Below are 55,931 nucleotides of genomic sequence, written 5' to 3'. Positions count from 1 at the left end.
GTGGCGCTGGCTCGGGCACGCGGCTGGCGACCTAATTCCGCAGCGCAAGCGCTCTCCCGTGGGCAGACAGGAACCCTCGGCTGGACGGTGCGCCAGACGCCGAAGACGGCGACAGTCGATCCGTACTTCCTCGATCTTTTCGTGGGAGTCCAGCTCGCGCTCAAAGGAACACCCTTCGACGTTCTCGTCAAGCTCGTCGGTAGCGCCTCGGACGAGATCCGGCAGCATACCGAGTGGGTCACGGAGCGACGGGTGGATGGCATCTTTCTTTCCGATGTCGAACGCGATGATCCCCGCCTCGGGAACCTGGCCGATAGCGGGATCGCGGTCGGCTGCATCGTCGACGATCTGACGGCCGATCAGCGCGTCACTCTGCCGGACGACCGTGTGGCACGGGTCGATCCGCGCAATGCCGAAGGGGTGGCGCTCGTGGTAGACCACTTGGTCCGCCACGGACACCGCACGATTGTCTGGGTTCTCGGGCCGGCGGAACTGGTGGCCAACGTCGAACGCCGTCGCGCACTGACGGAGTGGTCGCACCGGTCTCCAGAGCACACGCTCGTGATCGCGAACGCATCGCTGGACCGGACCGAGGGTGTCCACCGGGCCGTGCGGGAGGTCCTGGGCCACGACGCCACCGCTGTCGTCGTCGACAACGACGCGATCGCCAGCGACACGATCACCACCCTGAGGGCCTCCGGCCTCCGCGTACCGCAGGATGTCGCGGTGGTGTCCTGGCTCGGCTCCCGGGAGTCGCAAACGAGCGAATCGCCCATCACGGCGCTGGAGTATCGGGTGACGGACGTCGGCGCCCGCTGGGCCGCGGTGATGATGCGAACTGCGTATCCGACCTTCGACTCGCTCGGCGCTGTCACCGAGCCGCGCGTCGAGCCCCCGGCCCTGACAGTGGGCTGGTCCAGCGACGTGCATCGCGCCGAGTGAAGCGCTCGAGGGTGGGGTCCTGGTTTCGCGCGAACCATCTGGCAGGCGTGTTCCGCCACGGCACCGGAATCGACGGCAGCGTCACTCTCGACCGCGGCCCAACTGATTGACATGCAAGTCGATGCTTGCCTATTGTCGTGGTGGCGCCACACAGCGCACAGACCTCACCGTGACCCGTCCATCGATCGGAGCCCTGTCATGCACGCAACGCCGTTCCTCACGTTCCCGCCTGGCGGCAGCTGGGGGGCTGCCGACGCGATGAACGCCTACGTCGACCTCTTCGGGGGTCACATCGTGACCGACCGCCGTCGCGGTGCCGATGAGCCGGGTGAGGAGGGGAGCGTGCTGATGGCCGAGTTCGTGGTTGCGGGGCAACGATTTCGCTGCAGCGACAGTGCAGTAGCACATGAGTGGACGTTCACGCCCGCGGTGTCCGTCTGGGTGGACTGTGCATCGCGCGAGGAGCAGCAACACGTCTTCACCACCTTGGCACGAGAGGGGAAGCAACACATGCCGCTCGACGACTACGGGTTCGGGCCTTTCGGCTGGGTCGAGGATCGGTTCGGCGTCAACTGGCAACTCGCCGTCACCGAGAAAGGGTGAGCGATCTGTCCGCAGTCGGCCGGCCCTGCGCCGGTCTATCCGGGCGTGAGGTTCCGGGTTGTCAGGAGGGTGCCAGGTGTGCCGGGAACCCACCCGTCGCGATCGGGCCCCAGCGCGTGATGGTGAGCCGCAACAGCGATTTGCCCTGACGCACCATCGCCTCGCGGTACTCGTCCCAGTCCGGGTGTTCCCCGGCCACGGCCCGGTAGTACTCCACCAGTGGCTCCACCGAATCCGGTGGGTCGATGATCTCACCGACACCCTCCACCTGCACCCAAGGGCCGTTCCACTCGTCGGAGAGCACGCACACGGCCACCTGCTCGCGGGCGCGCACGTTGTTGGCCTTCGCCCGGTCCGGATAGGTCGAGACCACCAGGCGGCCCTCGCTGTCCAGGCCGCAGGCCACGGGGGAGAGCTGCGGTCCGCCGTCGGTACGGAGAGTCATCACGATCCCGCGATGCCGGGGCCGCAGGAACTCCTCCAGCTCGGCTCGCCCCACTCGGGTGTTCGTCGCGATCGCCATCAGTCTGCACTCCCTCGTCCTGTCGTGGTGCCGCAGCGGTCTCGCCACGGCGCGGTGAGATCGTCCACCTCAGCCACCGCACCGGCCACCTCGCCGCCGTCGAGAGGCCACAGGTCCACGCCCACGTCGAGCTGCGAACCGGAGCCGTCGGTGAACACGATGCCACGCAATGGGGCGACATCGCGATAGTCCCGGCCCCAGCCGATCGTCACGTACCGGCTGTCGACCACCTGGTCATTTGTCGGGTCCACCTGCACCCATCCGCCATCAGGCAGCCAGACCGCCGCCCATGCGTGCGAGGCGTCCACCCCGCGCAGCTTCGGCTTCCCCGGTGGTGGACGGGTCTCGATGTAGCCGGAGACGTACCGTGCCGCCAGGCCCATCGACCGCATGCACCCGATGAGTAGGTGGGCGAAGTCCTGGCAGACCCCCTTGCGCCCGGCGAGCACCTCCGGCAGTCGCGAACTGACCGAGGTGGAGCCGGGGGCGTAGGTGAAATCGGTGTTGATGCGGTGCGTCAGCTCCATGATGACCTCGACCAGCGGGCGCCCGGGAGTGAAGGACTCCTGGGCGTACTCGCGCACACTCTCGTCGGTGTCGACCATCGCAGAAGGTAACCGCGCATCGGCGATCGCCACCACGGTGTTCGGGTTGTCCCGGCTCGTACCGGGTGCACCCATCCGGATCGTACGCACCAGCTGGGCGACCTCCTCCCAGCCGGTGGTGGGCAGGCGTGCGATGTCGCTGCGGCGCCGACCCGTGGTGATCACCGCGTGGCTGACCACCCGTAGGACCTCGTGCTCGGTGGTGACATGGAAGAACCCCGACCGGTTGCCGGCGAAGTCCCGGTGCTCGGCGACCACGTCCGGGACTGGGTCGATCACCAGCCCGCTGCTGTGCACCTGCTGACCCCCACCGGGGCGTGGCAGCAGCGTGGCCCGGCCGTAGGAGGATGTCACGGCCGCTGGATACCGGTAGGTCGTGGTGTGCGTCAGGCGATAGTGCCGGGACGTCTCTGCCGCGCGCGGCTGGGGTGCGCTTGCCTCGCGGGTGCTCATGAGGTCACTTCCTCACGGCGGGGAACCCAGGTGCCGGCGGCGTCGGCCCACTGGATCGGCACCGGGTGGGCGAAGTGCACCCGGGCGATCTCCTCACCCAGATCACGCAGTCGCCAGTCCAGCGATTCCAGCAGCTCCGCCAGCCTGCGGCGGTCACCTGCGGGGTCCGTGGCGGCCAGAGCGGCCGTATCCTGCTCCGCCAGCAGATCGCCCAGGTCCGCCAGCAACTGGTCGCGCACCTGGGCGTTGTGCGCGGCCGTCGGCAACGAGTCCAGGTCTGTGCGCAGCGTGGTGAGCTGGTGGGCGAGCGAACGGGGGTTGCGGGTGTCCATCAGCAGCAGCTCGAGGAATGCCTCCAGCCGCGCCGTCGTCTGGGAACGCCGCCGGTAACTGATCACCGACTCGTGTGCGATCAGCACCGACTCCAGCACCATCGAGTCCACCGTACGATCGCGCCGCACCGTCACCGTGGCTGCCAGCACCTGCACCAGGTGCTGGGCGCGTTCGAGCCGCCGGCCCACGTCCATCAGGGCCCAGCCGACATCGCGCATCATCGCCTCGCCGCCGATGCCGGCGAGGGCGAGCAGTGCCTCCAGCGTCCGGGTGAGCACCCCGTCCAGATCCAGCTCCGGTCCGACGGTGCGGGCGCGCCGCGACCGGCCCCGAGCGAGGGCTCGCTCGGCCGCCGACAGCGCGATCCAGGTGTCTGCGGAGAGTTGGTCGCGCACCCCGGTCGCCGCGCGTACCGCGTGGGTGACGGCGAAGGCGATCGAGCCCGGTTGCCGTTCGTCCAGCACCACGTCATCCAAGCCGGCGTCAGTGGTCACGCCAGCCAGCGCCGTCATCAGGATCTCCAACGACCGGCCGCCCGCACTGTGCGGGGTCAGGTGGTAGTCCTCCCACCGGTCGGCCACTGCGCGCACGAGCCGGACGGTGGCCTCGGCACGCTCGCTGTAGCGACCGAACCAGAACAGATCCTCCGCAGCGCCGGGGGAGATCGCCGGCACGCTCGGGTGGTAGGGGGCGCCGTCATCGGTGAGCCACGGGTCCTGCACCGGCTGGGGTTCGGCGGAGAGGATCCACACGTCCTTCGCGGCTGCACCCGCCATGGGCGAATGTGGCACACGGTCCTCGTGCTGTTCGTCGAGCTCGACCCGGGCGAGCCCGCCGGAGAGCACCTGATAGCCCGAGGGCCGGGCTAGCGCGAAGGTGCGCAACGTCGTCGGACGGGCCTGCAGGCTTTTCGACCCGATGGTCGGGGTGGTGGAGGCGTCCACCGGCTCCTGCCCCACCCACCGGTGCGGATCCGCCGCGATCATGGTCGCCAGGTCGGCCCGCTGGGCCACCGTCAGTTCCCAGCCGTTGCGCCGGTACCCACCCGGGACGGTCTGCCGGATGACCAGGCGTTCCAGGTTGGCGATCACGTGCGAGCACATGCTGCGCTCACCGCACCAGTACGTCGCGGCGGAGCCGAGCAGCAGCTCTTCACCGAGGACCTGCCGGCACAGGCGCGGCAGGAACGTCATCAGGGCGGGATTCTCCAGCACACCGGCACCGAACGGGTTCACCACGGTCACGGCGCCACTGCGGGCGGCCTGCACCAGGCCCGGGACGCCGAGCACCGAGTCGCCCCGCAGGTCCAAGGGGTCGCAGAACTCGGCGTCGACCCGCCGGATCAGCACGTCCACCGGTTCGAGGCCACCCAGCGAGCGCATCCACAGCCGGCCACCGGAGACGACGAGGTCCTCACCCTCGACCAGGGGCAGGCCGAGCATGGTGGCGAGGTAGCCCTGGTCGAACGCCGTCTCCGAATACGGTCCCGGGGTGAGCAGTGCGATGCGCGGAGCATCACCCTCGGCCGGCGCGACCTCCTGCAGCGCGGTCCGCATCGCGTGGTAGAACGGCCCCATGCGCCGGATCCGGGCCTGGCGGTAGGAGCCGGCGAGCACCTGCGAGACCACGCGCCGGTCCTCCATCGCGAAGCCGAGGCCCGACGGTGCCTGGGTGCGGTCGGAGAGGGCAACCCAGGAGCCATCGGCGTTACGCGCGAGGTCAGCCGCATAGAGGAACAGCTGATGGGGACCGGGGATGGTGATCCCCTCCGCAGCCCGCAGGAACCCCGGGTGGGCGAGTACCAGTTCCGGCGGAAGCGCCGCGTCACCGATGAGGCGCCGTTGACCGTAGAGGTCGGTGAGGATCGCATCCAGCAGCATCGCGCGCTGGCGCAGAGCGGTCTCCACCTGCGCCCACTCCAGCTCGTCCAGGATCACCGGCAGGGGGTCGAGCAGCCAGGGTGAGTCGATGGCGGCAGCGGCCTGGCCGGTCGAGCTCGCGGCCGTCCCACCCGGTCCGGCAGCACCTGGCGTCTGAGTGCCGACATCGCCGCCGGTGCCGAACCGGACACCGTGGTCCTCCAGGAGGAGGGCCACTTCCTGACGGCGTTCGGCCAACTGCTCCCAGGACTGCACCTGGGCGAGGTCGGCCATCTGGTCCCAAGCGGCGCGCGCTGCACCGGTGGACTGCAGCATCTCGTCGTGCCCCGGGCCCGCGGCACGGTAGGAGGCGAGGAGGTCGGCCACCGTGCTCACTCTCTCCCGTCGGATGACCCGAGTGTATGTCAATGGTAAAGGCTGTGGAGCGTCGATGAGGAGAGTTGGCAGAGAATTGACTCGGAGGATGGTGGTGCTCGGCGCGCACCTCAGCGCGCCAGACGGCGGCGGATCTGCGCCAGGTCCGCGGGTGGCATGGCCTCGGCGACGCCAGGGTGCAACAGGTGGGGCAGTAGCTCGGAGTGGGTGGTCAGGGCCCGAAAGCAGGTGGCCACACTCACGTCGTGCTCGGGGTGGTGAGTGACGGTGATCTCGTCGCCGGCCGTGATGGCACCGGGCTCGATCACGCGCAGGTAGGCGCCCGGTTCGGCGGCCTGGGTGAATGTGCGGATCCAGCCCTGCTCACTCATCCACCCTTGGAACGTGCCACAGGGGATCCGCGGGCAGGAGACCTCCAGGAGCACATCAGGGCCGATCCGCCACTGCTCGCCGATCAGCGCGCCGTGCACGTCCAGGCTCGAGGTGGTGAGATTCTCGCCGAACACGCCATCGGTGAGTGGCCGACCGAGCCGCTCGGCCCATGCGTCCAGCGATTCGCGCGGATAGGCGTACACGGCCTGATAGTCGCCACCGTGGTGCTCCACATCATGGGCGCGATCCCCCTGCAGCCCGACGGCGCCGGTGCCCTTCGGTCCGGGGGCGCGGACTGCGACGGGGCCGCTCACCGGGCGTTTGTCGATCCCCGTGGTTCCGGTGCCCTTCCAGGGGTTGGCGCGGGAGACGCCGACGATCACCGAATGCACGAGTGCCATGGTGGCGATGCTGTGCGAGATGTGGACGGCGACCTCCGCGCTCCTGGCCATCGGACACCGAGACCTGTGCGGGGCGCCATACTGGCCGGGTGCACCCGCTCCCCGGGCCGATGGTCGCTGCCGCCGAGGCCGTGATGGCCCCGCACCGCCCCGCCGAGGTGGTCCGCGCGGCCCGCGCCCTCAGCGATCGGTACCTGGCGGACCGCCCGGCGCGCGAGCCGATCATGGATTCCGACCTGCGTGCCGCCGCGTATGTGCTGACCCGGATGCCGGCGACGTTTGCTGCGGCCCGGCTCGCGCTCGACCAGGTCGTCGACGCTGTTCCGGATCTGCAGCCGCGGGCGGTCGTGGACCTGGGCGCCGGGACTGGGGCGATGAGCTGGGCAGCACTCGATGCGTTCGACAGTGTGGAACGGGTGCGGGTGGTGGACTACTCGGTTGCGGCGCTCGCGCTGGCGGGGCGGCTGCTGGCCGACTCCGGTGCCGCGGTCGAGCACGAGGTGGCGCGGCTGGGCCGCAGCGATCATGTCGAGGATGAAGGGCCGCCATGCCGTCACCAGGCGGATCTGGCCCTGGCGGGCTACGTCCTGGGTGAGCTGGACGAGCAGGCCAGGGACGCCGTCGTGGATCGGCTGGCGCGCAGTGCCGGCACGGTGCTGGTGGTGGAGCCGGGTACCCCGGCCGGCTACGCCCGCGTGCTCCGTGCGCGCGAACGCCTGATCGCTGCCGGGATGAGGATCGCCGCGCCCTGCCCGCATGAGCTGGACTGCCCACTCGGACCGGGAGATTGGTGTCACGCCGCGACCCGGCTCGAACGTACGGCCGCCCACCGGCAGGCCAAGGGTGGTTCGCGCGGGTTCGAGGATGAGAAGTTCTCCTACGTCGCAGCCACCCGGCTCCCGGTGCAGCCGGCCACGGCCCGGGTGCTGCGCCATCCGCAGGTGCGACCTGGTCATGTGCGGCTGCAGCTGTGCGAGTCCGACGGTCGGGCGCGTGAGGTGACCGTATCCAAGCGCGACAAGACGGCGTTCCGGGCTGCGCGGAAGGTGGCGTGGGGGCAGGCATGGGATCTTTCAGGCGAGGACGCCGACCAGGGGTAGGAAGCGTTCGCCGCACTGAGAGGTACGTGCTGGGGCGGCGTGTAGCAGGCTCCGCTTATCCGTGCGATCTCTCAGACTCGAGTGCCGGTCGCCCGCTGCCCGCTCGCTTCCCCGCCCGACCGGCCGCCCTCCTGTGGCGGGAGTGCCCGATCAGTTGGACACTGGTGGTCAGCCGTCTGCTGGAGGTGTCGAGAATGTCCGCCACAGGGTCGATGTCTGCGTCGATGCCGATGCTCGCGAGAGGCCGCCACCGCAACCCTCGCCGAGGCGCGTGCTTTATGGAACTCGCCTCGTTCCTAGCGGGTGAAGCCTGGAGCGATGCGCCCGCCTGTACCGATGAATCCCTCGCCCACCTGGCCCGACTGGTGAACGACCTCACCAGCGATGCAGGTCGCCCGCGCTTGGCGGCGCTCATCCCCGGGGTGATCGGGCTGCGTGATCTCGGGCGCGGGCTCGAGGACGAGATCGCGTTGATCGCGGCGATCCACGCCCTGCCCGTGGCGTCGGAGTCCCGACAGCGTGCCCTGGCCGTCGGCATCGGCCGCACGGTGGGAGACTTCGGTCGCTACACCACTTCGGCGCAGCCAGCAGTGGTGGGGTGGGCGCGCGCGAAGCTGGCGGAGTACGCAGCCTTGCGCCACTGGGCGACGACCTTCGCTCGACGAATGGCGCGCCCGGATGTGCGGGACTCCTCCGCGATCGCGATCACGGAGATCGCCGTCCGGGGAATCGCGGAGGCCTGTGTGCCCGATCCGGACGAGCGGCTGCACCGGCTGCTCGAAGAGGTCATCGCACACAGTCGTGCCCGGGCTGGGCTCGCCGACCACGAAGTTCCCACGCTCGAGCCGCACCAGTGGCGACCACTGGTGCGGACTTCCTGACTGACCTCGAGCGTGTTGCCTGCGCGAGAGGAGGATCGGCCCTCGGCGTGAGCCGGTCCCAGGTCGCTGACGCCGATCGCGTCGGCCAGGCATAGGTTCGCCCGCACACCCTCAGCGGATGCGCGGGCGGAGGTGAGTCTGCGGACTGTCCCGGTCCGCGTCAGCGACGCGGACCGGGACCATCTCAGTTCGCGCTACGGCGGCGGATGACCGCGAATGCGGTACCGGCCCCCACCAGGAGCAGCGCGAGAGCGGCGATCGGCAGCACCGAGGAACCGGTCGTGGGCAGCGGTGCCACCGTGTCCGTCGTCGTTGTCGACTCCGGCGAGGTGACCGGGTCGCCGCCAGGTGTGGAACCGATCGCGGTGGCAGTGTTGCTGAGCTCACCACCAGTGAGGTCGGCCTCGACCACCTCGTAGGTGGTGGTGCACACGACCTCCTCGTCCGGAGCGAGGGCAGCAGCCGCTGCCGGGCAGGTGACCGGCTCCAGCTCGCCGGCACCGGTGAACTCGCCCTCATCGATCGTGACGTCCTCGATCGTGACGTTGCCGGTGTTGGTCACCAGGAACTCGTAGGTGATCACGTGACCGGCTTCTTGGACGCTGGCCGTGTCGGAGGTCTTCACCACACTCAGCGCCGGCTCGGCCGGCGGCGGGATCGTCACAGTCGACGGCGGCGACTCGATCGGGATCTCCCCGCCCGGTGGGAAGCCGGTGGCTGTCGCGCTGTTCTCCACCGATCCTGCCTCGATGTCCTCCTGCGTGAGGGTGTACAAGGCGGTGCACTCGAAACTGTCACCCGGAGCCAGGCTCTCGCCGGCGCCGTCGGGACAGGTGAGCGGGCCGAGTTCACCGCTGCCGGTGAACTCACCCTCGACGACCTCCACCCACGTCTGGGTGACGTTGCCGGTGTTGGTCACCAGGAACGTGTAGGTGATCTCCTGGTCGACCACGTAGGAGTCGACCGTCGCCGGGTCGGCCGTCTTGGTGATCGTCAGTGCCGGAACCGCCGGGATCTCCACGCCGGTGGTCGAGGGCTCCGAGGTGATCGGCTCCTCCGCCCCGGTGGGTACACCGCTTGCCGTGGCTGTGTTCGCCACCCAGCTCGCATCGACGTCGTCCTGGGTCAGGGTGTAGGTGGCGGTGCACACCGTCTCGTCCCCGGCCGTGAGCTCGGTGACCGGGCAGGTGGCGGGCTCGGAGAGCAACGGGTCCTCGATCGCGATGTCGCTCAGATCCACCAGGCCGGTGTTGGTGACAGTGAAGTTGTAGTGGACGAGGTCACCGGCGTCGGTGAGGCCGTTGCCGTTGGCGTCCTCGATCGAGGCGACCTCCTTCTCGAGCTGCACCTCGGGGACGGCGCCACCGGAGGTGCTGGTGTTGTTCTCCTCGTCCGGGTCCTCCTCGTTCGCGGAGACGGTCGCGGTGTTCTCGACCAGCGTCTGCGGGTCGAGGTCGTCCGGAACCTCAGCGCTGATGGTGAAGTCCACCGACGTGTCGGCCTCGGTCCGTCCGCCGATGCAGGTGAAGGTCCCCTCGGCCACGGTGCAGTTCGGCTCGTCCGTGTCGGGGTTGAGCAGCATGTCCGGGATCGTGTCGCTGACGGTGAACCCGGAGGAGTTGCCGGGGCCGTGGTTTGTCACGGTGATGGTGTACTCGATCGTCCCACCAGGCACCAGCGCTGCCGGGCCGGTCTTGTCCACACTGAGGTCGGTGGGCTGTCCGGGTGAGGCGGCGCCGTCGTTGTTGGTGCTCGAGGGGCCGGGCCCGGTGCTGACCACTGTGAAGGTCGGGGCGTCGGCGTCCGGGTTCTCGACCTCGAGCTGCATCACGGTCCCGGTGGCGTTGAACGAGAAGCCGAGGTTGCCGTTGCCGAAGGTCCAGGCGGCACCGGCGATCGCGAGGTCTGCCGAGAACACGTCAGGGAAGTAGGTCACCTCGCCGGTCGCAGGATCGGTCCTCGTGATCGCACCGCTGCCCGCTCCCCAGAAGTAGCCATCGAGCAGCGCGAAGTCGGGTCCGCCGAGATCGCCGTACATCGGCTGGTCCAGCTCGATGGTGTCGACCAGGTTGCCGGTCGAGACATCGATCACCTGCAACTCCTCGTTGCCAGACACTGCGCTGTAGTACAAGCCGTCGTCGCCGAAGGCGCCGATGATCGACGTGCTGTAGGTCTCCGTCCCCACGCGGGTCAGGGCACCTTCCTGCCCGATACGGATCAAGGACCCCTCGGGGAACTCCTGGCTGTCGTCACTGTTGACCATGGCGTACAGGTAGTTGTCGCCGGTGTTGTACGCCAGCGCGTTGTAGGTCACCGGCGACGTGGGGCCCTCGGTCTGGAACTCCACCTCGCCGTCGGCATTGGTGATCGCCTGGTAGAGCCCCGTCGGCTGTCCCTGGCCCACGAAGACCAACGGATCGGCTGCGTCGAACGGATCGCCCGGAGCAGCGCTCGCGGGCGTGGCCGCCCACGGCGCCGTCGTTCCCAGCGCGGCCGCCACGAGGGCGACGAATGCGAGAAGCGCTCCACCGCGGGCGGGCCACCGCCGGTCTGTCCGGTTGTCTCTGACTGCATGCGGTGCGCGCGGCATCGCATCCTCCCCCGAGGCTCGTGCGGCTGTTCGGCCGCTGATGGTCTAGTACCGAGTGCTACCCAACCGCATCCGCCCCCATCCTGTCCAGGCGTTCAACTTCGCAACTCTACGAATGTTCAGCTGGTGGACGATGTGTCAGGGAAGCTGGTGGATCGCGAACGGCAGAACGGGGCCGGCGCCGGTCGCCTTCAGCAGGTGTGCAGCGACGGTGACGGTCCATCGGGTGCGGATCGTGTCGTCCACGAGCAGGACCGGCCCGTGCAGCTCCACACCGTCGACCACGCTCGTTCGCTCGAGCAGTTGTGAGACCCGTACGCCCGAGGCTGCCTCGTCCGACGGCGGCGGCCCGCTGACCTGCAGTGCCTCCACCACAGGCAGGCGGCCCACCTGGGCGAGGTGCTCGGCAACGGAACTCACGAGCCGGGGGTGCCGCCTCGACGGCATGGGGACGACCGCCGTCGGGCGTTGCCAATGAGGTGCCCACCGGCGCAGCGTGGCGACCGCGGCCTGCAGGATCTCCGGCGGCGCCTGCTGGTCCTCAGCCCACAGTCGCGCCAGCACATCTGACCAGGCGGGGTCGTCAGCGAAGGCGATGGCTCGCCCTTCGGCGATGATCGGGCCGATCTTCCCGCGTACGCCCTCGAGGCGAGACGGCCATAGCTTGCGGGGCTCGACCCTGCTGTCCAGGCCGCGGAAGTGCTGGCGGGCGGTGGCGACCAGGTCCTCGCTCGGGCGGGCGCCAGGAGGAGGCAGGTGCCCGTCGCAGACCGAGCAGCGACCGCACGGGCGCGGATCGGGATCGTCGAGCGCCTGCTGCAGGAACTGCATCAGGCAGCCCTCGCCGTGGGCGTACCGGCGCATCAGATCCGCTTCGTTCGCCCGGACCTGCCGCAGCGACGACCACTTCTGCTCATCGAAGTGCCAGGGTCGGCCGCTGGCAGCCCAGCCGCCGCGCACTCGCTCGACGGCGCCATCGACGGCGAGGATCTTCAGCTGGGTGGCCAGGCGTCCGGGCCGGATGCCCGTGGCGGTCGAGATCGCCGACTCCGACACCGCCAGCTGACTGCCGGACTCGTCCACGCCTCCCTCGCGGGCGAGTACCTCCAGCACCCGGTCGACCTGCTCCGGGTCGGGGATCCCGGCCGTGGCGAAGTACTCCCAGATGCGTTCATCGGCATCTGAGGGCACCAGCACCGCAATGGCGTTGTCGAGCGCACGGCCGGCGCGTCCGACCTGCTGGTAGTACGCCACGGGTGAGGCGGGCGAGCCGAGATGCACGCAGAATGCGAGGTCGGGCTTGTCGTAGCCCATCCCGAGCGCCGACGTCGCCACCAGCGCCTTCACCTGGTTGTCCCGCAACCGGTCCTCAAGCTCGGTCCGGTTCTCCGTCTTGCCGGTATAGGCGGCCACGTCCAGCCCCTGGGCCTGCAGGAACCCGGTCACGCGCTCGGCCTCGGCGACCGTCAGGGCGTAGACGATCCCGGAGCCGGGTAGCTGCCCGATCGCCTCGGCCACCCAGGCGTAGCGTTCCAGGGGACTCAGCCCCGGGACGACGGCCAGACGGAGGGAAGCGCGGGCCAGCGAGCCCCGCAGGGTGACGGTCGCCTCCCCCAGCTGGGAGGCGACGTCCTCGGTGACTCGTGCGTTCGCCGTCGCCGTGGTGGCCAGGACCGGTGTGCCGGGCGCGAGCTGGAGCAACGTCCGCGTGAGCCGCTGGTAGTCGGGCCGGAAGTCGAACCCCCAGTCCGAGACGCAGTGTGCCTCGTCGATCACGAGCATCCCAGTGCTCGCCAGCAGCTGCGGGAGGCGCTCGGCGAACCGTGGATTGGCGAGTCGTTCGGGGGAGATGAGCAGGACGTCGATGTTCCCAGCGGCGAGGGAGGCCAGGACCTCGTCCCACTCCTCGATGTTCGTGGAGTTGATCGTGGCGGCACGCAGCCCGGCCCGCTCGGCCGCGGCGATCTGGTCCCGCATGAGCGCCAGCAGTGGTGAGACCACCAACGTGGGACCGGACCCCCGGGAGCGCAGTGCCGCCGTCGCCCCCCAGTAGACCGCGGACTTGCCCCACCCCGTGGCCTGCACCACCAGCACCCGCCGGCCGTGGTCCACCAGCTCCGTCACGGCCCGCTCTTGATCCGGGCGCGGGGCAGCGTCGGGCCCGGCCACGGATCGGATGGTGGCGGCGAGGAACTCAGCGGTGGAAGTCATCACCTCCATCCTGCCTGCTGCCGGTGACACCCGTCAGCGTCTGTCCACAGCACTGCTCTGGTGGGCGGCTAGCGGTGTTGCGTCTGCTCGATGAGCTCGCGTGCGGTCGCGATGCTCCGCGATGCCGCTATCGGGTCGATACGCGCGAGCGCGAAGGCTGCGACGATGAGGCCGGTCGTAGTGTCGGCCAGCTGGGTCACCTCTGCCGGTTCGGCAGTGGGGCGATGTGCTTCGATTCCGCGGGTGAGTGCCTCGTGTAGCTCTCGGCGATACTCGGCGATGACTGCTGCGACGTGCGCGTCCTGGGCGATAGGAGCCCCGGCCGTATTGACGAGGAGGCACCCGTTGGTCGCGGGCATGGAGTCCGCACGTGAGAACGCTTCGCCTAGTCCGGTGAGGTAGGTGATCACGGCGTCAGGTTCGACGGGCTCGCTCTGCATCGGCCGCAGCCGCGGGCGGATCACCTCATCCAGATAGCTCTGCACGGCTGCGTCGAACAGTCCCCGTTTGGAGCCGAAGGCGTTGTAGATGCTGGAACGGCTCAGACCTGTGGCCGCCTCCAGATCGGGGACGGAGGTGCCTGAGTAGCCGGAGTGCCAGAACGTCGCACGTGCTGCTCGCACCACGGTGTCGCGATCGAAGCTCTGTGTTCTGGCCATGATCTTCCCCACTCCACTTTCTAGACTGTTCGATCCAGTATATACTGAACCGAACGTTTCAGAATCGGTCCAGCGCGGTCTGGGCCACCGAAAGGGAATCCACATGATCATCGCGGGACTCGTGCTCACCGGCGTCGCGGCGCTGGTCCACATCGTCATCTTCTACCTGGAGTCGATCGCGTGGACCGGGGCGCGCGCTCGTGCCGTCTTCGGCACCACTGAGGAGGAGGCGCGGGCCACCAAGGCGCTCGCCTTCAACCAGGGCTTCTACAACCTGTTCCTCGCCATCGTGGTTCTCACGGGGATCATCCTGTTCGCCGCCGGCCAGGGTGCGGCAGGGGCGGCGCTCCTGTTCGCCGGTGCCGGATCGATGGCGGCAGCAAGCCTGGTGCTGGCACTCTCCAGCCCCGACAAACTCGCGGCCGCGATGAAGCAGGGCATCCTTCCCGCGCTCGGCGTGATCGTTCTCGCCATCGCACTGACCGCGTGACCACCCCCCATTCAAAGAGAAAGTGATACCACGTCCATGTCACAGTTCACCTCCACGCAGATCCAGCTCGCGTCCCGCCCGGAAGGCTGGCCGACGCACGAGAACTTCCAGACCGTGCAGGCCACCCGCGGCGACCTGCCGGAAGGGCAGGTGCGGGTGCGCAACGAGTTCATCTCGGTCGATCCCTACATGCGGGGCCGGATGGACGACGTCCGCAGCTACGTCGCTCCCTACGCACTCGGTGAGACGATCACTGGCGGAGCCATCGGCAGGGTGATCGAATCGGCTGCCCATGATGTTCCGGTCGGAGCGGTCGTGCTGCACCAGCACGGCTGGGCCGACGCAGTACAGGCGGATGCGGGAACCTTCACCGTGGTGCCCGAGGTGCCGGGCCTGCCGCTCTCGCTGCGGCTGCACATCTTGGGGATGACCGGCCTGACCGCGTATGTGGGTTTGACGACCATCGCGGGTCTGCGCGAGGGAGACACGGTGTTCGTCTCCGGAGCGGCTGGTGCTGTCGGCACCGCGGTCGGACAGATCGCGAAACTGCTCGGGGCCAAGCGTGTGATCGGCTCGGCCGGATCGGAGGAGAAGGTCGCGCTCCTGACTCAGAAGTACGGATACGACGCCGCCTTCAACTACAAGGATGGCGACATCCGCGGGCAACTCGCGCAGGCCGCCCCTGAGGGCATCGACGTGTACTTCGACAACGTCGGCGGTGACCACCTCGAGGCTGCGCTCGCCGTGTTCAACGACGGCGGCCGGGCCGCGTTGTGCGGTGCGATCTCCAGTTACAACACCACCGAGCCCAGCCCCGGACCCGACAATATGGCCAACATCATCACTCGCGCGCTCACCCTGCAGGGATTCACCCTCGCGAGCTACCTGCACCTGGCGCCCGAGTTCTCGGAGAAGATGACAGCCTGGTTCGCCGCGGGACGAATCGCCTACGACGAGACCATCGTCGACGGATTCGAGAACACAATTGACGCCTTCCTCGACATGATGCGCGGAGCGAACACCGGCAAGATGCTCGTGCGCGTCTGACGACGTCAGATGACCCTCACCGCGGCGATCCGGGCGTGCAGGTGCACGTCATGCCATCCGTCCGCGTGCAAGGCGGCGTCGCGCATGGTGCCTTCAGCCGTGAAGCTCGCTCTGGGGGCGTTGGCCGCGAATGCACGAAGGGCCGCACCCGATGCACGGGTGCGGCCCTCCTGGCGGTGGTGATCAGCCGATCGAGCCACGTACCTTCGCCGCGCGTGCGACACCGAGCAGCAGCCCACCGAGGAGCATTGCTCCGAGTGCTGCCAACCCGAGGTCCGGCCCGACGGCGGCCCCTGTCTCTGCCAGGGAGCCGTCACCATCCGTACCGCTGCCGTCCGCGGCCACGATCTCCAGCGGAGCCCAGCCGATCAGGGTGCCGTCGGCGGCCTGGACCACGATCTGGTGGTCGCCCAGGGTGGCGTCAGCCGGGATGGTAAGGGTGGTCGTCCCGTCATCTGCCACGGTGCCGGTGGCCAGGAGTACCGGATCCGAGTGCAACCACACGTGCACCTGCTCACCCTCGCTGCCCGCCACGGTGACCTCGATCGAATCCCCGGGCTCCGCCGTCGCCGGAGCGGTGACACTCCCGCGGGAGTCCTCGGTGAGGTCCTCGTCCGGGGTGGGAACAGGCTCGGTCGAGGGGTCGGTCGGCTCAGGGTCAGTGGGCTCCGGATCGGTCGGCTCGACGCACTCGTCACCGGCTGCCGCTCGCAGGGAGACGCCGTCGTGGGCGGTGTCGGAGATCCACAGCACTCCCGGCGCCACCTCGTCGTTCACGTCGCACCAGTCGAATGCGATGCCCTCGTTGGTGTAGTCCGGGTTCATCCCGGTCGGGGCATGGTAGGTGAGCCCGCGGGTGAGCTCGCCGTCATCGAAACTAAGCACCGAGGTGCGGTTGTCGCACGTCTCGTCGCACAGCACCCACAGCTCGTTGGCGCCAGCGCGCCAGTCCAGGCCCATCGCCGCCGGCATGGCCTCGCTCGAGGCGACGGACTGCAGGTGGGTGGCGGTTCCATCGGACTCCAGGACCACGAGGTGGATGTCACCGGTCGACTCCACGGCCACGGCGAAGATGCCGCCGAAGTGCTCGCCGTACGCGGCCGGGTCGTAGGCCACGCCGTCGGTGTTACGGACCCCGAGTGCCGTGGCGTCGGCGTCGGAAATCCACTCGATCCCCTCCAAGCCGCCGTTCGCGCTCAGCTGGCCGGTGATGTCAGCCAGGTTCCACTCGTGCGTGGCGGTCCCGGTCTCGGTGTCCACGCGCAGGACCGACGGGCGGCTGGTGCCACCGGCGGCGTTGTCACGCTCGGTGGAGACGAAGATCTGGCCGTCCTCGGTCACGGTGACACCCTCGGTGTCCGGTTGGTCTCCGCCGTCGGCGTAGGTGACGATCTGGGAGTCGGTGACGACGTACGCCTCGCCCTCGGCCTCCATCGTGACCAGCTCGGAGGTGCCGTTGTTGACCGCGTACACGGTGCCGTCGGTAGCGATGTCGACCCCTGACATGTCCTCACCGAAGGTCCCGGCGGCGACGGCGTCAGTGATCTCGTTGGCGAACGGCCACGGCTCGGCCTCGATCTCCGGTTCGACGATCTCATCGCATGCGTTCGGGAGTTCATGGGTGCTCTCGGACGTCTCGGCGAAGGCGCCGGTCATGTCCGGGCAGCGCCCGAGCGTGATCGGGGCGTGGTCCTGCCAGGCCACCGAGTCCACCACGGTGCCCTCGGCGTCGCGCAGGGTGGCGCTGTCCGGGTCTCCGAGTCCGAAGTTCGGCTGGGTCATGAACGCCGCATACCCGCCGGACTCGATCTCGCCGGAGAGTTCGACGGGCGGGTGCGTGGGGTCGTTGTCGATGAGGGTCCAGCCGGTCAGGTCCAGCGACTGCTCGGTGTCGGTGTTCGCCAGCTCGACCCAGTCGCCGATGCCGCCGTTGGACTCGATCTCGTTGATGACGATCGGGCTCTCCGAGTTGCGGGCCACGTTGGCCGAACCCGGGGTGGGCCGGGTGTCGACGAAGGCTCCGGTGGCATCCGGCACGCGGCCCTCCGTGAACGCGTGATCGGTCCATTCGTAGGAATCGACCAGGCCGAGACCGTCAGCGAGGTAGACGCGGATCATGTCGTTCTTGCCGAGACCGAAGCCGTCGTCGGTGATGTTGGTCTCGATCACCAGGAACTCGCCCGGCTCGAGCGTGGTGCCCGCAGCGATCGGGAGGGCCTTGAGGTCACTGTCGTCGCGCAGGATCCAACCCGAGAGGTCCACCTCGGCCTCGCCGTCATTGACCAGCTCCACCCAGTCCTCGCCGTCATCCGGATCGTCCGACATGACCTCGTTGACGGCGATGGTCTCCTCGGCGTCGTACCACTCCGGCTCGTTCCGCTCCACGTTCGCGGCGCCGGGGGTGGGCTCGGTGTCGGTGAACTCGCCGGTGCCATCGGGTACACGCCCCTCGGTGAAGGCGTGATCGGTCCAGGCGTAGGAGTCGACGGGCGTCTCGTCCGGGGTGAACAGGCGGGCCATGTCATTCGAGCCCAGTCCGAAGCCGTCAGCGACCTCGTTGGTCTCGAACACGGCATACGCGCTCGGCTCCAGCACGGTGTCGTCGGCGATGGTGAAGGTGTGGTCGTCATCGTCATCGCGGATGATCCACCCGGAGATGTCGACGGCCTCGGTGCCGGTGTTCGTGAGCTCGACGAAGTCGGGGGAGTCGTCGTCGCTGTTGGACTGCACTTCGTTGATGCGCACGTCGGTGTCGGCGGCAGCAGCGGGGGCAGCGAGGATGATGCCAGTGGCCGCGCTGCCCACGAGGGCGGCGACCGTGGCGAGGGAGAGAGTGCGGCGCACAGGTACTCCTTCGGATTGGGGCCACCTGTGATCCTCTCGGGGCGTGGCGAACACTGGATGAACGAGCCGCGAACGCCCGGGTGCCGGTGGATGACGGCTCCGGCCGCGCCTCGCGCTCCTACCCGCCGCCTTTCTGACCGAACTGACACGACGACGCCCGTGTGCGGCAGCATCGCGCCGCACTCCACGCGGCTGTGTCGGTCCGGTCAGCGGCGGCGCATAGGCTCAGCCGGATGGAGTGGTGGCAGCAGATCGTCGACCGGATCGGCCCGGTGGGCGCGCTCGCGCCCACGGCCAGGGAGTTGCTGGTGCTGCTCGGGCTCGTGGTCGCTGTGGTCGTGCTGGGCCCCGCCTGGCGCGCGGCCCGGCTCGGCGTGACGCTCGTGCACGAGCTGGGGCACGCCGTCATCGGCGTTCTCTGCGGCCGGCGCTTCACCGGCTTCGTCCTGCGGATGGACGCCTCCGGACATGCGGTCACCCACGGGCCGACGCGCGGATTCGGGCGGATCGCCACCACCTGGGCCGGGTACCCCGCCCCCGCGGTAGTCGGGGCCGTCCTCATCGTCGCCGCAGCCCACGGCTGGGCGCCCCCGGTGCTGGCACTCGCCCTACTGATTCTCCTCGGCTCCCTGATCCGGGTGCGCTCGGTCCTCACCGCCGTCGTCCTGCTCGCCTTGGTGTCCGCGGTCGGTCTGCTGTGGTGGGCGGCGGACTCGCTCTGGCAAGGACTGGCGGTGCTGGGGATGGGTGCGCTCCTGCTGGTCGGATCCTGGCGGCACCTCGGCTCGGTGGCCCGCGACCGCAGCCGGGGTAGCGACCCGGCAGTGCTGGCGGCACTGACCCCCATTCCCCGGATCCTGTGGATCGCCAGTTTCGTCATGATCCTGGGGGTCGTCACCTGGTGGGCCGTGCTCGCGATCATCGCCTTGTTGCCCTGACTGCGACAACGACAAGAGTAAGATACCCTAGGGGGTATACAAATCAGATTCGATCGAAGGGAACCCCATGTGCCGTCCCGTCTCGTGCGACACCTGCGGAAAGACCACCTGGGCCGGCTGCGGTGAGCACGTCGACCAGGTGATGAGTGCCGTACCCCAGGCGCAGCAGTGCCCCGGACACCCGCTGGCCGAGCAGCAGCCCCAGCCAGGATTCCTCGCCCGGATCCTGGGGCGTTGATCCGATGCTCACGCAGGATGCCGAGGCCCAGCGCCGGATCCTCAACCGCCTCCGTCGGGCCCGTGGTCAGCTCGATGCGGTGATCACCGCGGTGGAGGAGGGAGGCTCGTGCCGAGCCGTCGTCACCCAGCTGGCGGCCGTCTCCACCGCCTTGGACCGCGCCGGGTTCACGGTCGTCTCCTCGGCGATGAAGGAGTGTCTCGCCGATCCGGACGGGGTTGCCGAATCCGAGGACGGGCTCACGACGGAGGAGCTGGAGAAGCTGTTCCTCTCGCTCGCGTGACCTGTCAGACTCGCCCGTCTCGCGCGCGCTCCAGCACGGCGGCGATATCCGGCGCGCGGTAGCCAGGGCCCTTGAGCACCTTGCCGTCCTCCCGAAGGATCGGGCGGCCGTCCACGCCCAGCTTGGACAGGTTCGACGCCTGGATCTCTGCCAGCACCTCCGTCAGCGGGATCCCGCATTCCAGCGCCATCCCGTACAGCACGTACACCAGGTCGCCGATCGCATCGGCCGCCCCGACGGCGTCCCGTGCGTCGTCTGCAACCCTCACCGCCTGCAGGTAGGCGGCCTCCAGCACCGCCTCGGCCTCCCGGCCGTAGACGGCCCCGACGAGCTCGGCGAACTCCTCGGCGATCAGGGCCATCCGCATCGGCACGCGGCTGGAGTCGAGCGACGGGGCCGATCCGACCGGCACGTCGTAGACATGATGGAACTCCCGCACCAGCGCTTCCGGCACCTCGGCGCCGGCTGTGGTGAGATCGCCTGGTCCCACCCCGGGTGTGGCGTGGGTGCTTGCTGTCGCCCCAGCCGTGGCGGCGTCAGCGCCTGAGGAGGGGCCGCCGTCGGGAGGCAACGCAAGCCTGCCCGCGCACGTGTGCCAGGTACCTCCGGACTGGAGGTGCTCGACCACGCCGCGCTGCAGGCTTGAGGTGAGCGGAAGGGCGTCCAGATCCACGTGCCCGCGGCGAGCGAACACGAAGAACAGCACGTCCGCCGCGCCGGGGCTGGACTCCCCGGTGAGGCGCCAACGGCGCCCGAACGCCACAATGTTGGACCGCTCGGGCAGGACCTGTGCCAGTTGCGGGTCCAGTAGCCAGCTGTTGCAGTGCAGACCGGCGATCGGGAGTTCGGGGAAGTGGCGGGCGAAGAACGGCCCGACACGTGCGAAGGAGGCGTCCACCGCCGCGGGGTCGAGCGGGCCGGTGCGTGGGATGTGCGCGGAAGCGAGGAGCTCGTCGCCGGCGCGCTCGACGGTGTACTGCAACCGGCCGAGCCAGTACAGCCCGCCCGCCCAGGTGTTGATCAGCCAGTTCTGGGTGTGCAGTCCGAACTCGCCGAAGGCGAGCCGGTGCACGGCGACTTGCTGGCCGAGGTCTGCCAGTGACCGCCAGGAGATCGCCTCGGGGATGCCCCGGCTGCGGTGGAAGGCACGGATCTCGGGCAGGGTGGCCAGGAAGGTGAGGATCGCGCGATGGCCCACGGCTGCGCGCTCGTCGGCGTCGCTGCTGGACTCGATCCGTGGCCAGATCTCGCCAGGGATCTCGCGGGTGACATCGCCGAGGCGGCGGGAGAGCTCGTGGACATCGGCCCGGATTTGCTCGATCGTGGCGTCATCGAGAGCGCGCTCACGAAGTTCGAGGGTGGCGGCGGCGTCCTCGGGTGTGAAACCGAGCAGGGTGAGGGTCTCGGGGAGATCCGGGGCAGCGAGGCGGGCGCGGATGAGGTCGGCGGTCAGGATCATCGCGGGTCGTCGGTGCCTGCTGGGTCCGAGCCGTGGCCTGCGGTGCCATGCGGACGAGCGCCACCGGTCCCAGTGGTGTCACTGGCCTCATCGGAGTCGGTCGCATCGGTGCCGGTGACGCGGTCCACTGCCTCGCTCACCTTCTCCAACGGAGTATCGACGCCGGTCACGGCCACCTGCTGCTCGAACGCCCGGGCGGCAAGCTGGTTGGCCCGCTCGCGTTGCTCCGCGGCGAGCACATCCAACTCGTCCGCGAGCTCGGTGGCCCGCTCGACGGTGCCCGGATCGGTGGGATCCATGTCGGAAAGCTCGGCCTGGATCTCCATCACCCGGGTCCGGAACGTCAGGCTGTCCATACTCTCCAGGGTACCGATCGCCCGGCCCGCACTGGAGGGAATCCTCTCACCGCTGCCGAATCCCCCTTCCACTGGCTGTTGGGTGGTTCGGTGGCGGGAAGGGGATTCGGCGGCCGGGGCGCGGCGCCCTCGTGGTGGGCTGTGGCGAGACATCGCCCGCCGTGGTGGTCGTGCCGGGCCCGGCCGGTCTACCGTGTGAGGGATCACCGCCAGCGCCGCCTCAGGAGAGAACTGTGACCCACGCGCCGATCGACGCCACTCGCACCACCAGCTGGGCCGATCTCATGGCTCACTGCCGTGTGCTCGAACCGAACCTGCGAGGGTGGTTCGCCGACGATCCCGGGAGAGCGGACCGGTTCACCCACCAGGCGGCCGACCTGCACGTGGATCTGTCGAAGAACCTGATCACGGACGAGACCCGGGACCTGCTGCTGCAACTGGCCGAGGATGTGCGCCTGCCGGACCGGATCGAGGCGATGTTCCGCGGTGATCACATCAACGTCACCGAGGATCGCGCCGTGCTGCACACCGCGCTTCGCCGGCCCGCCGGTATGCAGCCGCCGCTGGTCGTCGACGGGCAGGACGTCGACGCCGACGTGCACGCCGTGCTGGCCAAGGTGTACGACTTCGCCGGGAAGGTGCGCAGCGGGGAGTGGACAGGTGTGACGGGCAAGCCGGTGCGCACGGTGGTGAACATCGGCATCGGTGGATCCGACCTCGGGCCGGTGATGGCGTATGAAGCGCTGCAGCCGTACGTGGCGGACGGCCTCGAAGTGCGCTTCGTCTCCAACATCGACCCCACCGACGTGGCCGAGACCACCCAGGGCCTGGACCCGGAGACGACGCTGTTCATCGTCGCCTCCAAGACGTTCGGCACCCTGGAGACCCTGACCAATGCCCGCCTGGCGCGGGAGTGGCTCTGGAAGGAACTGATCGCGGCCGGCGCGATCGAGGATGTCGACGACGCACGCACCGCTGCGGTGTCCGCGCACTTCGTGGCCGTCTCCACCGCCCTGGACAAGGTGGCCGCGTTCGGCATCGACCCGGAGAACGCCTTCGGCTTCTGGGACTGGGTCGGCGGGCGCTATTCGGTGGACTCGGCCATCGGTACCTCCCTCGCGATCGCGATCGGCCCGGAGCGCTTCGCCGAGTTCCTCGCCGGATTCCACGCGGTGGACGAGCACTTCCGGACCACGCCGCTGGCCCAGAATGTGCCGGTCCTGATGGGCCTGCTGAACGTCTGGTACGTCAACTTCCTGGGCGCGGAGAGCCACGCGGTGCTGCCCTATGCCCAGCATTTGCACCGCTTCGCCGCCTACCTGCAACAACTCACGATGGAGTCCAACGGCAAGAGCGTGCGCTGGGACGGCACGCCCGTGACCACCGACACCGGGGAGATCTTCTGGGGTGAGCCCGGCACCAACGGCCAGCACGCCTTCTACCAGCTGATCCACCAGGGCACCCGCCTGATCCCGGCCGACTTCATCGCGGTCGCTTCGCCGGCGCACCCGTTGAAGGACGGGGAGACCGATGTTCATGGTCTGTTCCTCGCCAACTTCTTCGCCCAGACCAAGGCGCTCGCGTTCGGCAAATCAGCCGAGGAGGTGCGGGCCGAGGGGACACCCGAGGCCATCGTCCCGGCCCGGGTGTTCGAGGGGAACCGCCCGACGACGTCGATCCTCGCCCCCGCGCTGACTCCATCCGTTCTCGGGCAGCTGATCGCCCTGTACGAGCACATCACCTTCGTCCAAGGCGTGGTCTGGGGTATCGACTCCTTCGACCAGTGGGGCGTGGAGCTGGGCAAGCAACTCGCCACCGAGCTCGCTCCCGCCGTGGCGGGGGAGGCTGAGGCGCTCGCGAACCAGGACGCGTCGACGAAGGCGCTGATCGAGAGGTACCTCGAGTTGCGCGGATGAGGTTCTGCTCGGCTGCGTTCGGCCCGACGGCGTCTCTTACCGAAGGTGACCAGCGAGGCGTGAGGCGTGAGGCGCCGTCGGGCTCCGCCATTGCGGAACTGTTGGACCCCGTGCCGGCGCGCCCTACTCGTGGCGGCGGTCGAACGCGGCCCGCACCTCGGCAGGAATGCGACCGCGGGTCGAGACCGTGTAACCAGCCTCGAGCGCCCACGACCGGATGGCCGCCGGAGTCGGTGCGGCGGCGCTCGCGAGCGCGCTGGTGCGCACCTCGCCGATGTTCTCCCCGGCGATCTCGGCCAACGTGGCAGCGAGGAACCGATAGGTCCATTCCTGCGCAAGCGCCCGAGTTTCGCAGAACACGATCGGGACCTGGGGGAACCGCGCGTGGTGTTCGGCCACGGCTTCGGCCACGACCGATGGCCGCACGTGCTCGAGCGCGAAGACCTGGGAGTACCTGTCCTCCACCACGATCGCGGCACGCGGCAGGTCGCTGAGGTCGGCCGCGAGGTAGCGCATCTTGCCAGTGGTGAGCGTGCTGACGAGGTCGCTCAGGCTCTTTCGTTCAACGGAGGCGATGACGGCGCCGTCGAGCTCGACCGCATAGTCGCCCGCGGCCAGTGGTGCCTTTCGCGTGGTGGCCTGTTGGTGGCTGAACTTCCAGGCGTATCGCTCGTGGCTGTCGACCACGATCTCCAGCCCGGCCAGGCCACTCGCCCTGGCTGTGGGGATGGCGACGGTGGGGCGCGCCTGTTTCGCTGTGCGTGCGGTCTGCCAGAACACCGCTTCCCGGCCACCCTTGATTCGGGTGAGCACGAACTGGCTGCGGTTCTCGCGGGAGCGGTCCAGGACGAGATCGATCGCAGTGCCCCGGCGCCGGCACGACCGCACGGGAACAGCCTCCACGATCTCCGGTTCGCTCGGCCACCCGACCGCGCGGTGGCAGTAGACCTTCCCGGTGCGCGGCCAGACCTCGCGCGTCTTGAGCACGATCCCGTGCTCGCCCAGCGGGATCCGCAGCAGATACGGCAGCGTGCTGCCTTCCTCGGGGTTCCGGGCGATCAGGAAGTCCTCCGGCATGGCGCCATGCTACGGCGCGAGGGGACCGGGGTCGCTACGCCTTTGAGGTGGGAGCCTATGTGCTTGTGGTGTGGGTCCGGAGCGTAGGGGCACACCCGATCCGCAGCATCATGACCTTGCTGAGGTGCGGCGTCAGGCGTCAGGCCCGGGAAACGGGTCGGCTGGCCGGGGTGTTCGTGGCTGGAGATTGGCGGGAAGGGTGATGTCGTCGACCGAATCGGCGAGGTGCAGCGTCTCGATCAGTTCCGGCACCCGGCGCGTGATCGATTGCCAGACCTGCTCATGGTCGACCTTGTCATAGTGGTGTGCGATGAGATTTCGCATCGCGGTGACGGCCGGCCAGGGGACGTCGGGGAATGTGTCCTTGTAGTCGCTGTGCAGCTTTTCGACGATGTTCCCGATTGTGATGAGGTAGCGCTCTGCCGCTGCCCTCAGAAGTTCGCCGTCGGTGTCGTCGGCGAGGAATGCGGCATGGCCGCGCTCGACGATCCGCCCGCACCGGATAGCCACCTCGACCAGGTCGCCCAGTCGGCGTCGCGTCTGCTCCGGTGAGAACGGCCGGGCGTTCTTCGGGTATCCCCGACCCTTCTGGTACATCCGCTTCTCGTCGGCGCTCGCATAGTCGGCCTCGTCGCGGAGGTGCTGCTCGTCGGTGTCGGTCACAGGGCGATGGCCTCGCGCCGGGCTTCGGCGGCCGCTGCACCGCCGGAGGTCCGCGAGACGACGTCGACATGGACGGTCAAGAGTCGTTCGAGATCCTCGATCAGCTCGGCCTTGTCCACGAGGTCGAAATCTGCGGGGTACGTCGCCATGAGATCGACATCCGAGTACGGAGTGTCGTCACCGCGAGCGATCGACCCGAAGACCTTGACGTCTTGCAAGCCGTGTTCACTTGCCACGGCAACGACCTCGCGACGTCGGTTCAGAAGAATTTCCCGCGGCCGTACCAGGAGCGCCTTCGACAGGTGACGTCGGGCCTCGTCAGACGGTTGGCGCCGACCGCGCTCGATAGCCGCGATCGTCGACTGCTGGACGCCGCTGAGCTCGGCGAGTCGTTGCTGGGTCAAGCCGACCGCCTCACGCCGCGCTCGGAGGAACTCACCGAAGGTGCTCACCGATTCAGTATAGCAAATCTGCGATGAAGCGACCTGGGTAATCCTCCACGTCGTCAACCAGATTGACGTTCGATTTTCTGGGTGGTCGGGACCCGGGACGGGGCGAGGATCTTGACGCCGACCCGCAGCCGTGCCATGGTGAATGCACACAAGATCACTATTGAATGGATATGCGGAGATGCTGACGACGGACCTCGAGCAGGTGCTGATCTGGCGCGCCGAGCGCGATCGCATCGCTGCGGCCGAGCCCGCGGAGAAGGCGACCTTGCTGGCCGGTCGAGCGCAGGCCATCCGACGCCGCGTGGTGCAGATGATCATGGCCGCGGGACAGGGGCACGTGGGCGGGGACATGTCGGTGACCGACATCCTCACCACCCTGTTCTACGAGACGCTGCGGATCGACCCGGCCGACCTGCCCGAGAACCGCGACCGGTTCATCCTCAGCAAGGGCCACTGCGCTGCCGCGCTGTACGCGACGCTTGCCTCCTGCGGCTACTTCTCACCGAAGGAACTGGGCACCTTCATGGCAGAGGGGTCGGCGCTCAACGGCCACCCGAACCGGGTGAAGGTCCCCGGGGTCGAGACGAACACGGGGCCGCTCGGGCATGGCCTGCCGGTCGCCGTCGGGCAGGCGGTGGGCGCCCACCTAGCCGGCTCACCGGCCCGGATGTTCGTGGTGGCCGGAGATGGTGAACTGCAAGAGGGCAGTAACTGGGAGGCCCTGATGGCCGCGGCGCACTACGGCCTCGAGAACCTCACCCTGGTGGTCGACCGGAACCGGCTGCAGCAGGGCGCACGCACCGAGGACACCAACGGGCTCGACCCGCTGGACGCGCGGCTCGCCGCCTTCGGGTGCGAGGTGCGGTCCGTGGACGGGCATGACCACCTGGCACTGGCCGAGGCATATGCACCGCCGGTCACGGGTGGCCCGGTGGCGGTCATCGCCAACACGATCAAGGGCAAAGGAATCAGCTTCATGGAGGATCGGGTCGAGTGGCACCACAAGGTGCCGACGAGCGAGCAGGCCGAGCAGGCACTTCTGGAACTCGCATGACCGCCGTCGACGTCGCAGCCCCCGTGCACGACAACCGCAAGGCGTTCGCCGAGGAGCTCATGGCGCTCGCTGCGGCCGACCCCCGGATCGTGGCCGTGTGCAACGACTCGGTCGGCTCGAGCAACCTGGTGGAGTTCCGCGAGCGCTTCCCGGACCGGCTGATCAATGTGGGGATCGCCGAGCAGAACATGGTGGGCGTGGGTGCCGGGCTTGCCAGTATGGGCTTCGTGCCGTTCGTTTGCGCCGCCGCCCCCTTCCTCACCGGCCGGTCCCTGGAGCAGATCAAGGCGGACGTGGCCTACTCCCAGCACCCGGTGATCCTGTGCGGGATGAGCCCCGGCATGGCCTACGGCGAGCTCGGCCCCACGCACCACTCGGTGGAAGATCTCTCCTGGCTGCGCGCCCTGCCGGGACTCGACATCGTGCTTCCCGCGGATCGTGCACAGACCCGGGAAGCGGTGCGGATGCTCGCCGCCGAGCCGCGTCCGACGTTCATGCGGGTGGGCCGGCACAAGGTGCCCGACCTGCCGGAGCCGTCCACCCTCGAGCGGGGCCGGTTCCAGCAGGTGCGTGACGGCGCAGATGTCACCATCATCGCCGCGGGCACCATGGTCTCCCGAGCGCTCCAGGCTGCCGAGGTGCTGGCTGCCGAAGGTGTCACCTCGCGGGTGCTGAATGCCTCCTGGCTCGCCCCGTTCGATGACGACGCCGTGCGTGCAGCCGCCGCGCAGACGCGTGCGATCGTCACCGCCGAGGAGGCGAACGTGTCGGGTGGACTCGGAGCCGCGGTGGCGAGCCTGGTCGCCACCCTGCCCGCGGGGCAGCGGGTGCCGGTGGAGATCCTCGGCCTGCACGACTTCGCCCCGACCGGGAGCACGAACGTGCTGCTCACCCGCGCCGGCCTCGATGCCGAGCACCTCGCCGAAGCCGCGAAGGCGGCGATCGCCCGTGCCTGAACCGCTCGTGGTCAGCGTGGACCAGGGCACCAGCGCCACGAAGGCGCTGGTGGTGGATTCACGCGGCCGCGTGGTGGGGCGGGCGACCGTGCCCGTCTCGATGGCCCACCCCCAGCCGGGATGGGTGGAGCAGGATGCCGAGGAACTGCTCGCCAGCGTGCACGCCGCCGTCCGTGGCGCCGTTGCCGACGCTGCCGTCGAGAACAGCGGTGGCGTCGTGAGCGTCGGTCTGAGCACCCAGCGCGAGTCCGCAGTGATCTGGGACCGTCGCACCGGCGAACCCCTCGGACCCGTGCTCGGCTGGCAGGACCGGCGCACCAGCGCCGCTGCCGACGCCTTCGAGGCCGGCGACGCCGCACGGGTCCAGGAGATCACCGGTCTCCCCGTGGACCCGATGTTCTCCGCGCTGAAGCTCGCCTGGCTGCTGGACCAGGTGGACTCCGATCGCCGTCGCGCCCGCGCCGGCGAGATCTGCCTGGGCACCGTGGACTCCTGGATCGTCACCCGGATCACCGGTGAGCACCGCATCGAGGCCGGCAACGCCAGCCGCACCCAGCTGCTGGATCTAGCCACCGCCAACTGGTCACCCGAATTGCTGGACCGCTTCGCCATCCCGGCCGAAGCCCTGCCGCGCGTGGTGGCCTCCGACGAGCCGACCGCCAGCGCCGACTGGGGCGGCGTCACCGCACCCCTGACCGCCGTGCTCGGCGACTCCCACGCCAGCCTGTACGGCCACGGCGCCCGCCGCCCCGGCGAGGTCAAGGTCACCTACGGCACCGGCTCCTCGGTGATGGCACTGGCCGAGGAGGCTCCGCCGTCGGGAGGGCTCGTGCGCACGGTGGCCTGGCAACGAGGCCCGACGGCGCAGCTCGCCCTGGAGGGCAACATCCTCGCCTCGGGCGCCACGCTGGTGTGGGCGGCTGAGCTGCTCGGGGTGAGTGTGGCCGAGCTCGCCGACCTGGCCGCCCGGGTCGGGGATGGCGGGGTCGATCTCGTGCCGGCCTTCTCCGGCCTGGGGGCGCCCTGGTGGGACACCGCGGCGCAGGCCGCACTGACCGGGATGACGCTGGGCACCGGGCGCGCGGAGGTGGCCCGGGCGGCCGTCGACGCCGTCGTGCTGCAGATCGAGGATGTGCTCGAGGCAGTGTCCAGGGCCGGTACACCGGTGGCGACCGTACTCGCCGACGGCGGTGGGTCCGCCAACGACTGGCTCATGCAGCACCAGGCCGACCTGTCCGGGCGGCAGGTACACCGGGCCAGGGTGAGTGACCTGTCCGCCCTGGGGGCCGCGCACCTGGCCGGGGACGTGGCCGGGCTGTGGACAGATGCACCGCCGACGCCCTTCGGTCCCGGCGGCCCCGACATCTTCACCCCCCGACTCGACCCCACGCTGGCGGACGCTCGCAGACAGAGGTGGGCGGCCGCCGTCGGGCGGGCACGTGGACTTCAGCAGTGACGTACGGCGAGAGAAGAGGACCCTCATGACACAGCGATACGGTGCCGGAATCTGGCACTTCGCCACCTACGTGGACCGGTACGCCACCGACGGCTACGGCGAGCCACGCACCATCCTGGACGCCATCGCCCTGGCCGGCCAGGTGCCCGACCTGTCCGTGGTGGACCTGAACTACCCCTTCTTCGGGGGCAACTTCAGCAACGAGCAGATCGGCGCCGAGCTGGAGAAGGCGGGGCTCGACGTCATCGGCATCACCCCGGAGATCTACACCCGCGTGTTCGCCAAGGGCTCGTTCACCAACCCCGACCCGGGCGTGCGCAGGCTTGCCAATGAGTTGTGCACCGAGGCCGCGGGCGTGGTGCGCCACTTCGGTGCCGACTACGTCAAGCTCTGGCCCGGACAGGACGGCTGGGACTACCCCTTCCAGGTGGACCACGGCGCTCTGTGGAAGAACTCCCTGGACGGCGTGGGCCAACTCGCGCAGGAGAACCCGGACCTGAAGTTCGTGATCGAGTACAAGCCGCGCGAACCACGCGTGCACATGAGCTTCGACTCAGTGGCCCGCACGCTGCTCGGGATCGAGAAGATCGGCCTGCCGAACGTGGGTATTCTGCTCGACTTCGGGCACGCGCTCTTCGGTGGCGAGTCCCCGGCGGACTCGGCCCAGCTCGCGATCGACTATGGGCGTCTGTTCGGTATGGACGTCAACGACAACCTGCGCGGGTGGGACGACGACATGATCGCCGGCTCGGTGCACCCGATCGAGCTGTTCGAGTTCTTCCACGTGCTGCGCCGCAACGGCTGGGAGGGCGTGTGGCAGCTCGACCAGTTCCCGTTCCGGGAGGACAGCGTGCAGGCAGCCACCTGGGCGATCGACTTCCTCAAGCGGGTCGAGCGCGGCCTCGACCGGCTCGACATGGACGCGCTGGCGCAGGCGCAGGCCAGGCACGACGCTGTCGCCGCAGGACGCATCGCGCAAGACGCGCTATTCGGTGTCGACTAGCCTGGCAGTATGCCTATGGTGACCCAGTCCGCCTCGGAGCGGCTCTCCCTGCTGACGAAGGTTGCCCTGATGTACCACGAGCAGGGCGTGCTGCAACCGGAGATCGCTGCCCGCCTGCACATCAGCCAGTCCCGGGTCTCCCGGCTGCTCAAGGAGGCCGTGCAGATCGGGGTGGTGCGCACGATTGTGGTGCCGCCACTGGGCGTGCACGCGGCGCTGGAGCAGGAGCTGAAGGATGCGTTCGGTCTTGTCGATGTGGTGATTGCTGACGTCGACGAGAGTGAGACAGGGCTGCTCTCGGGTTTGGGTTCTGCGGCGGCCGGGTATCTGGAGACCACGCTGACCGGGAAGGACCGGGTAGGTATCTCCTCGTGGTCCTCCACGCTGTTGGCGACGGTGGAGGCGATGACGCCCCGCAACACCCGCACTGCCACCGATGTGGTGCAGGTGCTCGGCGGGGTGGGTCGGCCGAACGTGCAGGTGCAGGCCACCCAGCTAGCCGACCGGTTCGCGCGCGTGACGAAGGCAGTGCCGCGCTATCTGCCCGCACCGGGAATCGTCGCGGGCCCGGCACTGCGAGATGCGCTGCTGGCCGAGCCCTACACGCAGGAGCTCGTGCAGGCCTGGGACGACCTCACCGTGGTGCTCGCCGGCATCGGGAGCGTACAGCCCTCCCCGCTACTGCTCCAGTCGGGCAACGCGCTGGGTGAGGAGGAGCTCGCTCGGTTGCGAGACCTGGGAGCGGTCGGTGACGTATGCCTGCGGTTCTACGACACCGACGGGGCGCCCGTGGTCAGTGATCTCGATGACCGCGTGGTGGGTATCAGTACCGAGCAGCTCGCGGCCGTGCCCCGCACGGTTGGCGTGGCCGGTGGCGAGCGCAAATGGGAGGCGATCCGCGGTGCCGTGCGGGGCAAGTGGGTAGATGTGCTGATCACGGACAGCCGGACCGCGAGATACCTGCTCGGGGCCTGAATCGCTCGGGGCCTGGGCCGCTCGCCCCGGGAAATCCTTGTCAGCCGGATCTGACAACGTCAACCGGACCACAGAACGGAAATCGCTCGTCGATCTGGCGGTCCAGATCGACGAGCGATTTTCTGTGTGTGCGCCCGTGGTCATGGTCGCCCGTGGGCGAATGGACCACGACCGCCTTCAGGTCAGGGTCGGGCAGAGGGCTCCGCGTCGAGCCACTCCGTGAACTCGTCGAGGCGGAGGAACATGTCCTCGAACATCAGGCGCACGTCCACGCGTGTGTAGACGCGGATCGAGCGCCCAGCATTGGTGGGGACGAACCGGCCGGAGTCCTCCACGATCGGGGCCGGTAGCACCGCGTAATCGCTGGAGGTCGTGTCCGGCTGGAAGAAGGACTGCAGGCCGGTGAGCAGGATCAGTGGCTGGTCGCCGAGAGCGTACGTCTCTGACCGTAGGGACCCAGTGGCCTGGGCCACGTCGCGCAGCGTCTGATAGAGGTGCTCGCCGAGCGCTCCCTTGGTCTTCACCCGGCGGCGCAATTCGGTGTCGGAGACCAAACACTGCCGGTAGATGTTCCTCGGCACCTGCCAGATCGGCATGGTCGAGTCGTTGAACAGCACCTGTGCGGCGGTCACGTCAATATTGAGGTTGTACTCCGGGTCGCCCGCACCGTCAGGGGCATAGGCGTGCCCGGCGTACTCGGGGCCGCCGATCCAGACGAGGGTGAGCCGGTCGGCGATGCGTGGCTCGAGCAGGTAGGCACTGGCCAGATCAGTCAGGCCGCCGCCGGCGGCGTAGAACAGCGGGGTGTCGGATTCCCGCATCGCCTCGGCGATGATGGCCCGAGCGGCCGGGGTGTCGTGCGGGGTGGTGCGGTCAGTGAGCGCAACCTCTGAGCCGGTGACCACGCGATCGGACGGGTCCAGGCCCATGAGTTCCAGCGTCTTCCCGAGCACCGTCGCAGCGTTCGCTGCCGAGTGTCCGCTCGGGTCCCATCGATCCCCGACCGCCAGGTGTGAGGCGACCAGCAGTGGCGTATCCACGGAGGGAGTCAGCAGGTGGTGGACCACGTGATACAGGTCGTCGGGGTCGCCGGCGAAGTCATTGTCCACGATCACCCGCGCTTCAGGGGTGCCGGTGACGTCCCTTTCCAACCATGGGAATTCGTCGATCGTCCATCGTGCGGGCATTGTTCCTCCGTCAGAATCGGGGTTCTTGCTGGTGGCTACGGGGAGTGCCGTTGCGAGAGAGGTCATCCCTACTTCACTGCTCCGGCCGTGATTCCCTTCATGATCCGCTCCGAGAAGACCAGGTAGAGGATCAGCAGGGGAATGGTTGCCAGGCTCAGTCCGGCGAAGCGGAGCCCGAAGTCGGCCCCTCCCTGCCCGGTACCGAGCATGGCGATGTCTACCGGAAGCGTGCGCGATCCCGGTGCTGTCATCAGGACGGAGGAGAACAGGTATTCGCTCCAGAGCCCGACCACATTGATGATGGCGATCGTGGCCAGAGATGCCTTGGCGAGTGGTACCGCGACGTGTCCGAACACTCCGAACTTGCCGCAACCATCCACCATGGCCGCCTCCTCCACCGCTCGGGGAAGGTTCTCGAAGTAGGCACGCATGATGATGATGCTGATCGGTAGCCCGAATGCGGTATACAGCAAGGTCAGCCCGATCAGGCTGTTGCGCATGCCCAGCTCTTCCATGAAGTAGTACACGGGCACGACGAGGGCGTGCACCGGCATCGCGAGCATGGCAACCAGGCCGATCAGTACCACTTTGTTGCCCGGGAAAGTGTGCCGGGACAAGGCATATCCAGCCATCATCGAGAGCGTGCAGATCAATGCCAATGCGGCGACGGTCACCACCACGCTGTTGATGAGGCTGCCGCCGAGCGAGCTCTCGAAGAGCGCCACGCGGTAGTTCTCGAGCTGGACGCCGTCCGGCAGCGCGAGTGGAGCCCTGAGGAACTCCCCGTGCGTCTTGAACGACGAGATGAACATGAACAGCAGGGGGACGGCCACGAAGAGGGTCCACCCGATGAGGGCGGCGTAGCCCGCCGACAAGCCGAGTCGTCGCGCGATCATGATGCTCCTACTCCTGGTCGGTGAGCTTGGTGAACTTGAGGTAGATCAAGGTCGAGACCATGACGATCACCGTCATGGCCACCGCGACCGTGGAGGCGTACCCGAAGTCCTGCTGTTCGAAGGCAGTGCGATAGAGCAGAGTTCCCATCACCTCGGAGGCGTAGAAGGGGCCGCCCTTGGTCAGCACCCAGATCAGATCGAACGTCTTGATCGCGGCGATGATCTGCAACATCACCAGCACGATCGTCATCCGGCGCACGAGTGGAGCGATGATGTACCAGCACCGTTGCCAGGAGCTCACTCCGTCGATCGTGGCGGCATCGTGGATCTCCTCGTCGATCGCCTCCATGGCACCCAGGTAGAGGAGCATGGTCCAGCCGCTCAGCTGCCAGATCGCGATCACGCTGATGGAGTACATCGTCAATGTCGGGTTGCCGAGCCAGAGTTGTTGCCATGACTCCAGCCCGATCGCACCCAGCGCCGAGTTCAGTATCCCGTGGGTGGGTTCGTAAATCTGAGCCCAGAGCACGGCGATCACAGCGGTGACCAGAATGAAGGGAATGAAGAACGTGAACCGGTAGATCCGCCAGCCCTTCATCCGGCGCGAGATGGCCACCGCGAAGATGAAGCCGAGTGAGACGGTGAAGAAGGTGAAGAGCAGCAGGAACAGGCCGTTGTTCTGCACGGCGCCCCAGAAGCCGCTGTCGGCGATCAGACGGGCGTAGTTGTCGAGACCGGTGAAGGTCGCCTCAGTGAGGCCGTTCCAGTCGAAGAAGCTCATCACGATCGAGTAGCCGAGCGGGAAGATCATGAATCCGCCGATCAGTAAGACCGTCGGAAGGATGAACAGGATCGGAAGATCGTGCGCTTTCCAGAACGCCAGCGGCCCGCTCGGCGGTCTTGCGTGGGTAGGAGCCGCCGTGGGCTCGTCGTCGGTGTCCCCGTTCGTCTCCGGCGGGGAGAGCTGAGTCGATCTGCTCATGTGTTGCCACCCTTGTAGCGCTCAGTCGGTCAGGCGGGGCCGGGTCCGAACGTGGACCCGGCCCCTGGTGGTCAGTGGTCGAGTCCCTGCACCATGTCGGTGAACTGCTGGGCGAACTCCTCCGGTGTGAGCTGACCACCGACGAGCCCTTGGATGAGCTGCGTCGCGGCGGGGCGGTACTCACCGGGCATGATGGTGTTGAACAGCCGGTGCGTGCCTTCCTCCTGCACGCGTGAGTAGGAGTAGGCGACGAACGGGTCGTAGGTCTCTTCCAGTACCTCGAGGGGGATGTCGTTGCGGACCGGTGTCCCTGTGATCACCTCACCCATGGTGCTCTGCACCTCGTAGCTGAGTGCATGGGCGATGAAGGCCTTGGCCAGTTCCTCGTTTCCGGTGTCACGGACCACGACCAGCCCGTTGGCGTCGTAGAAGCCGGTGGTGCGGTTCCCGCCCTCGGTGGCCGGGGGGTAGGTCATGATGCCGAGGTCGACATCGTCGGAGATCTCACCGCCCAGACCGGCCTCGCCGAGGTTCCACGAGCCGTCGCTGTAGAAGGCTGCCTCTCCCTGCGCGAACAGGCTCCGTGCTTCGAGATCCTCCACACCGACCGCGCCGGGCGCCATGAGTTCGTTCGCCATGGCATACATGTTCTCGAAGGCCGCGATCATCTGCGGACCGGTGTAGTCCATGATCTCTTTGTCGATCAGTTGCTGATAGGTCTCATCGTCGGTGTACCGGCGGATATTGATGTCGAACAGCTGGGTCGCCTGGCTGGGGTTGGCGAGGCCCGAGGTCCACGGAATGTACCCGGCCTCTTCGAGCTGCGGACCCAGGGCGAGCAGTTCCTCCATGGTCTCCGGCTCCCCGTCGATCCCCGCTGCCTCGAGGGCGTTGCGGTTGTACATCAGCAGCGGCGACATGATCGAGTTGAACGCGACCCCATATCGTTGGCCATCCTCTGCCATCGGTAGGTTGAGCGTGCTCTCGGGGAGTACATCTGCCCATCCTTCCTGCTCATAGAGGTCGTCCAGCGGTAGCAGGGCGCCAGAGTCCACTAGTGAGGTGTAGAAGCCGGTGAGCCAGAACCAGGCCAGATCCGGCCGGTCGTCGGAATTGAGCAGCCGGGCAGCATTCTGGTTGTACCAGTCGTCGTCATGGGTGACAACGTCCACAGTAACCCCGGGGTACTCCTCGCGGAATGACTCCGCCGCCCAGTTGAAGAAGTCGACGTTGCTACCGGTGGTGCTCGTGATGGTGAGCGTGACCTCGGCGTCCGGGTTGTCCGGGTCGAACGCCGTGTCGTCGCCTGCATCTTCGCCTGAGCAGGCTGCGAGAACGAGCGCTCCAGTGGCCGCTACTGCGGTCGCGAGTCGTATGCGTTTCATGATTCCTCCATCGGTGAGGACGCCGTCCTTGGCGCCCGGAACATCAGTGCGGTCACTGCTTGGCTGTGAATGCGCGCAGCTTGGCGAACATGTCCTCCAGGACGAGGCGGGAGTCGATGTGCTCGCAAACCTTGATCGGGCGCCCGCGATCGCTCGGCTCGTAGGAGTGATCGGCCCCGAAACGCACAGGCGACTGCTCACGCCATACAGCGCTGCCGGGGCTCATCATCAGACCGATTGCCGGTGAATCACCGAGGGACCGGTGCTCCATCGGTCCGTGACTACCTTCTCGACCGGCATTGAACTCGATCACCTGCCGGGTGAGGTACTTGCCGATGGCGCCGCACGGGGTCACCTTCTCGTCGAGCTCGGCATAGCTGACGCCCATCATCACGTAGGTGGACATCGGTACCTGCCAGACCTCGACACCGGAAGCGAGGACGACGTTTGCGCTCGCGACGTCGTTGCGCAGGTTGAACTCCGGCCAGTAGGCAGGAATACGGTCGCCATATGGGCCGCCCCCGATCCAGACGACCACGACGTCTCGCTCGGCGATCGCCGGCTCAAGCAGGATGGCGCTGGCCATGTCGGTCAAGGGGCCGAGGAACGCGACATAGAGCGGACCGTCGTCCTTCATCGCCTCCTCGATGATCAGGCGTGCGCCGGCAGAATCCTCTGGCGTCGACTCGTCGGGCAGCGCCCGGGGGGAGCCGTTCTCCACGCGAACGGTGCCCCCGAGATCCATCAGCTGCAGGAGGTGATCGATCTCCTCACGACTGTCCTCCATGCTGGTCGCGGATCGCTCTGCACCGAAGTGCGCGGCGATTAGTCCGCGCAGGTCAAACATCGGTGTCAGCAGCGCGTGGACGATCGCGAACTGGTCGTCCGCCTCGTTCATGGCGTCCGTGTTCACGATCACGCGGCGGCGTAGTCCTGGTCGGGGCAGGGTCATTGTCAGCGGTCCCTTCCGGTGCTGAGGCTGTGGATGCTTGCTGTTCGGCGGCAGTGCCGGGCGGTGCCCATCCCGTCGATCACTTCGTTGTGCATATCTATGCGATACTGGTTGTACAGTACTCGTGGCGTCTTGAGGGTGTCAAGAGGTGGGCCGCCGCGGGTGAGGAGGAAAGCGCATGTTCAAGCAGGCAGATGTGGGAACTGGCACGGGACAGGCTTCGGGGTGCCGCCACAAGCCGCGGACGATCGTCACGGCTGATCCTGAGCTCGACGACCTCAACTCGATGATCCGGCTGCTGCTCTACAGCAACGAGATTCAGATCGAAGGGCTGATCTATGCCAGTAGTCGCTTCCACTGGAAGGGCGATGGAAAGGGCACGGTCTTCTTCCTCCCCAGCAGGGAGTACGACGAGCCTCGCGAGTCGTTTCGTTGGGCACCTGGTGAGCGATTCATCGACGATGCGCTCGATGCGTATGCCCAGGTGTACTCGAACCTGCTCGTGCACGATCCCGAGTACCCGGCGCCGGAGCACCTGCGCTCACTCGTGTGCCACGGGAACGTCGCGTTCGAGGGCGACATGGCGGAACCGACGCCTGGTTCCAGGCTGATCGAAGCGGCACTGCTCGAGGAGAACCCCGAGCCGGTGCATCTGCAGGCGTGGGCCGGCACCAGCACGATTGCGCGGGCCCTGAAGTCGATCGAGGAGCGGTTCAGCGGTTGGGCCGACTGGGAGCAGCGCAAGGCGGCGGTGTGCCAGCGAACAATCCTGACCAAGTTTGCGTCTCAGGATGCGACGTTCGAGGAGTACATCAGCTCCAGCTGGCCAGACATTCCGGTGATTGACGTGGCCGCTTCTGCATGGGGCTACTTCGCTCGACGCGTCATCCTGCCTGCCGACGCCCCCATGTTGACTGCCGACTGGTTGCAGAGCAATGTGCGGGCGATGGGTCCACTCGGCGCGCTATACCGCGTGTGGGGTGACGGACGGCAGATGGTCGAGGGCGACTACACGGACTTCTTCCATCTCTGCGGGTACAGCGCGGAAGATCTGCGCACCAGGGGTTACCGGGTCTGGACCGATCCGCAGCCTGCTGGGGAGTGGATCTCCGAAGGCGATACGCCCAACATGCTCAACCTGTTCGCGAACGGCCTCCGCGGGTTTGAGCACCCCAGCTTCGGGGGCTGGGGTGGCCGCAGCGTCCCGGCCTCGGACGGGCAGTGGCTGGTGCGCAGTGCTGTCGATCGCGCCCGGGATGGCGACGCGCCGGAGGAGTACGCGCTCACGAGATGGTTCGGTGACGCCCAGCGAGACTTTGCGGCGCGCCTCGCCTGGTCCGTGCGGTCGACGTATCAGTCCGCGAACCATCCTCCGGTCGTCTCCGTGGCCCCCGCGGAGGATCTGACAGTTCACCCCGGTTCGACCGTGACGTTGACGGCGTCTGCCGCGGACCCGGACGGGGACTCTCTCACCTATGCGTGGTGGCACTATCGCGAGGCCGGCACCTACTCCGGCGAGCTTGAGTTCGACGAGGTGCACGAGCCGGTCCTGACCGCTCGTGTTCCCTGGGGCGCAGTTGCCGGTGACACGATCCACCTCATCCTCGAAGTCCGTGACGACGGAGAGCCACCTCTCGTTTCCTACGCTCGCGTGATCCTCACCCTCGGCACGGCAGTCGCCCGCTGACATCCCGGTGAGCGAGGCGGCGATGAAGATGCCACGGTCGGCTGTCTGTCGCACGATAGGAGCACACAGGAAGGAGTGGCTCGACGATGACCACCCACACCTCTCGCGGCCTGGACAAGACTGTCGCCTCCCCGGCCGAGGCGGTGGCGGACATCCCCGACGGCGCAACCCTCGCCGTCGGGGGCTTCGGACTGTGCGGTATCCCGTCCGTTCTGATCCAAGCCCTGCTCGACCAGGGCACCACCGATCTGCGCGTGGTCTCGAACAACTGTGGCGTGGACGATTGGGGCCTCGGATTGCTGCTCCGCGCCGGTCGGATCAGCAAGATGACCGCCTCCTACGTGGGGGAGAACAAGGAGTTCGAGCGGCAGTTTCTCTCCGGTGAACTCGAGGTGGAGCTGGTTCCGCAGGGCACGCTCGCCGAACGGTTGCGCGCCGGCGGGTCGGGGATCGCGGCGTTCTTCACCCGGGCGGGCACCGGCACCCAGATGACCGAGGGTGGGCTCCCGCAGAGGTACGACGGCGCAGGTGGCGTTGCGCAGGCATCGGCAGCCAAGGAGGTGCGCACCTTTCCCACGGACAGCGGACCTCGAGAGTTCGTGCTGGAGGAGGCCATCCACGCCGACTTCGCGCTCGTGCACGCGGCCATCGCGGACCGGCAGGGAAACCTCGTGTTCACCAAGTCCGCCCGCAACTTCACCCCGCAGGCCGCGATGGCCGGGCGGGTGTGCATCGCCCAGGTGGAGGAACTGGTGGAGCCGGGTGAGCTGGATCCGGATCAGATTCACCTGCCCGGGGTGTACGTGCACCGAGTGGTCGAGGTCGGCCCGGATATCGAGAAACGGATCGAGAAGCGGACGGTCGCTCCGACTGGCGCCGAGGGAGCGGTCTGATGGCGCTGACCAGGGAGGAGATGGCCGCGCGCGCAGCCCGGGAGCTACCCGACGGCGCCTACGTGAACCTCGGAATCGGGCTCCCCACGCTGGTGTCGAACTACGTTCCGGCGGGGCATGAGGTCGTGCTGCAGTCCGAGAACGGGATCCTCGGCGTCGGGCCCTACCCGGCCGAGGGTGCCGTGGACCCGGATCTCATCAACGCCGGCAAGGAGACCGTCACCACGTTGCCGGGCACGTCCTTCTTTGATTCCGCGATGTCCTTCGGGATGATCCGCGGCGGGAAGATCGACGTCGCCATCCTCGGCGGTATGCAGGTCTCCGGAGCCGGCGACCTGGCGAACTGGATGATCCCCGGGAAAATGGTCAAGGGCCCCGGCGGCGGGATGGATCTGGTGCAGGGTGCCCGCCGGGTGGTGGTGCTGATGACGCACACCGCCAAGGACGGCTCCCCCAAGATCGTTCACGAGTGTTCCCTGCCGCTCACCGGGCGGGCGGTGGTGAACCGGATCATCACCGACCTCGCGGTGATCGACGTGACTGAAAGCGCCCTGGTGCTGCGCGAGCTGGCGCCCGGGGTGAGCGCGGACGAGGTGATCGCACGGACCGAGCCGGAGCTCGCCGTCGGCCCAGACCTGGTCGAGGTGGGCGCATGATCGCCGGCGTCGCCACGACCGGGCAGCGAGGGGCGCGGTGGGATGTGCCCCGAACCAGCGGAAGGAGCGGGCCATGACCGGAGCAGCTGACGACGTCGTGATCGTGGGGGCGGCACGCACCCCGCAGGGGAAGCTGCGCGGCCAGCTGGCGCCGCTGGCGGCCACGGAGCTGGGCGCGATCGCGATCCGCGGGGCGCTCGAGGGCATCCCCGCGGACGCGGTGGACACCGTGATCATGGGGCAGGTGCTGCAGGCTGGTGCTGGGCAGAACCCGGCCCGCCAGGCTGCGATCGGCGCTGGCATCGGCTGGGACGCCCCGGCGACCACCGTGAACAAGGTCTGCTTGTCCGGCCTGACGGCGGTGATCGACGCCGCCCGGCTGCTGCGCTGCGGTGAGGCGCAGGTGGTGGTGGCCGGTGGTATGGAGTCGATGACCAACGCCCCGCACCTGCTCCCCGGGTCGCGGCAGGGCTGGGCGTATGGGTCGGTGGAGGCGCTCGACGTGACGGCCCACGACGGCCTCACCGACGCCTTCGACCACGAGGCGATGGGCCTGGCCACCGATCGCTACGACGCCGAGTGTTTCCACATCAGCCGCGTCGACCAGGACACGATCGCCGCCCGGTCGCACCAGCGGGCGGCGGTGGCGTGGGAGGCGGGAGTCTTCACCCCGGAGATCGCGGCGGTCGCGATCATGACGCGGAAGGGGGAGGTGATCGTCGACCGTGACGAGGGCATCCGGCCGGAGACCACCGTCGAGACCTTGGCGAGGCTGAAGCCGGCGTTCACCCCCGAGGGCACCATCACCGCAGGGAACGCCTCGCAGATCTCCGACGGCGCAGCCGCCCTGGTCCTGACCACGCGCGCCCACGCGGAGCACCAGGGGTGGGTCGTGCTCGCGACCGTCCGCGCAGCCGGTCAAGTGGCCGGTCCCGATACGTCGCTGCACTCTCAGCCGGCGCGGGCGATCCTGGCCGCACTGGACCGGCAGGGCTGGACGGTGGCCGACCTGGGCCACATCGAGATCAACGAGGCCTTCGGGGCGGTGGTGGCCCACTCGGTGGCTGAGCTCGGCGCGGAGCTAGATGTGGTGAACCCACACGGGGGTGGGATCGCCCTCGGGCACCCGATCGGCGCGTCCGGAGCACGCCTGGCCGTCCACGCCGCCCACCAGCGGGCGTCGCACGGCGGACGGGCCGCCCTCGGGCTCTGTGGTGGGGGAGGCCAGGGCGAGGCGCTGCTGTTGGAGGGGTGACGGGAGCTAGTATAACCAGTTATACTAGCTGAATGAAGACCGCAATCTCCCTGCCCGATGAAGAGTTCGAGCGATTCGAGCGGGTAGCGAAGCGTCATGCGATGAATCGTTCGGAGTTCTTCCGTCGTGCTGGTGAACGGCTGGCGGACGAGTTAGAGGGGACGAGCGAACTCACTCGACTGGCGGACGCAGCGATAGAGGCCGCCGGCCAACCTGCCGAAGACCGGCTGTTCCTGAACGCGGCCCGCGAAGCCGCCTCGCGTGAGGTCGAGTGGTGATCGCACGTGGCAGCGTCGTCTGGGTCGACTTCGGTACCCCGCGCGGCAGCGAGCCCGCCAAGCGGCGTCCCGCCGTGGTGCTGCAGGAGGACTGGCTGATTGAGTCAGCCATCAGCACAGTGATCGTGGTACCCATGACTTCCAACCTGAAACTGGAGGTGTTCCCGGGGAATGTGCGGATTCCGGCGCTGGCCTCTGGTCTGGATCGCGACTCCGTTGCTGTCGTTTCCCAGGTGGGGCCGATCGACCGGGGCTTCCTCGAGCCGCACCCGATTGGCCGGCTTCCCGGCTATCTGATGACTCAGGTGGCCGGCGGAGTTCGTCTCGTCACTGGGATCTGACGGCTCGCCGAGCCCGTCTCCTTGTTGGGTGGCTTGCACCTACAGTCACGCCTCGGCGGATTCTCAGTGCCATGCTGTGCCGGGGAGGTGGCGCAGCGCTTGCTGGACGTTCTGAACGACGCCGCCAAGTCCGATTCCGAACAGACCGCGAACGCCTCCTGCGGTGCCGCTGGCGAGCATCCCTCGCGTGGGGGTCAGCCGCCCGCTGGGTAGTCCACGTAGGCGATCCGGGCGCCGTCCGGGGACCAGCTGGGCACGTTCATGGTCCCCTGGCCGCCGAACAGCGTGACCAGGTCGCGCACGTCCTCACCCCGCGGGCCGCAGGTGCGGATGATGACGTCCCGGTCGGCCGGGTGTCCCACGGTCCCGGGCGGGAAGGACACATAGGCGAGCCGGGCACCGTCGGGGGAGGGATGCGGGAACCAGTTCACCCGCTCGTCGTGGGTGACTTGCTCAGCGGCGCTGCCGTCGGGGCGCATTCGCGCCAGCTGGGCGTGGCCGCGCGCACGGGGCGGCCCGTCGAGCGGCCGCTCGGTGTTGACGTAGATCCAGGCGCCGTCCGGGGAGAACTCGGCTCCGTCGTCGGGGAACTCATCATCCGTGAGCTGGGCGCTCGGGCCGCCGGTGGCGGGGATCGTGAACAGGTTCGGCGCCCGCCACGCACCCTCGGGATCGGTGACCACGCCGACGTAGGCGAGGGTGGCGCCGTCGGGGCTGACGCCGTGCAGGAAGTGCAGCAGCCCGTCGTCGCTGGTGATTCGCACGGCCTCGCCGCCCGCGAGCGGAGCACGGTAGATGTGCCCGTCCTCGGCGGAGATGAACACGTGGATCCCGTCCGGGGCGAGCACATGGTCGTTGTTCGCCGGCGGCAGGCCGCGGATCTCGATCGGCGCTGGATCACCCGACCCGTCGGCGGGTAGTCGGAAGAGCAGCCCGTCGCCATTGACGATCAGGTCCTCAGCGCTCCAGTTCGGGGCCTCATAGAGCACGTCGGCCGATTCGTGCACGAGCCGGGTGGCTCCGGTGGCGACGTCGAGGACGTGGATCCGGCATCGCTGGCCGGGTGCGAGGGTGCGGGGCATCGGTGCCTTCGTTCGAGATTGGTGGTGCGGTTCCGCCGCGCGACCGGCAGCTGGGTGGGACGATGAGAGCCCAGGAGAAAGGACTCTACGATGACCGTACTCAATCCGTACCTCAACTTCCGCGGTCAGGCCCGGGAGGCGATGGAGTTCTACGCCTCGGTGCTCGGTGGCACCCCGACGTTCAGCACCTTCGGCGAGTTCGGGATGAACCAGGACCCGGCAGAGGCCGACCAGGTGATGCATTCGATGCTGCAGACCCCGGGCGGAATGACCCTGATGGCGGCCGACGTACCCGCCCAGATGGAGTACCAGCCTGGGACCAACGTCCACATCTCCCTCAGTGGCGACGACGTGGACGAGCTCCGTGGCTACTTCGACGGCCTTGCTGCCGGCGGCACCGTGGTGGAGCCGTTCGTGGCAGCCCCCTGGGGCGACACCTTCGGGATGCTGATCGACCCGTTCGGAATCCGGTGGCTCGTCAACGCCGCGGGGCAGCCGGCCTGAGACGTCGCCCGAGCGCTGAGCTACTCGGTGTCCGGGCCCGATACGCCGACCAACTCAGCGTTCGGCCGCTGGGCTGCGTCACTGGGCCACCTGGAGTGGGTGACGGGAATCGAGCCCGCGCTGTCAGCTTGGGAAGCTGATACCTTCCGGCCGGGGTTCCGAGTGGGCCAGAGAAACAACATAGGTTGTTTCTCTGGCCGACAGTATCTATCATTGTCTCGATGAGGCTGGTGAGCAGCGCCAAGCGTCACGGAGTGGCGGAGGGATGCTCGTCATGCGATGGACAACTACGTGCGTGTGTACGCCGAGCAGGGTGATGCCGAGGTGGCGATGTTCATCGGACCGGCCCGCAACGGAGACATGCTGGAGATCGGAGTCGTGCTTGACGCCGATGATCCGCGGGTGATTCACGCGATGCCTGCGCGTCGCAAGTACTGGCCCTAGAAACCGAGGTGGTGATGAACGATGGCAACGAAGAACAGGCTCACCGACGCCGAGGCGCTGGAGCGCCTTGAGACGCTGGAGCCGGAGACGGCAGTAGTGCGTGACCGGGCGGATGCAGCGGACATCCGTGCAGCCCTCCAGATGCGGCAGGCGGCGAACGACATGGTGGATAGGGCTGTGATCGAAGCCCGTCACCGGGGTCTGACCTGGATCGAGATCGGCGTCGCACTGGGGGTTAGCCCGCAGGCCGCCCGGAAGAAGTACCTCGAGCGAGTCTGATGTGTTCACGGCCCAGGCCATCGCAGGAGCGTGCGCCCGTCGTCCCGCGCAGCCTGGATGAGTGACGGCGAGTTCGTCCCTCACCGTGCGCTTCTCCTCCCGACTCCCCGCATGACACAGGCCGCCTCGACTTCGTCGGGCGGCCTGTGCAACGTGAGCGGGTGACGGGAATCGAACCCGCGCTGTCAGCTTGGGAAGCTGAAGTTCTACCATTGAACTACACCCGCACGAGCGGCCTTGTGGGCCACTGCGGGAACCAGCATACCTAATCTCCGCCGGTGTCCGGCACAGTCGGGAGCCGCACCGCCCAGCCGTCTCGGCTACCGTGGCCTGCGTGCTGCTCTCCGACCGCGACATCCGGGCCGAACTGACCTCCGGCCGTGTGGGCCTGGACCCGTTCGACGCCGACATGATCCAGCCTTCCAGTGTGGACGTGCGCCTCGACCGCTACTTCCGGCTCTTCGACAACCACAAGTACCCGGTGATCGACCCTGCCGCCGACCAGCCGGACCTCACGCGGCTGGTGGAGGTCGACCCCGACGAGCCGTTCGTGCTGCACCCGGGCGAGTTCGTGCTCGGCTCCACCTACGAGCTCATCACCCTCCCCGATGACATCGCGGCCCGCCTGGAGGGCAAGTCCAGCCTCGGCCGACTCGGGCTGCTCACCCATTCCACCGCCGGCTTCATCGACCCGGGCTTCTCCGGTCACGTCACGCTGGAGCTGTCGAATGTGGCCACCCTGCCGATCACGCTGTGGCCGGGGATGAAGATCGGCCAGCTCTGCTACTTCCGCCTCACCAGTCCGGCCGAGCACCCGTACGGCTCCGGCGCCCAGGGCTCGCGCTACCAGGGCCAGCGTGGCCCGACGGCGTCCCGCTCCCACCAGAACTTCCACCGTACCCGGGTGGAGGGTTAGGCCGCCATGGCCAGCACTGGTGCTCCCGGCCACCCCGAGAGTGCGGCGCCGCTCGACCTCGCCGCCGCTCTCGCCCGGCATCTGCTGGTGCTTCCTGACGACGTCACGGTCGAGGAGGTGGAGGCGCTCGCCCTCTCCCGCTACCCCCGGGCGCACTGGGTCGCCGACGACGTCCTGGAGCTGGACGAGGAGACCTACCTCTCCGGCCCGTTCCTGGTCACCGCCGCCGACCGGGCCGAGTTGGGCCTGCCCGCCTGGGCTGAGCACGCGTATCTTCTGACCTGCCCGATCGAACGTGGCGGGCCCGTCCCGGAGGAGTTGCAGGCGGTCGGTGGCCTGCTGGCGGCGTTCGCGCAGGGGAGCGTCGAGGGGATGGAGAGGGCCGCCGTCGAGGTGTTGTGCGCGATGGGCCGCCGCCTGGGCGGCGTGGTGCGCACCTCCACCGGCCACGTGCTGGAACCGGCCCCGACGGCGGGTGTGGACCTGGTGGTGCACGCGCCCGTGTGGTTGCATCCCGACGCATTGGTACACGTGCTCCGGCCAGCCCTCCCCGGTGTCCGCCTGCTCGCCGAGCCCGACCCGCCGCGAACGCTGAGTTCCTCGGCGAATCAGCCCTCGAACGCCGAACAACTCAGCGTTCGGCCAGGAGTGCGGGAGCTGGACGAGGGGGAGCGCGCCTGGTTGCACGCCGAGGCCGATGCCTACGACGCCCACGCCCTGAACGAGCCGCAGGTCACCGAAGCCTACGGCGCCGTCTCGCCCTACCCCGACGGCGGCACGATCGGAGTCTCGGTGGAGGCCGAGGTGCTGGTGCCGCTCGTGCTGGCCGGCCTCGAGTGGGCGGCGACCGGCACCATCGCCTACTCCCTGCGCTGGTACCCGGCCGACCCGGTGGCGCTGGAGCAGCATCGGGCCGGGCGGGTCGTCCTGGACCAGCGAGAGGATGCGCGCGCCCGGATCGAGGCTGCGGCCCGGGCGATTCAGACCGCCACCGATGGTGAGGTCACCGACGACGATCAGTTCCTCGTCCAGCTCTAGGCGAGGGCGCATCGGCCGAGGCAACCACCTCCGTACTCTCCGGACTCACTCACCTCGATCCAGCCCACTTGATCGAGGTGAGTGCCGAGATGGCTGCCGATCGGTGACGACTCCCGATTGATAAGGTGGTTCAACCGCGGTGTCCACTCCGGCGTTCGGGCCGGGGCTGCCGCACACCCACAACCTCACATCCGAGCACCACCTGCCCCTGACCACGCCGACTGACCGGGAGCCGACGTGCTGCAGCTGATCGCCGTGCACCTGCTCGCGGCTCTCGCTGCCCCGGCGCTGGTCTCGCGTTTCGGCCGGCGGATGTTCCTTCCGCTGGCGCTCGTGCCCGGCTCCGCCGCCATCTGGGCGTTGACCCGTCTGGGCGATGTCCTCGCCGGCGAGGTGCCCGTCCAGAGTGTGTCGTGGGTGGATTCGCTGGACATGCACCTGACCTTCCGCCTGGACGTGCTCGCCTGGTTGATGGTGCTGTTGGTCGGCGGGATCGGCGCCCTCGTGATGATCTACTGCGCCTGGTACTTCGCCACGGGTGCAAAGTTCCTGGGCCGCTTCGCCGGCATCTTCATCGGCTTCGCCGGTGCCATGCTGGGCCTGGTCACCACCGACAACACCCTCGCTCTGTACACATTCTGGGAGTTGACCACGGTCTTCTCCTACCTGCTGATCGGGCACTACTTCACCCGCAAGGGCGCCCGCCGTGCCGGCATGCAGGCGATCATCGTGACGACGTTCGGCGGCCTGGCCATGTTCGCCGGCTTCCTCATCCTCGGCGCCATGCCCGGCGGCTCGTTCTCGCTGTCCGAGCTCGTCAGGGAACCACCCGCAGGCACCGCGGCCACGGTGGCGATCGTCTGCATCCTCGTGGGCGCGCTCACCAAATCAGCGCTCGTGCCGTTCCACTTCTGGCTCCCCGGCGCGATGGCCGCACCCACGCCGGTCAGCGCCTACCTGCACGCCGCCGCCATGGTGAAGGCCGGCGTCTATCTCGTCGCCCGCCTCGCACCCGGTTTCGCGGAGATGGACACCTGGCGTTGGATCATCCTGATCACCGGCTCGGCCACCATGCTCATCGGCGGCTACCGCTCCCTCAAACAGCACGACCTGAAACTGCTGCTCGCGTTCGGCACCGTCAGCCAGCTCGGCTTCCTGATCCTGCTCGTCGGGCAGCCGAACCAGGCTGTCGCGCTCGCGGGCCTGGCGCTCATCGGTGCCCACGCAATGTTCAAGGCCGCACTGTTCCTGACCGTCGGCGTGATCGACGCCTCCGCCGGCACCCGCGACCTGCGCCAGCTCTCCGGCCTCGGGCGGAACCTGCGCGGGGCCGCCATCCCCGGCTTCCTCGCCACCTTCTCCATGGTGGGCCTGCCACCGTTCGCCGGCTACGTCGGCAAGGAGGCCGTGCTGGAGGCCCTCACCCACGACGGCGGAGCTTACGAGAGTGCACTCCTCGCCGTCGTGGTGGTCGGCTCGGTGCTGACGTTCGCCTACGGGATGCGCTTCCTGTGGGGCGCCTTCGCCCGCAAGCCCGGTGTGGCCGACGCCCAGCTGGACCGGGAGCCTCCGGGACTGTTCGTGCCCGGTTTCGTCCTCGCCATCCTGGGTCTCGGTGCCGGACTGCTCCCAGGGCTGGGGGAGGGGTTGTTCGAACGGTACGCGGCCACCTACCCGGCCGGGGAGCCGGGGCACTTGACCCTCTGGGGTGGTATCGGACCGGCGCTGGCGCTGACCGTGGTGATCGTCGCCGTCGGGCTCGGGCTGTTCGCAGCGCGTGGGCTGGTCGAACGCGCGCAGGATGCGGTGATTCTCGGCCCGGATGCGGACCGTGGGTATCGCACCCTGATGCGGCGCCTGGACCGGGCGGCCGTGGCCGTCACCTCCGCCACTCAGCGTGGATCCCTGCCCGGCTATCTCGGGATCATCCTGGTGGTGACCGTGGTGTCGGCGGCGATCGCGCTGGGGAGCTCGGGGGTGCAGATCGGCCAGGTGCGGCTCTTCGACAGCCCCGCCCAGCTGCTGGTCGCGGGGATCATCGTGATCGGCGCGATCCTGACGGCGCAGGCCCGGCGGCGGCTCAAGGCCGTGGTGCTGCTCGGCGTGACCGGGTACGGCGTGGTGGTGCTGTTCGCCCTGCACGGTGCCCCCGATCTCGCTCTCACGCAGGCACTGGTGGAGACCATCGCACTGGTGGTGTTCATCCTCGTGCTGCGCCGCCTTCCGGCGTACTTCTCCAACCGGCCGCTCAAGTCCAGCCGGTGGTGGCGGGCGGCACTGGGTGCACTCGTGGGTGTGCTGGCGATGGCACTCGCCCTGATCGTTCCGGCGGCCCGGGTGGCCGATCCGATCTCGGTGCTCTTCCCGACGGAGGCGTACGAGTACGGATACGGCAAGAACATCGTGAATGTCACGCTCGTCGACATCCGCGCCTGGGACACGATGGGTGAGATCGCCGTACTCCTGGTGGCGGCAACCGGTGTGGCCTCACTGGTGTTCGCCCGCACTCGTACCCGGACCGGACGGGTGGAGCGGATGAGAGACCGGCGTAGCGGCGATGCACAGGTCTGGCCGAGCGAGCTGGAGGACCCGGCCAGCAGACTTCGCCCGGCCCAGGGCACCGCAACCGCCCCTCGCCGGGCGCGGTCCTGGCTGACCGGTCCCGGCGCCCTCGCCCCGAACCGGCGGTCGGTGATCTTCGAGGTGGCGACACGGCTGCTGTTCCACACCATGCTCGTGTTCGCGCTGTTCCTGCTGTTCTCCGGCCACAACGCACCTGGCGGTGGCTTCGTCGCGGGCTTGATCGTCGGGATCGCGCTCACCGTCCGTTACCTCGCCGGCGGGCGGTACGAGCTCGGGGAGGCGGCGCCCATCCTGCCGGGTGCGCTGCTGGGCACCGGGCTGTTCCTCTCTGCCGGTGCGGGTGCGGTCCCGTTGTTCTTCGGGGGTGTGGTGCTGCAGTCGGTGAAGATCGACGTCGACCTCGGAATCCTCGGCGAGATGCACCTGGTCACCTCACTGTTCTTCGACATCGGCGTGTTCCTCGTGGTGGTGGGACTGATGCTGGACGTGCTGCGCACGCTCGGCGCCGAGATCGACCGGCAGGGCGAGGCCACGGGCACCGCCTCACCGGACATCGCCCACGACTCCCCGCGCAGTAGTCCCGACGACAGTCGCCCGCTCGTGGACGCTGGAGGTGAGCACTGATGGGCGTGGAGATGAGCCCGAGCCTGGCGCTGGTGCTCGCCGTCGGGGTCTTGGTGGGCTCGGGTGTGTACCTGCTGCTCGAACGGAGTCTCTCCCGGGTGATCATCGGGATCACGCTGATCAGCAACGGGGTCAACCTGCTCTTCCTCATCGCCGGTGGCGCTGCTGGCGGGCCGCCGCTGGTCGGGACCACTGAGCCGGACCAGATGGCCGACCCGCTGCCGCAGGCGATGGTGCTGACAGCGATCGTCATCAACCTGGGGATCACCGCCTTCGTGCTGGCGATGGCCTATCGCTCCTGGCAACTTCACGGTCACGACGAAGTCCAGGACGACCTCGAGGACCGCAGGATTGCCCGTCGCGCCGCCCGGCACGAGGAAGACACCCGAGCCGACGACGTGGGCACCGACCTCGCCACCGAGGCCGCCGAGGCCCGGGACGAGACCGAGGAAGAGCACTCCCTGGAGACCGCTCATCACGGACCTCGGCTGGGGGCCGACGACACCGAGGCCGAGCGGCACGACCGGGGTGAGAACACATGACCTGGCTCGTCGCGCTCCCGGTGGTGATCCCGCTCGTCGCTGCCGGGTTGGCTCTCGCCCTGGCGAAGCACTCCCGCGTGCAAGGTGTGATTTCCGTGGTGGCGCTCACCGCCGTGCTGATCGTGGCAGTCGCGTTGATCTTCGTCACCCACACCGTGGGGCCACAGGTGGTGAACGTCGGTGGCTGGGCAGCGCCCGTCGGGATCGCGGTGGTCACCGACAGGCTCTCGGCGTTGATGCTCGTGGTCTCGGCCGTCGTGCTGCTCGGGGTGCTGCTGTACTCCCTGGCCCAGGGTCTCGCCGATGGCCCCAAGGGTGCGCCGGTGGCGATCTACCACCCCACCTATCTGGTCCTCGCCGCCGGGGTGGCGATGGCGTTCACCTCCGGTGACCTGTTCAACCTCTACGTCGGCTTCGAGATCCTGCTCGCGGCCAGCTTCGTGCTGCTCACCCTCGGCGGCACCGGTGAACGCATCCGGGCCGGTGCCATCTACGTGGTCGTCTCGCTGCTCTCCTCACTGCTGTTCCTGATCTCGATCGCACTGCTGTACGGGGCCACCGGCACTCTCAACCTGGCGCAACTGGCCGACCGCATCGATGCCCTGGATCCTGGTCTGCAGACCGTCCTGCAGATCATGCTGCTCATGGGCTTCGCCATCAAGGCTGCGATCTTCCCGCTCTCGGCGTGGCTGCCGGACTCCTACCCGACCGCACCAGCCCCGGTCACCGCGGTGTTCGCCGGTTTGCTGACCAAGGTCGGCGTCTACGCCATCATCCGCACCCAGACGCTGCTGTTCACCGACGGCACCCTCGACACCGTGCTCATGGTGGCGGCGCTGCTGACCATGCTCGTCGGGATCGCTGGGGCTGTCGCGCAGGAGGACATCAAACGTCTGCTCTCCTTCACCCTGGTCAGCCACATCGGCTTCATGATCTTCGGGATCTCGCTGGCCAGCGATGTCGGGCTCTCCGCAGCGATCTTCTACGTGGCCCACCACATCACCGTGCAGACCGCGCTGTTCCTCGTCTCCGGCCTGATCGAGCGGCGGGGTGGGACGACCTCGCTGGTGCGCCTCGGGAGCCTGGCGAAGGTGGCCCCCGCGTTGGGCGTGGTGTTCTTCGTCTCCGCGATGAACCTGGCGGGGATCCCGCCGATGAGCGGATTCCTCGGCAAGGCAGGTCTCCTCCAGGCGGGCCTGGAGGACGGGACGCCATTGGCTCTGGTGGGGGTCGCCGTCGGGCTGGCCACCTCCTTGCTGACGCTCTACGCGGTGGTGAAGGCGTGGAACAAGGCGTTCTGGCAGGAGGCGCCGGCACCGTTGCCCGAGGCGAGCGTGCCGCGGGGAATGTTCGGGCCGACGGCCGTTCTGGCTGCGGTCGGTGTGGTGATCGCGTTGGTCGCGGGGCCGCTGTACTCCTACACCGACGCGGCTGCGCGGGACTTGCGCCTGCAGGACCCCTACATCTCGTCGGTCCTCGTGGACGACGGTCGTGGCGAGGGTCAGTCCGCGGATGCTCAGGGAGGTGACTCATGAGTGGTCGTGGTCGCTGGGACTGGCTGCAGCGGGTGCCGATGGCCGTGTGGATGACGGCCGTGTGGGTGCTGCTCTGGGGTCACCTGACGGTCGCCAACGTCCTCACCGGGGTGCTCGTGAGCGTCCTGCTGCTGTGGGTCTTCCCGATGCCGCGCGTCGGTTTCGAGGGCAGGGTGTCGCTGATCGGGGTGGTGCTGCTGACCGGACGGCTGCTGGTGGATGTGGTGCGTGCCTCGGTGTCGGTGGCGATCAGGGCGCTGCGGTGGCGCCAGACCCCGCACGGGGCCGTGATCCGGGTGCCGCTGCGTTCGGAATCGGATCTGTTCCTCACCCTGACTGCTGAGTTGACCACCCTGGTACCTGGGTCCTTTGTGGTGGAGGCGCACCGGTTCACCGGGACCTTGTACCTGCACGTGCTCGATGTGACCCGTCCGGGGGCGCTGGAGCGAGCGCGCCACGACGTCTTCGAGCAGGAGCGCCGGGTGATGTACGCCTTCGCCACCGACGCCGATATCGAGGCAGCCGGATTCGAGCCTCGACCGTGGCGGCTGCGTTCGCGTGGGGGACGCACGAGGACCCGTATGACGCGGGAGAGATCCTCGTACGAACGCGGGAAGGTACTCCCGAGGGACGGCGAGGACGAGTCATGAGCCCAGTGGTGATGGCGGTGTGTGCCGCGCTGCTGACCGCGGCTGCGGTCGTGACCCTGTACCGGGTGGAGAAGGGGCCCAGCATGCTCGATCGGGTGGTCGCCCTCGACGTGCTGGTCTCCACTCTGATCGGCTGCCTGGCGCTGGTCTCGCTGTGGTTCGGGCGGGAGGACCTGGTGCTGGTGCTGATGGTGCTCGCGTTGGTCGGCTTCGTGGGTGCCGTGACGTTGGCGCGGTTCGCGGCGTCGGAACCGGAGGAGGAGCGCCGGATCCTCACCGAGGCCGAGGCGGCAGCAGCAGAGGCGGCCGAGCTCGAGGACGAGGAGTCGATGGGGGAGGACAGCCGGTGAACGCGATGATGATCGCCGCGTCGGTATGCCTGATCGCGGGCTGCCTGCTCACCCTCGTCGCCGCCATCGGCGTGGCGCGCTTCCCGGACATGCTGGCGCGGATGCATGCCGCCACCAAGCCGCAGGTACTCGGCCTGATGCTGCTGATGGCCGGGCTCGCGTTTGGGCTCGGATCGAGTCAGCTCACCTGGAAACTGGTGCTGGTGGTGGTCTTCCAACTGCTGACGGCGCCGGTGGCCGCGCACATGGTGGGCCGTGCCGGGTATCGCACCGGAAAGGTGCGCTCGGACCTGCTGGTACGGGATGAACTCACCGAGGATCTGGAGCGGGCGCGCTTGCGGAAGGAGTCGTGAACGGAGCGCAGGGGACCGAGTAACGAAGGGTACCGGTGAGGACCCAGGTTCCCGGTGAGGACCCGAGTTCCACCCTATGTCGGTACCCGGAACCTGTGTCCACCCGATCGGGCCGTGTGCTCGCGCCTACTTCTTCTCCGGCACGTCCCCGCTCTCGAGCCACTTCTTCGCCCCACGGGTGGCGAAGGTGCGCGCGAACGTCACCACCGCCCCGCTGACGGCAGCGAAGACGACGAGCTCACCGAGGCTGATCTCACCGTCATCGGCGTCGCCGGTGGGCGGCTCGTGGCCGGTCGCAGCCTTCCACCCCATGGTGAGCAGCTTGTTCGCGGCGATACCGGCGGCGATGGCGGCCAGCGTGGTGACCAGCTTCGAGATGTTCATGCTCGGCTCCTGAGATCGGGTGCTGCCGGTCCAGCCTAGCCGCTCTGCGCCGTCGGGAGCGGGGAATGCCGGCGGCAGGGATGTGGCGCCCGGAGGTGTACTGTGAGGCCACACGACAGGGGAGCGCCTCGGGCGCTGAGAGTGCGGACAGCCGCAGACCCTCGAACCTGCTCCGGTTAGCACCGGCGAAGGAAGTCGAGCTTCTCTCTTTACCCCTCCTTTGAATTGAGGAGGACATGATGACCACCACCATTCACCACGCCGAATGCCGGCTGCTGCGACGTTCGGGCCCACCCACGCCGCACAACTCAGCGTCCGGCCGGAAGCGGGTTGGGCTCGCTGGAGGAGCCGGGTTCATGGCGCTCGCCCTGGCCGGGTGCTCGGTGATCGGGACCGGCTCCGAGAACGACGCGGATTCCGGCACGTCCGACGGCGCAGGGTCGGGTGTGGTGCAGGTCGTCACCCACGACTCCTTCCACGTCTCGGAGGATCTGATCGCCGACTTCGAGGCCGAGTCCGGGTACACGGTCGAGCTCAGCGCTCCCGGCGACGGCGGCGCCCTGGTGAACCAGCTCATCCTCACCACCGACTCCCCGCTCGGGGATGTGGCCTACGGGGTGGACAACTCCTTCGCGAGCCGCGCCATCGACGCCAGGGTGTTCGAGCCCTACACCTCGCCAGCGCTGCCTGCGAGTGCCGAGCGGTACCTGGCCGGCGATTCCGACGCCCTCACCCCGATCGACATCGGTGACGTGTGCCTCAACGTCGACCACGAGTGGTTCGCCGAGGCGGGCATCCCCCAGCCGGAGTCCTTCGAGGATCTGCTCGATCCGCAGTACGAGGACCTGCTGGTCGTGACCAACCCGGCGACGTCGTCCCCCGGCCTGGCCTTCCTGCTCGCCACGGTCGGGGCATTCGGCGAGGAAGGGTGGCTCGAGTACTGGGAGGGTCTGGCCGACAACGGGCTGAAGGTGGTGGACGGATGGTCGGACGCCTACTCGGTCGACTTCTCCGGTTCCACCGGTGAGGGTGACCGGCCGGTCGTGCTCTCCTACTCCACCTCCCCGGCCTTCGAGGTGGGCGAGGGAGAGAGCGAGGCGCCCACCGGCGCGCTGCTGGACACCTGCTTCCGGCAGATCGAGTACGCCGGGGTCATCTCCGGTGCGGCCAATCCCGAGGGCGGTCAGGCGTTCATCGACTTCCTGCTCTCCGATGAGGTGCAGGCCGACATCCCGGAGCAGATGTACGTCTACCCGGTCAGCGACGAGGTCGAGTTGCCGGAGTCCTGGACGCAGTTCGCCCCGCTTGCCGATGACCCGCACGAGGTGGACCCGGCGGAGATCGACGCCCACCGTGACGAGTGGATCGAGGCATGGACGGCGACAGTCATCGGGTGAGCCGGGTGAGCCGGGTGAGCCGGGCGCGATCCGGTCAGCCGGAAGCCGATGCCCCGGCCGTCCCGACGGACCCCACCGCCCCTCAGGTCACCGGGGGTGAAGTTGACGTCGGTTATGACGCCATAACCGACGTCAACCTCACCCCCGGTGGGGGCGGCACGGGCGGCAGTGGACGCAGGGACGCCAGTGGCCACGCCGGAGGGCGCGGTCGAGGGCGTGGCACCGGGCGACCGGGTCTCGGTCTCACCCGCACCCTGCTCTGGATCCTAGTCGCAGCGGTCCCGCTGACCTTCCTCGGGGTATTCTTCGCCTACCCGGTCGCCTCCCTGATCGGCCGCGGCTTCGTCACGGACGGGATTCTCGACCTGGGTGGCTTCGCCGAGGTCTTCGCCCGGCCGCGGACCTGGCGGATCGTCCGCCTCACCCTCACCCAGGCCGTACTCGGCACGACCGGAGCGGTGCTGCTAGGCATCCCCGGCGCCTACGTGCTCTACCGCTGCACCTTCCCAGGTCAGCGCATTGTCCGCGCAGTCGTGACCATCCCCTTCGTGCTGCCGACCGTGGTGGTGGGCGTGGCGTTCCGCACGCTGCTCGCCGACTCCGGCCCGCTCGGCTTCCTCGGACTGGACGGCACCTTCACCGCGATCATCCTGGCGTTGGTGTTCTTCAATTACGCCGTCGTGGTCCGCACGGTCGGCGGGATGTGGGAACGGCTGGATCCCCGCACCGAGCAGGCCGCCCGCGCCCTGGGAGCCTCCCCGGCCCGGGCGTTCCTCACCGTCACCCTCCCGGCGCTCACCCCCGCGATCGCCTCGGCGGCCTCGGTCGTGTTCCTGTTCTGCGCCACCGCGTTCGGGGTGGTGCTCGTGCTCGGCGGGATCCAGTTCGGCACGATCGAGACCGAGATCTGGATCCAGACGACTCAGTTCCTCGACCTGCGCGCCGCGGCTGTGCTCTCGGTGATGCAGCTGGTGGTGGTGGCCGGATCGCTGGCTCTGTTCGCGCAGGCCCGCGCCCGCCGTGAGCGCGCTCTACGGCTCCAGTCGACCCAGCCGGCTTCAAGGGCCCGAAATTCGGGGCAACTCGGCTTCAAGGGGCGAAAGTTCGGCCCCTGGAGGGCCGGAGCCGACCTGCTGCCGGCCGCGGTGACCGCCGTCGTCGTCGGCGTCCTGGTGCTGCTGCCCTTGGGGACCTTGCTGATCAGGTCACTGCGTACGCCGTCGGGCTGGGGCCTGGGCAACTATGTGGCGCTGGGCACCACCGGCGGTGACAACGCACTCACGGTGACCGTATGGGAGGCGGCCTTCAACTCGCTGCGCATCGCCGTCGATGCCACGGTGCTGGCCGTCGTGATGGGGGTGCTGGTGGCCCTGGTGCTCTCCCGCCGCCCCCGGCACCCGGCCGCCCGCCAGGCGATCGGGTGGATGGACTCCCTCGTCATGCTCCCGCTCGGGGTATCGGCGGTGACCGTGGGCTTCGGCTTCCTCATCACCCTCGACGCCCCGCCGCTGGACCTGCGCTCCTCCCCGGTGCTCATCCCGATCGCGCAGGCGATCGTGGCGCTGCCGCTGGTGGTGCGGACCGTGCTGCCGGTGCTGCGCGC

The 55,931-nt window shown here is 68.4% G+C and carries 54 protein-coding genes, 1 tRNA gene and 1 riboswitch (2 of these 56 cut by a window edge); of the genes, 33 read left to right on the top strand and 22 right to left on the bottom strand.

Annotation, left to right across the window (positions count from 1 at the left end):
* Positions 1–942, top strand: the 3' portion of a protein-coding gene (locus tag FV560_RS00490; protein WP_159618201.1) for a LacI family DNA-binding transcriptional regulator. 219 nt of this gene lie to the left of the window's left edge; the window shows 942 of its 1,161 coding nt (coding positions 220–1,161); its start codon lies off the left edge, out of view; its stop codon occupies positions 940–942.
* 198 nt (positions 943–1,140) lie between these two features.
* Positions 1,141–1,545, top strand: coding sequence for a VOC family protein (locus FV560_RS00485; RefSeq protein ID WP_159618199.1), 405 nt, complete (start codon positions 1,141–1,143; stop codon positions 1,543–1,545).
* Positions 1,546–1,606: 61 nt separating this feature from the next.
* Here the strand turns inward: FV560_RS00485 and FV560_RS00480 are convergent, their stop codons facing one another.
* The 4 genes from FV560_RS00480 to FV560_RS00465 form a co-directional block, all read right to left on the bottom strand.
* Complete coding sequence (locus FV560_RS00480) at positions 1,607–2,068, bottom strand: PPOX class F420-dependent oxidoreductase (RefSeq protein WP_159618197.1); 462 nt, start codon at positions 2,066–2,068, stop codon at positions 1,607–1,609.
* Positions 2,068–3,126 carry a transglutaminase family protein gene (locus FV560_RS00475; RefSeq protein WP_159618195.1) on the bottom strand — a complete coding sequence of 353 codons (1,059 nt, stop codon included), beginning with the start codon at positions 3,124–3,126 and terminating at the stop codon, positions 2,068–2,070. The genes FV560_RS00480 and FV560_RS00475 overlap by 1 nt, the downstream gene beginning before the upstream one ends.
* Complete coding sequence (locus FV560_RS00470; RefSeq protein WP_159618193.1) at positions 3,123–5,705, bottom strand: circularly permuted type 2 ATP-grasp protein; 2,583 nt, start codon at positions 5,703–5,705, stop codon at positions 3,123–3,125. The genes FV560_RS00475 and FV560_RS00470 overlap by 4 nt, the downstream gene beginning before the upstream one ends.
* A gap of 119 nt (positions 5,706–5,824) precedes the next feature.
* On the bottom strand, positions 5,825–6,487 hold the full coding sequence (locus tag FV560_RS00465; protein ID WP_159618191.1) for an MOSC domain-containing protein: 663 nt from the start codon (positions 6,485–6,487) through the stop codon (positions 5,825–5,827).
* Positions 6,488–6,576: 89 nt separating this feature from the next.
* Between FV560_RS00465 and FV560_RS00460 the strand changes: the two genes are divergently transcribed.
* A complete protein-coding gene (locus tag FV560_RS00460; protein WP_159618189.1) occupies positions 6,577–7,587 on the top strand; it encodes a small ribosomal subunit Rsm22 family protein in 1,011 nt (336 codons plus the stop codon).
* 278 nt (positions 7,588–7,865) lie between these two features.
* Positions 7,866–8,468, top strand: coding sequence for a hypothetical protein (locus FV560_RS00455; protein ID WP_159618187.1), 603 nt, complete (start codon positions 7,866–7,868; stop codon positions 8,466–8,468).
* 184 nt (positions 8,469–8,652) lie between these two features.
* Here FV560_RS00455 and FV560_RS00450 read toward each other — a convergent pair whose 3' ends face one another.
* The 3 genes from FV560_RS00450 to FV560_RS00440 form a co-directional block, all read right to left on the bottom strand.
* Complete coding sequence (locus FV560_RS00450) at positions 8,653–11,058, bottom strand: DUF7507 domain-containing protein (RefSeq protein WP_159618185.1); 2,406 nt, start codon at positions 11,056–11,058, stop codon at positions 8,653–8,655.
* 138 nt (positions 11,059–11,196) lie between these two features.
* Positions 11,197–13,269: a RecQ family ATP-dependent DNA helicase gene (locus FV560_RS00445; protein WP_159618183.1), complete on the bottom strand. Its 2,073-nt coding sequence runs from the start codon at positions 13,267–13,269 to the stop codon at positions 11,197–11,199.
* A gap of 68 nt (positions 13,270–13,337) precedes the next feature.
* Positions 13,338–13,928 carry a TetR/AcrR family transcriptional regulator gene (locus FV560_RS00440; protein ID WP_159618181.1) on the bottom strand — a complete coding sequence of 197 codons (591 nt, stop codon included), beginning with the start codon at positions 13,926–13,928 and terminating at the stop codon, positions 13,338–13,340.
* Positions 13,929–14,031: 103 nt separating this feature from the next.
* On the opposite strand from FV560_RS00440, the gene FV560_RS00435 reads away from it, so the two are divergent.
* Positions 14,032–14,418: a DUF1304 domain-containing protein gene (locus FV560_RS00435; protein ID WP_159618179.1), complete on the top strand. Its 387-nt coding sequence runs from the start codon at positions 14,032–14,034 to the stop codon at positions 14,416–14,418.
* A gap of 36 nt (positions 14,419–14,454) precedes the next feature.
* Entirely contained in the window at positions 14,455–15,465 is a 1,011-nt protein-coding gene (locus FV560_RS00430; RefSeq protein WP_159618177.1) for an NADP-dependent oxidoreductase, read from the top strand.
* 183 nt (positions 15,466–15,648) lie between these two features.
* Here the strand turns inward: FV560_RS00430 and FV560_RS00425 are convergent, their stop codons facing one another.
* Positions 15,649–18,309: a lamin tail domain-containing protein gene (locus tag FV560_RS00425; RefSeq protein WP_159618175.1), complete on the bottom strand. Its 2,661-nt coding sequence runs from the start codon at positions 18,307–18,309 to the stop codon at positions 15,649–15,651.
* 233 nt (positions 18,310–18,542) lie between these two features.
* Here FV560_RS00425 and FV560_RS00420 point away from each other — a divergent pair, with 233 nt between their 5' ends.
* On the top strand, positions 18,543–19,247 hold the full coding sequence (locus FV560_RS00420) for a M50 family metallopeptidase (RefSeq protein WP_159618173.1): 705 nt from the start codon (positions 18,543–18,545) through the stop codon (positions 19,245–19,247).
* A gap of 43 nt (positions 19,248–19,290) precedes the next feature.
* On the opposite strand, the gene FV560_RS00415 is transcribed toward FV560_RS00420, so the two are convergent.
* Positions 19,291–19,497, bottom strand: coding sequence for a hypothetical protein (locus FV560_RS00415; RefSeq protein ID WP_159618171.1), 207 nt, complete (start codon positions 19,495–19,497; stop codon positions 19,291–19,293).
* Here FV560_RS00415 and FV560_RS00410 point away from each other — a divergent pair.
* Positions 19,490–19,768, top strand: a complete 279-nt coding sequence (locus tag FV560_RS00410) for a metal-sensitive transcriptional regulator (RefSeq protein ID WP_159618169.1) — start codon at positions 19,490–19,492, stop codon at positions 19,766–19,768. The two genes, FV560_RS00415 and FV560_RS00410, sit on opposite strands and share 8 nt — an antisense overlap.
* A gap of 4 nt (positions 19,769–19,772) precedes the next feature.
* Here the strand turns inward: FV560_RS00410 and FV560_RS00405 are convergent, their stop codons facing one another.
* Together FV560_RS00405 and FV560_RS00400 are read right to left on the bottom strand one after the other, a co-directional pair.
* Positions 19,773–21,227: an acyltransferase domain-containing protein gene (locus FV560_RS00405; protein WP_159618159.1), complete on the bottom strand. Its 1,455-nt coding sequence runs from the start codon at positions 21,225–21,227 to the stop codon at positions 19,773–19,775.
* The gene (locus FV560_RS00400; RefSeq protein ID WP_159618157.1) at positions 21,224–21,583 is read right to left on the bottom strand and encodes a hypothetical protein; all 360 of its coding nucleotides are present in this window, start codon (positions 21,581–21,583) and stop codon (positions 21,224–21,226) included. Before FV560_RS00400 ends, FV560_RS00405 begins: the two co-directional genes overlap by 4 nt.
* A 233-nt stretch (positions 21,584–21,816) precedes the next feature.
* On the opposite strand from FV560_RS00400, the gene pgi reads away from it, so the two are divergent.
* Positions 21,817–23,499, top strand: a complete 1,683-nt coding sequence (pgi, locus tag FV560_RS00395; protein WP_159618155.1) for a glucose-6-phosphate isomerase — start codon at positions 21,817–21,819, stop codon at positions 23,497–23,499.
* Between the two features lie 123 nt (positions 23,500–23,622).
* Here pgi and FV560_RS00390 read toward each other — a convergent pair whose 3' ends face one another.
* From FV560_RS00390 to FV560_RS00380, 3 genes are all read right to left on the bottom strand, one after another.
* Positions 23,623–24,576, bottom strand: a complete 954-nt coding sequence (locus FV560_RS00390) for an Lsr2 family DNA-binding protein (RefSeq protein WP_159618153.1) — start codon at positions 24,574–24,576, stop codon at positions 23,623–23,625.
* A gap of 132 nt (positions 24,577–24,708) precedes the next feature.
* Positions 24,709–25,239 carry a HepT-like ribonuclease domain-containing protein gene (locus tag FV560_RS00385; protein WP_159618151.1) on the bottom strand — a complete coding sequence of 177 codons (531 nt, stop codon included), beginning with the start codon at positions 25,237–25,239 and terminating at the stop codon, positions 24,709–24,711.
* Positions 25,236–25,691, bottom strand: coding sequence for a helix-turn-helix domain-containing protein (locus tag FV560_RS00380; RefSeq protein WP_200837460.1), 456 nt, complete (start codon positions 25,689–25,691; stop codon positions 25,236–25,238). The genes FV560_RS00385 and FV560_RS00380 overlap by 4 nt, the downstream gene beginning before the upstream one ends.
* Positions 25,692–25,869: 178 nt before the next feature.
* On the opposite strand from FV560_RS00380, the gene FV560_RS00375 reads away from it, so the two are divergent.
* Genes FV560_RS00375 through FV560_RS00355 form a run of 5 tightly spaced genes read left to right on the top strand, consistent with a single transcriptional unit; the run spans position 25,870 to position 31,135 of the window.
* Positions 25,870–26,745: a transketolase gene (locus FV560_RS00375; protein ID WP_159618147.1), complete on the top strand. Its 876-nt coding sequence runs from the start codon at positions 25,870–25,872 to the stop codon at positions 26,743–26,745.
* A complete protein-coding gene (locus FV560_RS00370) occupies positions 26,742–27,701 on the top strand; it encodes a transketolase family protein (protein ID WP_159618145.1) in 960 nt (319 codons plus the stop codon). The genes FV560_RS00375 and FV560_RS00370 overlap by 4 nt, the downstream gene beginning before the upstream one ends.
* Positions 27,694–29,157 (top strand): FGGY family carbohydrate kinase, encoded by a 1,464-nt coding sequence (locus FV560_RS00365; protein ID WP_159618143.1) that lies wholly within the window; start codon positions 27,694–27,696, stop codon positions 29,155–29,157. The genes FV560_RS00370 and FV560_RS00365 overlap by 8 nt, the downstream gene beginning before the upstream one ends.
* 25 nt (positions 29,158–29,182) lie before the next feature.
* Positions 29,183–30,160, top strand: coding sequence for a sugar phosphate isomerase/epimerase family protein (locus tag FV560_RS00360; protein WP_159618141.1), 978 nt, complete (start codon positions 29,183–29,185; stop codon positions 30,158–30,160).
* A 9-nt stretch (positions 30,161–30,169) separates the two neighbouring features.
* Positions 30,170–31,135, top strand: a complete 966-nt coding sequence (locus tag FV560_RS00355) for a sugar-binding transcriptional regulator (protein WP_159618139.1) — start codon at positions 30,170–30,172, stop codon at positions 31,133–31,135.
* A gap of 182 nt (positions 31,136–31,317) precedes the next feature.
* On the opposite strand, the gene FV560_RS00350 is transcribed toward FV560_RS00355, so the two are convergent.
* The 5 genes from FV560_RS00350 to FV560_RS00330 form a co-directional block, all read right to left on the bottom strand.
* Positions 31,318–32,322: a nucleoside hydrolase gene (locus tag FV560_RS00350; protein ID WP_159618137.1), complete on the bottom strand. Its 1,005-nt coding sequence runs from the start codon at positions 32,320–32,322 to the stop codon at positions 31,318–31,320.
* A 68-nt stretch (positions 32,323–32,390) separates the two neighbouring features.
* On the bottom strand, positions 32,391–33,218 hold the full coding sequence (locus FV560_RS00345) for a carbohydrate ABC transporter permease (protein ID WP_159618135.1): 828 nt from the start codon (positions 33,216–33,218) through the stop codon (positions 32,391–32,393).
* Between the two features lie 7 nt (positions 33,219–33,225).
* Positions 33,226–34,200 carry a carbohydrate ABC transporter permease gene (locus tag FV560_RS00340; protein ID WP_159618133.1) on the bottom strand — a complete coding sequence of 325 codons (975 nt, stop codon included), beginning with the start codon at positions 34,198–34,200 and terminating at the stop codon, positions 33,226–33,228.
* Between the two features lie 71 nt (positions 34,201–34,271).
* On the bottom strand, positions 34,272–35,585 hold the full coding sequence (locus FV560_RS00335) for an ABC transporter substrate-binding protein (protein ID WP_159618131.1): 1,314 nt from the start codon (positions 35,583–35,585) through the stop codon (positions 34,272–34,274).
* Between the two features lie 52 nt (positions 35,586–35,637).
* Positions 35,638–36,537, bottom strand: coding sequence for a nucleoside hydrolase (locus tag FV560_RS00330; RefSeq protein WP_159618129.1), 900 nt, complete (start codon positions 36,535–36,537; stop codon positions 35,638–35,640).
* A 178-nt stretch (positions 36,538–36,715) separates the two neighbouring features.
* Here FV560_RS00330 and FV560_RS00325 point away from each other — a divergent pair, with 178 nt between their 5' ends.
* The 6 genes from FV560_RS00325 (at position 36,716) to FV560_RS00300 (ending at position 41,647) form a co-directional block, all read left to right on the top strand.
* Positions 36,716–38,224: a DUF1593 domain-containing protein gene (locus tag FV560_RS00325; protein ID WP_159618126.1), complete on the top strand. Its 1,509-nt coding sequence runs from the start codon at positions 36,716–36,718 to the stop codon at positions 38,222–38,224.
* A gap of 86 nt (positions 38,225–38,310) precedes the next feature.
* Positions 38,311–39,117: a CoA transferase subunit A gene (locus tag FV560_RS00320; protein ID WP_159618124.1), complete on the top strand. Its 807-nt coding sequence runs from the start codon at positions 38,311–38,313 to the stop codon at positions 39,115–39,117.
* Positions 39,117–39,773 carry a CoA transferase subunit B gene (locus FV560_RS00315; RefSeq protein ID WP_159618122.1) on the top strand — a complete coding sequence of 219 codons (657 nt, stop codon included), beginning with the start codon at positions 39,117–39,119 and terminating at the stop codon, positions 39,771–39,773. Before FV560_RS00320 ends, FV560_RS00315 begins: the two co-directional genes overlap by 1 nt.
* A 73-nt stretch (positions 39,774–39,846) precedes the next feature.
* Positions 39,847–41,028, top strand: coding sequence for an acetyl-CoA C-acyltransferase (locus FV560_RS00310; protein WP_159618120.1), 1,182 nt, complete (start codon positions 39,847–39,849; stop codon positions 41,026–41,028).
* 32 nt (positions 41,029–41,060) lie between these two features.
* Positions 41,061–41,306, top strand: a complete 246-nt coding sequence (locus FV560_RS00305; protein WP_159618118.1) for a ribbon-helix-helix protein, CopG family — start codon at positions 41,061–41,063, stop codon at positions 41,304–41,306.
* Complete coding sequence (locus FV560_RS00300) at positions 41,303–41,647, top strand: type II toxin-antitoxin system PemK/MazF family toxin (RefSeq protein ID WP_159618104.1); 345 nt, start codon at positions 41,303–41,305, stop codon at positions 41,645–41,647. The genes FV560_RS00305 and FV560_RS00300 overlap by 4 nt, the downstream gene beginning before the upstream one ends.
* A 194-nt stretch (positions 41,648–41,841) precedes the next feature.
* Here FV560_RS00300 and FV560_RS00295 read toward each other — a convergent pair whose 3' ends face one another.
* Positions 41,842–42,729 carry a TolB family protein gene (locus FV560_RS00295; protein WP_159618102.1) on the bottom strand — a complete coding sequence of 296 codons (888 nt, stop codon included), beginning with the start codon at positions 42,727–42,729 and terminating at the stop codon, positions 41,842–41,844.
* A gap of 90 nt (positions 42,730–42,819) precedes the next feature.
* On the opposite strand from FV560_RS00295, the gene FV560_RS00290 reads away from it, so the two are divergent.
* The 3 genes from FV560_RS00290 (at position 42,820) to FV560_RS00280 (ending at position 43,956) form a co-directional block, all read left to right on the top strand.
* Positions 42,820–43,233 (top strand): VOC family protein, encoded by a 414-nt coding sequence (locus tag FV560_RS00290; RefSeq protein ID WP_159618100.1) that lies wholly within the window; start codon positions 42,820–42,822, stop codon positions 43,231–43,233.
* A gap of 279 nt (positions 43,234–43,512) precedes the next feature.
* Positions 43,513–43,677 (top strand): hypothetical protein, encoded by a 165-nt coding sequence (locus FV560_RS00285; protein ID WP_159618098.1) that lies wholly within the window; start codon positions 43,513–43,515, stop codon positions 43,675–43,677.
* 21 nt (positions 43,678–43,698) lie between these two features.
* The gene (locus tag FV560_RS00280) at positions 43,699–43,956 is read left to right on the top strand and encodes a hypothetical protein (protein WP_159618096.1); all 258 of its coding nucleotides are present in this window, start codon (positions 43,699–43,701) and stop codon (positions 43,954–43,956) included.
* A gap of 156 nt (positions 43,957–44,112) precedes the next feature.
* Here FV560_RS00280 and FV560_RS00275 read toward each other — a convergent pair.
* A tRNA-Gly gene (locus FV560_RS00275) sits at positions 44,113–44,183 on the bottom strand.
* A 107-nt stretch (positions 44,184–44,290) separates the two neighbouring features.
* Here FV560_RS00275 and dcd point away from each other — a divergent pair.
* The 8 genes from dcd (at position 44,291) to mnhG (ending at position 52,547) form a co-directional block, all read left to right on the top strand.
* Positions 44,291–44,872, top strand: a complete 582-nt coding sequence (gene dcd / locus FV560_RS00270; protein ID WP_159618094.1) for a dCTP deaminase — start codon at positions 44,291–44,293, stop codon at positions 44,870–44,872.
* Positions 44,873–44,878: 6 nt separating this feature from the next.
* On the top strand, positions 44,879–45,910 hold the full coding sequence (locus tag FV560_RS00265) for a hypothetical protein (protein ID WP_159618092.1): 1,032 nt from the start codon (positions 44,879–44,881) through the stop codon (positions 45,908–45,910).
* 237 nt (positions 45,911–46,147) lie between these two features.
* Positions 46,148–49,117: a Na+/H+ antiporter subunit A gene (locus FV560_RS00260; protein ID WP_159618090.1), complete on the top strand. Its 2,970-nt coding sequence runs from the start codon at positions 46,148–46,150 to the stop codon at positions 49,115–49,117.
* Positions 49,117–49,659, top strand: coding sequence for a Na(+)/H(+) antiporter subunit C (locus tag FV560_RS00255; RefSeq protein ID WP_338049684.1), 543 nt, complete (start codon positions 49,117–49,119; stop codon positions 49,657–49,659). The genes FV560_RS00260 and FV560_RS00255 overlap by 1 nt, the downstream gene beginning before the upstream one ends.
* Complete coding sequence (locus FV560_RS00250) at positions 49,656–51,194, top strand: Na+/H+ antiporter subunit D (protein ID WP_159618088.1); 1,539 nt, start codon at positions 49,656–49,658, stop codon at positions 51,192–51,194. The genes FV560_RS00255 and FV560_RS00250 overlap by 4 nt, the downstream gene beginning before the upstream one ends.
* On the top strand, positions 51,191–51,844 hold the full coding sequence (locus tag FV560_RS00245; RefSeq protein WP_159618086.1) for a Na+/H+ antiporter subunit E: 654 nt from the start codon (positions 51,191–51,193) through the stop codon (positions 51,842–51,844). The genes FV560_RS00250 and FV560_RS00245 overlap by 4 nt, the downstream gene beginning before the upstream one ends.
* Positions 51,841–52,194, top strand: a complete 354-nt coding sequence (locus FV560_RS00240) for an MrpF/PhaF family protein (RefSeq protein ID WP_159618084.1) — start codon at positions 51,841–51,843, stop codon at positions 52,192–52,194. Before FV560_RS00245 ends, FV560_RS00240 begins: the two co-directional genes overlap by 4 nt.
* A 5-nt stretch (positions 52,195–52,199) precedes the next feature.
* Entirely contained in the window at positions 52,200–52,547 is a 348-nt protein-coding gene (gene mnhG, locus FV560_RS00235; RefSeq protein ID WP_159619291.1) for a monovalent cation/H(+) antiporter subunit G, read from the top strand.
* 126 nt (positions 52,548–52,673) lie between these two features.
* Here the strand turns inward: mnhG and FV560_RS00230 are convergent, their stop codons facing one another.
* Positions 52,674–52,931 (bottom strand): DUF4235 domain-containing protein, encoded by a 258-nt coding sequence (locus tag FV560_RS00230; protein WP_159618082.1) that lies wholly within the window; start codon positions 52,929–52,931, stop codon positions 52,674–52,676.
* Between the two features lie 107 nt (positions 52,932–53,038).
* Positions 53,039–53,142, top strand: a riboswitch (TPP riboswitch).
* A gap of 28 nt (positions 53,143–53,170) precedes the next feature.
* On the opposite strand from FV560_RS00230, the gene FV560_RS00225 reads away from it, so the two are divergent.
* Both FV560_RS00225 and FV560_RS00220 read left to right on the top strand, forming a co-directional pair.
* Positions 53,171–54,328: a thiamine ABC transporter substrate-binding protein gene (locus FV560_RS00225; RefSeq protein WP_235019838.1), complete on the top strand. Its 1,158-nt coding sequence runs from the start codon at positions 53,171–53,173 to the stop codon at positions 54,326–54,328.
* Positions 54,304–55,931, top strand: the 5' portion of a protein-coding gene (locus FV560_RS00220) for an ABC transporter permease (RefSeq protein ID WP_159618080.1). The gene runs 331 nt beyond the window's last position; only the first 1,628 of its 1,959 coding nucleotides appear in the window; its start codon is at positions 54,304–54,306; the stop codon falls past the right edge of the window. The genes FV560_RS00225 and FV560_RS00220 overlap by 25 nt, the downstream gene beginning before the upstream one ends.

The sequence above is a fragment of the Ruania rhizosphaerae genome (assembly GCF_009805705.1).
Taxonomy (GTDB): domain Bacteria; phylum Actinomycetota; class Actinomycetes; order Actinomycetales; family Beutenbergiaceae; genus Ruania; species Ruania rhizosphaerae.
This window is presented reverse-complemented; position numbering and strand designations above follow the sequence as displayed.

Bases quoted from the DNA above. Each gene is read 5' to 3' on its own strand.
- FV560_RS00305 (WP_159618118.1), top strand. From the start codon at position 41,061: ATGAAGACCGCAATCTCCCTGCCCGATGAAGAGTTCGAGCGATTCGAG.
- FV560_RS00290 (WP_159618100.1), top strand. From the start codon at position 42,820: ATGACCGTACTCAATCCGTACCTCAACTTCCGCGGTCAGGCCCGGGAG.
- FV560_RS00330 (WP_159618129.1), bottom strand. From the start codon at position 36,537: ATGACCCTGCCCCGACCAGGACTACGCCGCCGCGTGATCGTGAACACG.
- FV560_RS00390 (WP_159618153.1), bottom strand. From the start codon at position 24,576: ATGCCGGAGGACTTCCTGATCGCCCGGAACCCCGAGGAAGGCAGCACG.
- FV560_RS00435 (WP_159618179.1), top strand. From the start codon at position 14,032: ATGATCATCGCGGGACTCGTGCTCACCGGCGTCGCGGCGCTGGTCCAC.
- FV560_RS00440 (WP_159618181.1), bottom strand. From the start codon at position 13,928: ATGGCCAGAACACAGAGCTTCGATCGCGACACCGTGGTGCGAGCAGCA.
- FV560_RS00310 (WP_159618120.1), top strand. From the start codon at position 39,847: ATGACCGGAGCAGCTGACGACGTCGTGATCGTGGGGGCGGCACGCACC.
- FV560_RS00240 (WP_159618084.1), top strand. From the start codon at position 51,841: ATGAGCCCAGTGGTGATGGCGGTGTGTGCCGCGCTGCTGACCGCGGCT.
- FV560_RS00280 (WP_159618096.1), top strand. From the start codon at position 43,699: ATGGCAACGAAGAACAGGCTCACCGACGCCGAGGCGCTGGAGCGCCTT.
- FV560_RS00455 (WP_159618187.1), top strand. From the start codon at position 7,866: ATGGAACTCGCCTCGTTCCTAGCGGGTGAAGCCTGGAGCGATGCGCCC.
- FV560_RS00230 (WP_159618082.1), bottom strand. From the start codon at position 52,931: ATGAACATCTCGAAGCTGGTCACCACGCTGGCCGCCATCGCCGCCGGT.
- FV560_RS00285 (WP_159618098.1), top strand. From the start codon at position 43,513: ATGGACAACTACGTGCGTGTGTACGCCGAGCAGGGTGATGCCGAGGTG.
- FV560_RS00355 (WP_159618139.1), top strand. From the start codon at position 30,170: ATGCCTATGGTGACCCAGTCCGCCTCGGAGCGGCTCTCCCTGCTGACG.
- FV560_RS00465 (WP_159618191.1), bottom strand. From the start codon at position 6,487: ATGGCACTCGTGCATTCGGTGATCGTCGGCGTCTCCCGCGCCAACCCC.
- FV560_RS00255 (WP_338049684.1), top strand. From the start codon at position 49,117: ATGGGCGTGGAGATGAGCCCGAGCCTGGCGCTGGTGCTCGCCGTCGGG.
- FV560_RS00370 (WP_159618145.1), top strand. From the start codon at position 26,742: ATGACCGCCGTCGACGTCGCAGCCCCCGTGCACGACAACCGCAAGGCG.
- FV560_RS00325 (WP_159618126.1), top strand. From the start codon at position 36,716: ATGTTCAAGCAGGCAGATGTGGGAACTGGCACGGGACAGGCTTCGGGG.
- FV560_RS00335 (WP_159618131.1), bottom strand. From the start codon at position 35,585: ATGAAACGCATACGACTCGCGACCGCAGTAGCGGCCACTGGAGCGCTC.
- FV560_RS00485 (WP_159618199.1), top strand. From the start codon at position 1,141: ATGCACGCAACGCCGTTCCTCACGTTCCCGCCTGGCGGCAGCTGGGGG.
- mnhG (WP_159619291.1), top strand. From the start codon at position 52,200: ATGATGATCGCCGCGTCGGTATGCCTGATCGCGGGCTGCCTGCTCACC.
- FV560_RS00360 (WP_159618141.1), top strand. From the start codon at position 29,183: ATGACACAGCGATACGGTGCCGGAATCTGGCACTTCGCCACCTACGTG.
- FV560_RS00405 (WP_159618159.1), bottom strand. From the start codon at position 21,227: ATGATCCTGACCGCCGACCTCATCCGCGCCCGCCTCGCTGCCCCGGAT.
- FV560_RS00475 (WP_159618195.1), bottom strand. From the start codon at position 3,126: ATGAGCACCCGCGAGGCAAGCGCACCCCAGCCGCGCGCGGCAGAGACG.
- FV560_RS00340 (WP_159618133.1), bottom strand. From the start codon at position 34,200: ATGAGCAGATCGACTCAGCTCTCCCCGCCGGAGACGAACGGGGACACC.
- FV560_RS00375 (WP_159618147.1), top strand. From the start codon at position 25,870: ATGCTGACGACGGACCTCGAGCAGGTGCTGATCTGGCGCGCCGAGCGC.
- FV560_RS00345 (WP_159618135.1), bottom strand. From the start codon at position 33,218: ATGATCGCGCGACGACTCGGCTTGTCGGCGGGCTACGCCGCCCTCATC.
- FV560_RS00265 (WP_159618092.1), top strand. From the start codon at position 44,879: ATGGCCAGCACTGGTGCTCCCGGCCACCCCGAGAGTGCGGCGCCGCTC.
- FV560_RS00295 (WP_159618102.1), bottom strand. From the start codon at position 42,729: ATGCCCCGCACCCTCGCACCCGGCCAGCGATGCCGGATCCACGTCCTC.
- FV560_RS00480 (WP_159618197.1), bottom strand. From the start codon at position 2,068: ATGGCGATCGCGACGAACACCCGAGTGGGGCGAGCCGAGCTGGAGGAG.
- FV560_RS00430 (WP_159618177.1), top strand. From the start codon at position 14,455: ATGTCACAGTTCACCTCCACGCAGATCCAGCTCGCGTCCCGCCCGGAA.
- FV560_RS00350 (WP_159618137.1), bottom strand. From the start codon at position 32,322: ATGCCCGCACGATGGACGATCGACGAATTCCCATGGTTGGAAAGGGAC.
- FV560_RS00245 (WP_159618086.1), top strand. From the start codon at position 51,191: ATGAGTGGTCGTGGTCGCTGGGACTGGCTGCAGCGGGTGCCGATGGCC.
- FV560_RS00445 (WP_159618183.1), bottom strand. From the start codon at position 13,269: ATGACTTCCACCGCTGAGTTCCTCGCCGCCACCATCCGATCCGTGGCC.
- FV560_RS00250 (WP_159618088.1), top strand. From the start codon at position 49,656: ATGACCTGGCTCGTCGCGCTCCCGGTGGTGATCCCGCTCGTCGCTGCC.
- FV560_RS00225 (WP_235019838.1), top strand. From the start codon at position 53,171: ATGACCACCACCATTCACCACGCCGAATGCCGGCTGCTGCGACGTTCG.
- FV560_RS00420 (WP_159618173.1), top strand. From the start codon at position 18,543: ATGGAGTGGTGGCAGCAGATCGTCGACCGGATCGGCCCGGTGGGCGCG.
- FV560_RS00450 (WP_159618185.1), bottom strand. From the start codon at position 11,058: ATGCCGCGCGCACCGCATGCAGTCAGAGACAACCGGACAGACCGGCGG.
- FV560_RS00320 (WP_159618124.1), top strand. From the start codon at position 38,311: ATGACCACCCACACCTCTCGCGGCCTGGACAAGACTGTCGCCTCCCCG.
- FV560_RS00400 (WP_159618157.1), bottom strand. From the start codon at position 21,583: ATGGACAGCCTGACGTTCCGGACCCGGGTGATGGAGATCCAGGCCGAG.
- FV560_RS00410 (WP_159618169.1), top strand. From the start codon at position 19,490: ATGCTCACGCAGGATGCCGAGGCCCAGCGCCGGATCCTCAACCGCCTC.
- FV560_RS00315 (WP_159618122.1), top strand. From the start codon at position 39,117: ATGGCGCTGACCAGGGAGGAGATGGCCGCGCGCGCAGCCCGGGAGCTA.